The sequence below is a fragment of the Streptomyces sp. NPDC001393 genome (assembly GCF_053597455.1).
Map to the genome: position 1 here is coordinate 1 of NZ_JBSFIH010000030.1, position 57,671 is coordinate 57,671.

42 protein-coding genes and 2 pseudogenes (1 of these 44 running past the window's edge) are annotated in these 57,671 nt (G+C 70.7%); 30 read left to right on the forward strand and 14 right to left on the reverse strand.

Going from position 1 to position 57,671, the window contains the following annotated elements:
* Positions 1 to 399: 399 nt before the first annotated feature.
* From ACWC2T_RS27870 to ACWC2T_RS27880, 3 genes are all read right to left on the reverse strand, one after another.
* Positions 400 to 1,119 carry a GNAT family N-acetyltransferase gene (locus ACWC2T_RS27870; RefSeq protein ID WP_450673101.1) on the reverse strand — a complete coding sequence of 240 codons (720 nt, stop codon included), beginning with the start codon at positions 1,117 to 1,119 and terminating at the stop codon, positions 400 to 402.
* A 62-nt stretch (positions 1,120 to 1,181) separates the two neighbouring features.
* Positions 1,182 to 2,597, reverse strand: a complete 1,416-nt coding sequence (locus ACWC2T_RS27875; RefSeq protein WP_450673102.1) for an MFS transporter — start codon at positions 2,595 to 2,597, stop codon at positions 1,182 to 1,184.
* Between the two features lie 131 nt (positions 2,598 to 2,728).
* A complete protein-coding gene (locus ACWC2T_RS27880; protein WP_450673103.1) occupies positions 2,729 to 3,835 on the reverse strand; it encodes an epoxide hydrolase family protein in 1,107 nt (368 codons plus the stop codon).
* Between the two features lie 116 nt (positions 3,836 to 3,951).
* Between ACWC2T_RS27880 and ACWC2T_RS27885 the strand changes: the two genes are divergently transcribed.
* Entirely contained in the window at positions 3,952 to 6,777 is a 2,826-nt protein-coding gene (locus tag ACWC2T_RS27885; protein WP_450673104.1) for a BTAD domain-containing putative transcriptional regulator, read from the forward strand.
* 31 nt (positions 6,778 to 6,808) lie between these two features.
* On the opposite strand, the gene ACWC2T_RS27890 is transcribed toward ACWC2T_RS27885, so the two are convergent.
* Entirely contained in the window at positions 6,809 to 7,054 is a 246-nt protein-coding gene (locus ACWC2T_RS27890) for a hypothetical protein (RefSeq protein WP_450673105.1), read from the reverse strand.
* Between the two features lie 689 nt (positions 7,055 to 7,743).
* Here ACWC2T_RS27890 and ACWC2T_RS27895 point away from each other — a divergent pair.
* The 5 genes and pseudogenes from ACWC2T_RS27895 to ACWC2T_RS27915 all read left to right on the forward strand — a co-directional run.
* Positions 7,744 to 8,853: a redoxin domain-containing protein gene (locus tag ACWC2T_RS27895; RefSeq protein ID WP_450673106.1), complete on the forward strand. Its 1,110-nt coding sequence runs from the start codon at positions 7,744 to 7,746 to the stop codon at positions 8,851 to 8,853.
* A gap of 494 nt (positions 8,854 to 9,347) precedes the next feature.
* Positions 9,348 to 9,473, forward strand: a complete 126-nt coding sequence (locus tag ACWC2T_RS27900; RefSeq protein ID WP_450673107.1) for a hypothetical protein — start codon at positions 9,348 to 9,350, stop codon at positions 9,471 to 9,473.
* 132 nt (positions 9,474 to 9,605) lie between these two features.
* Entirely contained in the window at positions 9,606 to 10,022 is a 417-nt protein-coding gene (locus ACWC2T_RS27905) for a hypothetical protein (protein WP_450673108.1), read from the forward strand.
* Between the two features lie 62 nt (positions 10,023 to 10,084).
* Complete coding sequence (locus tag ACWC2T_RS27910; protein WP_450673109.1) at positions 10,085 to 10,447, forward strand: peptidoglycan-binding domain-containing protein; 363 nt, start codon at positions 10,085 to 10,087, stop codon at positions 10,445 to 10,447.
* Between the two features lie 338 nt (positions 10,448 to 10,785).
* Positions 10,786 to 11,010 (forward strand): annotated as a pseudogene (locus ACWC2T_RS27915) (transposase); the annotation flags it as partial.
* 539 nt (positions 11,011 to 11,549) lie between these two features.
* Here ACWC2T_RS27915 and ACWC2T_RS27920 read toward each other — a convergent pair.
* Positions 11,550 to 12,920 (reverse strand): RICIN domain-containing protein, encoded by a 1,371-nt coding sequence (locus ACWC2T_RS27920; protein WP_450673110.1) that lies wholly within the window; start codon positions 12,918 to 12,920, stop codon positions 11,550 to 11,552.
* Positions 12,921 to 13,350: 430 nt separating this feature from the next.
* Between ACWC2T_RS27920 and ACWC2T_RS27925 the strand changes: the two genes are divergently transcribed.
* The 3 genes and pseudogenes from ACWC2T_RS27925 (at position 13,351) to ACWC2T_RS27935 (ending at position 15,282) form a co-directional block, all read left to right on the forward strand.
* Positions 13,351 to 14,400 (forward strand): glycoside hydrolase family 97 N-terminal domain-containing protein, encoded by a 1,050-nt coding sequence (locus tag ACWC2T_RS27925; RefSeq protein ID WP_450673111.1) that lies wholly within the window; start codon positions 13,351 to 13,353, stop codon positions 14,398 to 14,400.
* A gap of 18 nt (positions 14,401 to 14,418) precedes the next feature.
* Positions 14,419 to 14,919: pseudogene (locus ACWC2T_RS27930) on the forward strand (glycoside hydrolase family 97 catalytic domain-containing protein); the annotation flags it as partial.
* Positions 14,920 to 14,970: 51 nt separating this feature from the next.
* Positions 14,971 to 15,282: a glycoside hydrolase family 97 C-terminal domain-containing protein gene (locus tag ACWC2T_RS27935; RefSeq protein WP_450673180.1), complete on the forward strand. Its 312-nt coding sequence runs from the start codon at positions 14,971 to 14,973 to the stop codon at positions 15,280 to 15,282.
* 127 nt (positions 15,283 to 15,409) lie between these two features.
* Here ACWC2T_RS27935 and ACWC2T_RS27940 read toward each other — a convergent pair whose 3' ends face one another.
* From ACWC2T_RS27940 to ACWC2T_RS27965, 6 genes are all read right to left on the reverse strand, one after another.
* Entirely contained in the window at positions 15,410 to 17,392 is a 1,983-nt protein-coding gene (locus tag ACWC2T_RS27940) for a glycoside hydrolase family 31 protein (RefSeq protein ID WP_450673112.1), read from the reverse strand.
* A 19-nt stretch (positions 17,393 to 17,411) separates the two neighbouring features.
* Positions 17,412 to 17,852, reverse strand: coding sequence for a hypothetical protein (locus ACWC2T_RS27945; RefSeq protein ID WP_450673113.1), 441 nt, complete (start codon positions 17,850 to 17,852; stop codon positions 17,412 to 17,414).
* Positions 17,853 to 18,210: 358 nt separating this feature from the next.
* Positions 18,211 to 20,493, reverse strand: a complete 2,283-nt coding sequence (yicI, locus tag ACWC2T_RS27950) for an alpha-xylosidase (protein WP_450673114.1) — start codon at positions 20,491 to 20,493, stop codon at positions 18,211 to 18,213.
* Positions 20,490 to 22,088, reverse strand: coding sequence for a family 1 glycosylhydrolase (locus tag ACWC2T_RS27955; RefSeq protein ID WP_450673115.1), 1,599 nt, complete (start codon positions 22,086 to 22,088; stop codon positions 20,490 to 20,492). The genes yicI and ACWC2T_RS27955 overlap by 4 nt, the downstream gene beginning before the upstream one ends.
* Before the next feature lie 41 nt (positions 22,089 to 22,129).
* Positions 22,130 to 23,173 carry an acetylxylan esterase gene (locus ACWC2T_RS27960; protein ID WP_450673116.1) on the reverse strand — a complete coding sequence of 348 codons (1,044 nt, stop codon included), beginning with the start codon at positions 23,171 to 23,173 and terminating at the stop codon, positions 22,130 to 22,132.
* Positions 23,174 to 23,316: 143 nt separating this feature from the next.
* A complete protein-coding gene (locus tag ACWC2T_RS27965; RefSeq protein ID WP_450673117.1) occupies positions 23,317 to 26,172 on the reverse strand; it encodes a glycoside hydrolase family 3 C-terminal domain-containing protein in 2,856 nt (951 codons plus the stop codon).
* Between the two features lie 211 nt (positions 26,173 to 26,383).
* Between ACWC2T_RS27965 and ACWC2T_RS27970 the strand changes: the two genes are divergently transcribed.
* The 9 genes from ACWC2T_RS27970 (at position 26,384) to ACWC2T_RS28010 (ending at position 39,117) form a co-directional block, all read left to right on the forward strand.
* Entirely contained in the window at positions 26,384 to 28,063 is a 1,680-nt protein-coding gene (locus tag ACWC2T_RS27970) for a Tat pathway signal sequence domain protein (RefSeq protein ID WP_450673118.1), read from the forward strand.
* Positions 28,018 to 29,007 (forward strand): ABC transporter permease, encoded by a 990-nt coding sequence (locus ACWC2T_RS27975; RefSeq protein ID WP_450673119.1) that lies wholly within the window; start codon positions 28,018 to 28,020, stop codon positions 29,005 to 29,007. The genes ACWC2T_RS27970 and ACWC2T_RS27975 overlap by 46 nt, the downstream gene beginning before the upstream one ends.
* Positions 29,004 to 29,978 carry a carbohydrate ABC transporter permease gene (locus ACWC2T_RS27980; RefSeq protein ID WP_450673120.1) on the forward strand — a complete coding sequence of 325 codons (975 nt, stop codon included), beginning with the start codon at positions 29,004 to 29,006 and terminating at the stop codon, positions 29,976 to 29,978. Before ACWC2T_RS27975 ends, ACWC2T_RS27980 begins: the two co-directional genes overlap by 4 nt.
* 95 nt (positions 29,979 to 30,073) lie before the next feature.
* The gene (locus tag ACWC2T_RS27985; protein WP_450673121.1) at positions 30,074 to 31,102 is read left to right on the forward strand and encodes a LacI family DNA-binding transcriptional regulator; all 1,029 of its coding nucleotides are present in this window, start codon (positions 30,074 to 30,076) and stop codon (positions 31,100 to 31,102) included.
* A 29-nt stretch (positions 31,103 to 31,131) separates the two neighbouring features.
* Positions 31,132 to 33,117 carry a beta-galactosidase gene (locus ACWC2T_RS27990; RefSeq protein ID WP_450673122.1) on the forward strand — a complete coding sequence of 662 codons (1,986 nt, stop codon included), beginning with the start codon at positions 31,132 to 31,134 and terminating at the stop codon, positions 33,115 to 33,117.
* A gap of 34 nt (positions 33,118 to 33,151) precedes the next feature.
* Positions 33,152 to 33,718 (forward strand): hypothetical protein, encoded by a 567-nt coding sequence (locus ACWC2T_RS27995; protein ID WP_450673123.1) that lies wholly within the window; start codon positions 33,152 to 33,154, stop codon positions 33,716 to 33,718.
* A gap of 234 nt (positions 33,719 to 33,952) precedes the next feature.
* Complete coding sequence (locus ACWC2T_RS28000) at positions 33,953 to 35,722, forward strand: cellulose binding domain-containing protein (RefSeq protein ID WP_450673124.1); 1,770 nt, start codon at positions 33,953 to 33,955, stop codon at positions 35,720 to 35,722.
* Positions 35,723 to 35,805: 83 nt separating this feature from the next.
* On the forward strand, positions 35,806 to 37,317 hold the full coding sequence (locus tag ACWC2T_RS28005; RefSeq protein ID WP_450673125.1) for a glycoside hydrolase family 43 protein: 1,512 nt from the start codon (positions 35,806 to 35,808) through the stop codon (positions 37,315 to 37,317).
* A gap of 48 nt (positions 37,318 to 37,365) precedes the next feature.
* The gene (locus tag ACWC2T_RS28010) at positions 37,366 to 39,117 is read left to right on the forward strand and encodes a cellulase family glycosylhydrolase (protein ID WP_450673126.1); all 1,752 of its coding nucleotides are present in this window, start codon (positions 37,366 to 37,368) and stop codon (positions 39,115 to 39,117) included.
* A gap of 262 nt (positions 39,118 to 39,379) precedes the next feature.
* Here ACWC2T_RS28010 and ACWC2T_RS28015 read toward each other — a convergent pair whose 3' ends face one another.
* The gene (locus ACWC2T_RS28015; RefSeq protein ID WP_450673127.1) at positions 39,380 to 40,291 is read right to left on the reverse strand and encodes a helix-turn-helix domain-containing protein; all 912 of its coding nucleotides are present in this window, start codon (positions 40,289 to 40,291) and stop codon (positions 39,380 to 39,382) included.
* Between the two features lie 84 nt (positions 40,292 to 40,375).
* Between ACWC2T_RS28015 and ACWC2T_RS28020 the strand changes: the two genes are divergently transcribed.
* From ACWC2T_RS28020 to ACWC2T_RS28030, 3 genes are read left to right on the forward strand one after another with little or no spacing between them, the layout of a single operon-like run.
* Positions 40,376 to 40,978, forward strand: a complete 603-nt coding sequence (locus ACWC2T_RS28020) for a non-oxidative hydroxyarylic acid decarboxylases subunit B (RefSeq protein ID WP_450673128.1) — start codon at positions 40,376 to 40,378, stop codon at positions 40,976 to 40,978.
* Between the two features lie 27 nt (positions 40,979 to 41,005).
* A complete protein-coding gene (gene vdcC / locus ACWC2T_RS28025) occupies positions 41,006 to 42,433 on the forward strand; it encodes a non-oxidative vanillic acid decarboxylases subunit C (RefSeq protein WP_450673129.1) in 1,428 nt (475 codons plus the stop codon).
* Positions 42,434 to 42,474: 41 nt separating this feature from the next.
* On the forward strand, positions 42,475 to 42,720 hold the full coding sequence (locus ACWC2T_RS28030; RefSeq protein ID WP_450673130.1) for a non-oxidative hydroxyarylic acid decarboxylases subunit D: 246 nt from the start codon (positions 42,475 to 42,477) through the stop codon (positions 42,718 to 42,720).
* A 197-nt stretch (positions 42,721 to 42,917) separates the two neighbouring features.
* On the opposite strand, the gene ACWC2T_RS28035 is transcribed toward ACWC2T_RS28030, so the two are convergent.
* Positions 42,918 to 44,252, reverse strand: coding sequence for an eCIS core domain-containing protein (locus tag ACWC2T_RS28035; protein WP_450673131.1), 1,335 nt, complete (start codon positions 44,250 to 44,252; stop codon positions 42,918 to 42,920).
* A gap of 1,090 nt (positions 44,253 to 45,342) precedes the next feature.
* Entirely contained in the window at positions 45,343 to 46,626 is a 1,284-nt protein-coding gene (locus ACWC2T_RS28040; protein ID WP_450673181.1) for a COG1470 family protein, read from the reverse strand.
* Positions 46,627 to 46,896: 270 nt separating this feature from the next.
* Between ACWC2T_RS28040 and ACWC2T_RS28045 the strand changes: the two genes are divergently transcribed.
* The 9 genes from ACWC2T_RS28045 to ACWC2T_RS28085 all read left to right on the forward strand — a co-directional run.
* Complete coding sequence (locus ACWC2T_RS28045; RefSeq protein ID WP_450673132.1) at positions 46,897 to 47,565, forward strand: LuxR C-terminal-related transcriptional regulator; 669 nt, start codon at positions 46,897 to 46,899, stop codon at positions 47,563 to 47,565.
* 153 nt (positions 47,566 to 47,718) lie between these two features.
* The gene (locus tag ACWC2T_RS28050) at positions 47,719 to 50,901 is read left to right on the forward strand and encodes a TolB family protein (protein ID WP_450673133.1); all 3,183 of its coding nucleotides are present in this window, start codon (positions 47,719 to 47,721) and stop codon (positions 50,899 to 50,901) included.
* Positions 50,898 to 51,638 carry a DUF4255 domain-containing protein gene (locus ACWC2T_RS28055; protein WP_450673134.1) on the forward strand — a complete coding sequence of 247 codons (741 nt, stop codon included), beginning with the start codon at positions 50,898 to 50,900 and terminating at the stop codon, positions 51,636 to 51,638. The genes ACWC2T_RS28050 and ACWC2T_RS28055 overlap by 4 nt, the downstream gene beginning before the upstream one ends.
* Positions 51,635 to 53,713, forward strand: coding sequence for an AAA family ATPase (locus ACWC2T_RS28060; protein ID WP_450673135.1), 2,079 nt, complete (start codon positions 51,635 to 51,637; stop codon positions 53,711 to 53,713). Before ACWC2T_RS28055 ends, ACWC2T_RS28060 begins: the two co-directional genes overlap by 4 nt.
* 197 nt (positions 53,714 to 53,910) lie before the next feature.
* The gene (locus ACWC2T_RS28065) at positions 53,911 to 55,467 is read left to right on the forward strand and encodes a phage tail sheath family protein (protein WP_450673136.1); all 1,557 of its coding nucleotides are present in this window, start codon (positions 53,911 to 53,913) and stop codon (positions 55,465 to 55,467) included.
* A gap of 35 nt (positions 55,468 to 55,502) precedes the next feature.
* A complete protein-coding gene (locus tag ACWC2T_RS28070) occupies positions 55,503 to 55,943 on the forward strand; it encodes a phage tail protein (RefSeq protein WP_067132325.1) in 441 nt (146 codons plus the stop codon).
* A complete protein-coding gene (locus ACWC2T_RS28075; protein ID WP_450673137.1) occupies positions 55,940 to 56,443 on the forward strand; it encodes a hypothetical protein in 504 nt (167 codons plus the stop codon). The genes ACWC2T_RS28070 and ACWC2T_RS28075 overlap by 4 nt, the downstream gene beginning before the upstream one ends.
* On the forward strand, positions 56,440 to 56,598 hold the full coding sequence (locus ACWC2T_RS28080) for a DUF6760 family protein (RefSeq protein ID WP_177235491.1): 159 nt from the start codon (positions 56,440 to 56,442) through the stop codon (positions 56,596 to 56,598). Before ACWC2T_RS28075 ends, ACWC2T_RS28080 begins: the two co-directional genes overlap by 4 nt.
* Positions 56,599 to 56,602: 4 nt before the next feature.
* Positions 56,603 to 57,671, forward strand: the beginning of a protein-coding gene (locus ACWC2T_RS28085) for a hypothetical protein (protein WP_450673138.1). Its footprint extends 2,027 nt past the window's final position; 1,069 of the gene's 3,096 nt are visible here — the first part of the coding sequence; the start codon lies at positions 56,603 to 56,605; its stop codon lies off the right edge, out of view.

Sequence of the window (57,671 nt, forward strand, 5' to 3'; positions counted from 1 at the left end):
AGAGCGCATCCGCCCGGGTGTAGAGGCAGTCGTAGAACTGGACACGAAAGTGGGACAGGACACCCAACGCGGCGTCAGCGGACTGTTCAGCGGCGAGACTCTTCACCAGCGGCCGTTCCTTCACGCGACGTTGCTCGACACCTCGAAGCGTGAAGAACGGCCGCCCTGCTGTCCCGAAAACGAACCAAGATCAGCAGGTCGGGTGACCTGCGAGGTTAAACAAAAAGCTAACGCCTGTTCTCCGCCTCGGGCGAACCGCATGGACCCATTCGTCACCACCCCGAGCCGGTAGTGGCCTGGGACATCCCCGGGCGTCGCAGTGGAGCTGCCACCGAGCACCGAACGCGGAGGACCAGAACCTCGACACCTGGACCGTTCCAAGGTCGAGCAGGCCCGGCGTCAACGTTCTGATGGCTCGTAGACGAACCCCGCCAGCGGCGCAGCGACGTGCCAGCCCAGGCACTCGTACAACGCGCGACCCTGCAGCGTGGCGCCGAGGATCCCGGTTCTGGCGTTCTGATCCAGCGCGGCCGAGGTCAGCGTCGCCATGACAGCGGTACCCAAACCGCGCCGCTGGTGCGCGACCTCGGTGACGATCTGGTCGAACACGCATGTGCGGCCGGTAACCGCGACCTGGCCCTGGGCGGCGGCCGAGCCGTCACCGGCCCGGACCCGGACATGCGTGAGGCCGTGGGACGTCGAGACCTGGACCTGGTAGCCGTGTGGGACATGTGGTTCGGTCGGGCTGAGTTCTGTCGCCATCAAGAATGCCGGTGAGTCCTGCTTCCAGGGCTGGGGCAGTAGGTCCTTGAGCACGTTCGGTTGGACGAATGCCTTGATCCACGTCATCGGCTCGGTGACCGATGTCGTCAGCGTGCGGATCGTTGTTTCGTCAGCATCCAGCAGGACGTGCCGCCGTATCTGATTCGGCGCCCCGACTTCGATGCGCAGTCCCCACGCCTCCGAGATGGGCATGTCGGTACCGCGCGACAGCACCCAGCCGTCGACCCAGGCGCGAGCGATGTCGATGTTCCTTTCAACCACCCCCGTCGCGAGCGCGACGGGGGTGGTTCTGGCGGTCAGGGTCTGTGCGTGGGATCTCGTCGTGTGGTGCATCATTTCCCTTTCTTGTGGCTGCGCGTGTTGAGATGACGCCCTTGCGATTCGACGTCCGTGGCGAGCTATGACCACTGACCGTATTTCGGATCGGGAGCAGGGTCAGCGGAGTCGACGCCATGGGCGCGGGTTTGACGCTTGTGCCCTCCTTCTGAGCCGTTCCTGCCTTGCGTCGGCGGCCCCGAACGGGCAGTCCCGGACAGCACCAGGCCGATGGCGCCCAGTAGGCAGCAACTCGCCACGGCGTCGAGGGTGGCGGTCAGTCCTGCGGTGTGCCACAGCAGAGCTGCCCCGAGCGGTGCGATGGCTCTGACCAGAGTCAGCGGAATGCCCCAGGTCGCGGACAAAGCAGCGTGGTGGGCGGTGCCGTAGCGGTTGATGAGCAGGGCGGGCTTGGCGATGGTGGCCACGCCGAAGCCGAGACCGAAGGCGAGGACGCAGGCCACGGCACCGAGGGCGCCGTGGCCTGCGTCCGGCAGCAGAGCGGCGCCTGCGGCCTGGACCACGAAGACCCCGGAGGTGACGGTCGCGGTGGAGAAGCGGCGTGCGGCGGCCGCGGTGGCCAGGCGTCCGGTGACGGACAGCACGCCGAGAAGTCCGGCCGCCGTGGCGGCGAAGCCGGGGCCGTGGCCCAGTTCGCGCAGCATCGCCACCAGGAGTACCGAGATTGCCGACACCGCGCACGTCTGGGCGGCGAAGGCTGCGGCCAACAGCCAGAAGACGGTGTCGCGGACAGCTCGGCGGATGGCCTTTTCGCCTTCGGTTGCGTGGGCCGCGATGGCCGCGCGTTCGGCAGCCGTGGCGGATGGATCTCGCAATGGTGCGGGCGGGCGACGGATGCACGCGTGGAGCGGGACGGTGATGACGCCGTGGCCGATGGCCAGGATCGCGATGGCGTTTCGCCACCCGCAGATGCCGTTCAACATGCCGGCGAGTGGCACAAAGGCGCTGGAGGAGAGTCCGGCGACGGCGGTGACGACGAGCAGCGCTTTGGAGCGGGCAGCGTCGAACCAGGACACGATGACCGGCAGCGCGGTCTCGTACAAGACCGCGACCGAGACGGCGCCGAGCGCGATCCACACCGCATAGAGCGCGGCGATGCTCTCTGCGCGTGACCAGGCCAGAGCCAGGAGCGTTGCGGTGGCGGATCCGGCGGTCATCAGAGCCCGGCCGCCGTGGCGGTCCAGCCAGCGGCCGACCGGGACGGCCGCGACAGCCCCGGCCAGAAGCGACGCGGTCAGTGCGCCGGTCACGGTGGTTCTACTGGTATGGAGCGCCGCCGCCGTGGGAGTGAGAAACACCGGGAAGGAGTAGAGGAGCACGCCGTAGCCCACGGTCTGGGTGACGGCCAACAGCCCCACCATGTGCCACGCATGGGCGGGCGCCGGCGGCGGAGCGCCCGGGTCGGCCGACGAGTTGTCAGCGACGCGGGCAGTCCGCCTTTTCGGATGCAAGCCCCTGATGGGCCTCAAGGCGGTCACCTTCGAATACTTGGTCAGTCGTCCGACATCTGGTTGGCACAGCCCGTCCAGGCCCCCATGATGGGCCGGGGCGCTACGGTCGGTGTGCCCGTCCGCGCGCCCCGATGGATGCGGCTTGCCGCGAGACGCTGTCAGATCTCGCCGAAGAATTCCGTGATGTCACGCGCCAGGATCTGCGGGGCCTGGTGGGCGGTGTAATGGCCGGGGGTGTCGTAGACGTTCCAGCGGACGATGTTCTTGTGGTCGCGATCGGCGAAGCGGCGGATGCCGAAGAAGTCGCCTGCCGAGCCGCACAGCGCGGTCGGGACAGTTGTCGGGCCCTGCGGCCGCTCGGCGTCCAAAGCCATCTCCCGGTAGAACCGCATCGCCGAGCCGACGGTGTTCGTCAGCCAGTAGGCCGCGACGTTGGCGATCACGAACTCGTCGTCCAAGTCCTCCGGCAGCAGCTGGATGTTCCAGCCGAGCAGCCCGACCGCCGAGTCGGTCAGCGCGTGCGCGAGGGTCTGCGGCTGCTGCGACTGCACCTGGTTGAAGGAGCCGAGGTTCTCCCAGAACCACTGGAGCTTGGCCAGCGCGGTCTGCTCCTCCTGCGTCAAGTCATCCATCTCCGCGGAGTCGCCGGACGGGAACGAGAACACCTGCGTGACATGCACGCCGACCACCCGGTCCGGTGCGACCCGCCCGACCTCCGGAGAGATCATCGAGCCGGCGTCGTTGCCGACCGCGCCGAAACGCTCGTAGCCGAGCCGGTCCATCAGTTCCACCCACGCGCGGGCCGTCCGCTGCACGTTCCAGCCGCGCTCCCTCGTCGGCCCGGCGAAGCCGAACCCCGGGATCGACGGGATCACCAGGTCGAAACCGGCCGCGGTCAGTGGCTCGATCGCGTCCAGGTACTCGGCCTGCGAACCCGGCCAGCCATGGGTGAGGATCAGGGCGAGCGCGCCCGGCCGCCCGGACTTCACATGCAGGAAGTGGACGTCCTGGCCGTCGATCTCCGTGACGAACTGCGGGACTGCGTTCAGCCTGGCCTCGTGGGCGCGCCAGTCGAACTCGTTCCGCCAGTACTCGACCAGCCGATGCACCCGGGAGACCGGGGTGCCGTATTCGCCGTCCGCGTCCTTGTATGCGTCGGTGAATCGGGCCCGGGCCAGACGGTCGCGCAGGTCGTCCAGATCGGTCTGGGGGATCTCGATACGGAACGGACGGATTACGGTGTTGGTTTTCGCCTGCATGGTCATGCCACTGCACTCCCGTAGGTTTGGCCCTGGTCAGGACGTAGGGTCGGTCCGGCAGAGCAAGAGTTCTGTGGGGGAGGAACGTGTCAGCAACGCCTGAGAAATCGCTGACTGGGCGGATGGACGGGCAGGGCCATCCGAGCACGCGTCTGTGGTTCGGGCTTCTGGGGCCGATGGTGGTGCAAGGCGCCCCCGGCACCGTGATTCCCCTTCGGGCGCTGAAGCGCCGAATGCTGCTGGCGCTGCTCCTGCTGGAGCCGAACCGGGTGGTGGCCCGTGACCGGATCGAGTCGGTCCTTTGGGGGGAGCATCCGCCGGCGACGGCCCGGGCCTCGCTCAACAACTACGTCGTCCAGCTTCGACGGTCTTTCGGTCCCGGGCGCACCCGGCTGCGGACGGTTCCCACCGGTTATCTCCTCGAGGTCCAGCCAAGCGAACTCGACACCCGGGAATTCGGCAGGATGCTCGCCGAGGCGAAAGCCGCCCGGGAACGCGGTGAGCACGCCGCCGTGATGCGCGAGACGACTGCCGCTCTGGCGCTGTGGCGTGATGAGCCGTTCGCCGATCTACCCGAACTCGCCGACGTCACGGAGCCCTACGCGGTGCATCTGCGCGAATTGCGGCTGCTGGCTCTCGAGTGGAGGCTGGACGCCGGCTTGGAACTGGGCCTCATGGATGACGCCGTGCTCGAACTGAACCGCTTGGTCGCTGAACACCCGCTACGCGAAGCGTTCCATCGGCAGCTGATGCTCATCCACCACCGCAGCGGACGGCAGGCCGACGCCCTGCTGGCGTTCGAACGCGCACGAGAAGTCTTCGCCGAAGAGCTGGGCGTGGACCCGGGGCGCGAGCTCCGTGACCTGCACCAACTGGTCCTTGCCCAGGACCAGGGTCCGTCGCGCATCGGCGCGATACCTCTGCCGACTCCGAGTCAGCTTCCCGGGTCCATCGCGGACTTCTGCGGCCGCCACGACGAAGCGGCACGACTGCGCGCTCTGCTCGCCGCGCCGTCCGAACCAACGACGCCGACGCTCGTCGCGATCACCGGAGTCGGCGGCTGCGGGAAGACCACACTCGCGCTGCATGTCGCGCACCAGGTGGCGGCGCGATATCCCGACGGCCGGCTGTTCGCCGATCTGCGGGGTGCGGACGCCACGCCTGTGGCTCCCGGCGAGATCCTCGCGGACTTCCTTCGCGCGCTTGGCGTCGCTGACGCAGACATTCCCGCGGACCAGGGGTCTCGGGCGGCTCTGTATCGCAGCGTCTTGGCCGGACGGCGCGTGCTCGTCGTCCTGGACAACGCGCGGGATGCCGCACAGCTGCGATCGCTTCTGCCGGGCACGGCGGGATGCGCGGTGGTGGCCACCAGCAGGCGCACACTGGCTGGCCTGGCCGGGGTCACGCGCATGGGCCTCGGACCGCTCGCCGACGCCGAGGCGTACGCGCTGTTCGGCGCCATCGCCGGGGCGAAGCGGATCGCCGCCGAACCGACGGCGACTTCACAAGTCCTGTTCGCGTGTGGAGGCCTGCCGTTGGCGCTTCGGATCGCCGCGGCCCGACTGGCCGCCCGACCGTCATGGTCGGTGAGCGCTCTCGCGGCGAAGCTCGCCCACCAGCACCGCCGTCTCGACGAACTTCATACGGACGACCTCGCGGTACGGGCCAGCTTCCGCCTGAGCTACGACAGTCTCCCCGACGCACCAGGAATCGGGGGGCCCGACCCGAAGCGGGCGTTCCGGATCCTGGGCCTGCTGCCGGGCGCCGACATCAGCCTCTCGGCCGCGGCCGCCGCGCTGGACCGGCCGGAGTCCGGCGCGGAGGAGGAACTGGAACACCTGGTGGACGTCGGGCTTCTGGACAGCCCTGCGCCGGACCGCTACCGCCTGCACGACCTGCTGGGGCTGTTCGCCGCCGAACGGGCGGCCGAGGAGGAATCAGGGGACTCACGACGCGATGCCGTACAACGAGCAACCGAATGGTTCCTTGGTACCCTGATCAATGCCGATGCGGTCCTTTTCCCCGGTGCGGTCCGACCGGACCCGTTGCCCCCGGACGACCGCCACCCGTCGTGGAACTTCGCCTCCTTCGAGGAGGCACTCGCGTGGTGCGAGACCGAGCGACCCACGGTCGTGGCTCTGGCATCCCTGGCAACGGAGTACGGACTCCACGACCTCGCATGGCGGATCCCGGGATTCGCCTGGGCCTACTTCAATCTCAAGGGCCACTTCCAGGACTGGCTGGCAACTACCGAGACCGGGCTGGCCAGCGCCCGAGGATGCCAAGACCCCGTCGCGGAAGCGGCCATCGCGACGTCGCAGGGTGCCGCCCTGATGTGCCTCGACCAGGTGAGCCGTGCGCGGGACTGCCTGACGCGGGCGCTGACCGTCCTGGAGCGGATCGACGACCCGCCCGGCCGGATGACGTGCCTGTCCACCCTGGGCGCGGTCCTGCACCGCCAGAGAAAGTACGACGAGGCCAGGGAGTGCTACCTGCGGGCGCTCGCCCTCGCCGGAAGCCCGCAGACCCGCCACCGGGAGGCGACCTTGCTGGTCAACCTGGCCCACGCCGAGACCGAAAGCGGAGACCACGAAGCAGCGCTCGGACACCTCGACCGGGCTCGGCACATCAACCTCGAACTCGGGGACCGGGCCTTGTCAACGAGCATCCTCAAGCTGACCGGACGTTCGATGGCGCGCCTCGGTCGGATCCAGGAAGCCGAAACCACCCTTCGTCAGGCCCTCGCCATGGCCCGTTCGGCGGCATACGACGCCAACGAGGCATTCTGTGGGCTCTTCCTCGCGCAGTCGCTCGCCGGGTCGGGGCGCGCGGAAGAAGCCGCGTCCCAACTGCACGAGTCGCGAGCACTGATACCGCGCCTCAGGGGATGGGATGCGCGGATGATCCGCGAGATCCTCACCGAGACCGAGGCTATGCTCCAACGATGAGTGGGTGCGGTTGTCGTGGAACGTCCGACAGTCAACGTGCCGAGAAGTAGATGAACCCTGACAGCGGCGCGATGAGGGGCCAGCCCAGGGACTCGTACCGCCAACGGGCCTGGACCGTGGCGCCGAGGAGCCCGGTCGTGGTGCCCTGGTCCTGCGCGGCGGCGGCCAGGGTCGCCGTAAAGACCGTGCCCGAGCCGCGCCGCCGGTGTGGGGGCTCGGTGACGATGCGGTCGAACACGCAGGTGCGGGCGGTGACGGGCGACCTGACCCGTGCCACGGCCGAGCGCCACCGGCAAGGAGCCGGACACGCATGACACCGTCCGACGTCCCCGCCTGGTCGCGGCAGCCGTCGGCGAGGCGCGTACGGGCGGGCTGACTTCCGTCGCCATCAGGAACCCCGGCGCGTCTTTGTCCCAGTCCGGGCCCTCGAGAAGGTCCAGTTCGGCCAAGGCATTGATCCACGTCAGCGGCTCGGTGACCGAGTCCGCGAGTGCGGATCGTCGGGTCGTCGGCGTCCAGCAGGACGTACCGCCGTACCTGATTCGGCGCCCCGGCTTCGATCCGCAGCCCCACGCTTGCGAGACTGGCTCCTCGGCACCGCGCGAAAGCCCGGGCCATCTCGATCTCCATCTCAAGCACCCCTGCAATGGCCAGAGTTGCTGCGATGACCATACGCAGGCGGAACGCTTGCCGCCCCGGCGTGACGCGCTACGGCCACGTGTACGGGCCTGTGACAGTGAGGTTCGGGCCCCGGGCCGTTGCCACCACGTTTTCGACCGGTTTCCGCTCCGAGGCAACGTCCAATGTGCCACCGGGTGGCATCGCAACCTCCGCGGAAGCTGAGGCTGGCGCGCCGCGCATGCAAGTGGAGCGTGCGTTCGCGCCGGCGGACGCACGCAGGTGGTTGAGCCGAGTCGCAGCCGCCGGGTCCGCAGTGTTATCGAGTGAGATCGGATGGGAGTACCGATGAGCCGCAGCACCGTGTACGGCGTCCATGACTGCCTGGTGACGGTCCTGGATGACGGGCGGGCGGCCGTCGTGCCGGGGCGGATTGCGAGAGGCGGTCGGATTCTTCTGGCGCCCAAGGCGGTCGAACGGGCGCTGGGGTGGGTGCGCAAGTCGCAGGGTTGGTGCCGGGAGGATGTGTGCGTGCCCGCGTTCGCCGCGGCCGCTGCGGAGGAGCAGGGCGGGCTGGACCTGGCGGCCTTCGCCACCCTGATCGACCGGCCCGTCGCGGTGGAAACCAAGGCGGTCGACACGAACGCGACGGGAACGGCGGCGGTGATCGCGTTCGGCGTCTCCGCGGGGGAGCGTGCACAGGCCCAGGCGGTCGCGGTCGCGCCGGACTTCACACTCGCGGACGCCGACGGCGTGGCGCACACGCTCAGCTCGTTGCGCGGGCGCAAGGTCGCGCTGGTCTTCTGGGGGTCCTGGTGCGGCTGCCGATACGACCTGCCGGAGTGGGAGCAGCAGCACGCCGCCCTGTCCGAGTACGGCTTCACCGTCGTCAGCGTGGCCGTGGACCGGCGGGTCGAGGACGCCGCGCCCTGGATCGCCGAGGCCGGGGTGACGCATCCGGCGCTCATCGACACCGACGGCCAGGTCGCCGACCGTTACGGCGTGCTCAACGTTCCGACGGTGGTGTGGATCGACGAGACCGGGCGGATCGCACGGCCCAATGACACCCAGTTCGCCACGGATCTGTTCCGCGAGATGTCCGGACTTGACTCCAGCGCGGCGCTGGCCACGCTGCGGCGTTGGGTCGTGGAGGGCGAGAGCGGCCTCAGTGACGTGGACATCGAGCGGTACACCCGCCCGGCCACCGCCGCGCAGCAGCAGGCGCGCGTCGAGGCGGCGCTCGGCCTGTGGCTGCACCGGGCGGGCCGGGTCGAGGACGCCGAACGGCACTTCCTGCGTGCCGAGGAGCTGGCCCCGGAGGACCTGACGATCTGGCGCGGCACGATGCCGCTGCGCGGTCAGGACCCCATGGGCGACGGCTACTTCGCGCGGCGCACCGCGCTGACCGAGGCCGGCGTCCCGATCTACCGCCCGCTCGGCGACTGGTACCACGCATGAGGCCCGGATTTCGCCGCGTCCAGCTTCTACGCGCGTGCCCAGGCTGCGCTCGGGGCTGCTGTATCTGGCCGCCGAGCTGCTGGCGACCGAGGTCTCCGGGGCGCTCACCATGCGGCGCATCGCAGCTGCCGCCGTCTACTCGACGGCGGTGCTCTGCGGGGTCTTCGGCGCCAAGGACGGGATTGTCGCGGACGCCCTCTACCGGGGGCTTCGCCCGGCCGCGCGGCCGTCTGGACACGGCACCTGGGCCGGGCACCGAGTACAGGCCACGGACACGGGCACCGGTACGGCTGGCGTAGGCCCGGGGCCGTTGCCGCCACGTTTTCGACCGGTTTCCGGTCTGCGGCAACGTCCGTGCCGCCGGGTGGCATCGCGTGGCTTGCCGGTCTTTGCCGGGAGGGCCAGACAACCCGCACCATCCTCGCCGCCCCGAAGAAGTGCCCACGCTCACAGGCGGTCCTCTTCATTCCCCTACCCATTAACAGGAGTTACCCATGCTGAAGAGTCTTCGCCGCATCACCGTGGTCGCCGCGACCGCGCTCATGCTCATGGTCGGCGCTGGTGCCAGTGGCGCCTTCGCCGACGTTCAGTCTGCGGGCACCGTCACGAGCTGCCCCTGACACGCCTGCTCACCCTGCGTGCACTGAATGGGCAGCGATGCCATCAAACGAACCAAACTCATCTTCGGAGGCACCCATGCCTACAACTCACATATCCAAGATCGCCGGAGGGCCCTGGCCATCCCGGCGCTGATGTTCGCGACAACTACCGGCGCCTCGGCCGGCGACCTCGGCTCCTCTCTCAGCCGGGGGCAGACTCTCTACGCGGGCGACTACATCTGGCGTCTCAACAGCAGCGGAACCAACGCGGTGCTCTTGGAGATGCAGTCGGACGGCAGCCTGGTGGAGTACGTCTCCATCGACACCGACCCCAACGACGCCAAGGCGGCGTGCTGGGCGGCGGGCACCAACGGCTCCGGGGCGACACACGCCGACTACCAGTCCGACGGGAACTTCGTCGTCTACACCGACTCCGGCACCCCTGTGTGGGCCAGCAACACCCAGTGGGGGTCCGGATCGACCGTCGACATCAACTGGCACGGCATCGTGTACGTCGGCACCACACCGATCACCTCCACCAACTGCCAGTACTGGCCGTATGAGAGGTGACGCGGCCGGGTCGGCGGCTCGCGCTCAATAACTGAAATCCTGAACGAGAGGCGAACGAATTCATGCGCAACAAGGTGATCGGCAGTCTTGCAGTGGTCGGCCTTGTGCTCGCCACTGGCGTCGCGGGCACCGCAACGGCTTCTGCCGCACAAGCGGGCAAGCCGTGCGGCAACTACACCTCCAGCGAGCCGACTCTGAGCTACGGCTCAAGCGGCATCGCCGTGGAAGCGCTTCAGTGCGAGCTGAACTGGGACATGAACAACACCACCGACCTGAACATCGACGGTTCCTGGGGCGACCAAACGCAAGCGGCCGTCATCAAGTTCCAGCAGTGTGCCGGGCTGCAGCCCGTGGACGGGATCGTCGGGCCGCAGACCTGGTCCAAGCTGGACTACTGGGCGAGTTCCCAATACTACGTCTGCTGACGCACTCTGCCATCGCGTCGACCGGCGCGGCACCGGCACCGACGTGGACAACGGAGAGCAGGAGAGGCGATGATCCTGTTCGGGGACGGCCTGGGGCGCCGCCTGGGACGGGCCGAACAGCAGACGCTGACCGACGCGCTCGACAACCCCGACGGGCGACGCTCTCTACCGCCTCCAGGCCGCCCGCGCCGACGCGGAGGAGGAACAGCGCCGGACCGCTGAGCAGGAGTGGCGGCGCCCGGTGTGCAAGCGGTGCGGGGAGAAGCTCACCGTGAGGCTCTCCCTGCGGGGTGGACACCCTGAGAATGGATCTTGATGGTCCAGGAAGGCATGTCCAGGTGGGGCGTCGGTCTCCGTACCCGGAGGAGTTCAGGAAGGATGCCGTCGCGTTGTATCGGGCAGCCGGCGGAAAGCGCACGTACGCGGCGATGGCCGCTGACGTGGGGGTGACCGGCGAGACGCTGCGTAGCTGGGTGCGGCAGGCGAAGCGATCAGGTGTAGCCGCCCAACTCCTGCGGCCTGGCGGCCTCGAACACGGAGGCGACGCTGATGAAGGGGCCCGCAGAGGGGCTGTTCGTTTGCCGCACACGCTGATGCCCCGGCGGATTTCTCCACCGGGGCATCAGCCGTCATTCCTCAGACCGACCAGGCTATTGCGGTTGCGCCGTCCAGTTCTCCGGAACGAGTGGTGCGGGCATCAGAAGCCGTATTCCTATCGATCATGAGGGCGGTTTTGATCGAACAGCGGGGTGGGCGCGGTGGCCTGCCAGGCCGGAGGACTCGGCCGTGACGTCAGCGTACAACCGGGCCACGGGCTGTCCGATGAGCACCTCGGCGACCCCCGCCCCGCCACCGCGGAGGACAGCACGGCCGCCCACGGCTGTGCGTAGTGCTCGTGGCCGAGGAGGCTGACGAGTTCGCGGCCTCGGTCCACCTGGACAGGCGCTGGGCGGCGGCGAAGCGGCACAGGTGCTGCTCGATGGTGACGGCCTGGCCGCCGTGTGCCGGATGACGAACTCCTCGGCCGGGTGGAGGCGTTGCGGGGTCAGGAACACATGGCCGACGTGGTCGTTGATCCGCTTCAGTGGTCCTGGCGCACCTGTCAGGAAAGACCCCACTGCTGGCTCGTCGCGCCCGTGCCCGGTTCCTGGTCCACGGCCGCTCCGCCGGTGGTCGAGGCGGTCGTGACGCCGATGTCCAGGTCGCTCCCGACGCCGGCGAGCATGTAGGTGCTGCCGGTGTAGCTGCCGACGAGGTCGAGGAACCATTCTTGGTTGGTCCCGCCGTTGCAGGTCCACTGCTGCAGTTGCAGGCCGGTGGCGGTCGACTGGTTCGGCACGTCCAGGCATAGGCCGCTCTTCACGCTCTTGAGCGTGTAGATGTTGTCCCCCACCCGCGTGAGAGTCCACTGCTGGTTGGTACCGCCGGTGGACGGCCACTGGATGATCTTGGCACCGTTCGCCGTGGAGCCGCTCGACACATCCATCGGCATGGCGCTGTTGACATCCTTCAGGGTGTGGACGCCCTCAGCGGGGATCCCGCTGTCGGCCGTCCAGGTTCCCGCTGCGGTGTCGAGTGACCAGGTGGGGTACTGGCCGAGGTTCACCGTCGTTCCCCTGATGGTCAGGGGCAGCCAGATCAGTTTCGACGCGCCGAGGTCGGAGGTGTTCCAGCGGTCGCCGGCGTAGATGTAGGTGGTGCCGGAGGAGCCCTGGACGGTGATGACGTTCGCCGTCTGGCTGCCGTAGGTGTGGGTGCCGGGTGCGGCCAGGTCACGGAACGACGACCAGGGGCCGCCCAGTGACGTGGCGGTGGCGTAGATGTTGTCGTTGAGGCCCCAGCCCGTCAGGTGCGAGCCGAAGACGTAGTAGATGCCGTTGGCCTTGACCATGGCGGGCGCCTCGACGCTGCCGCTGCTGCCGCTGCTGCCGAGCACCGCCACGGCGCTGTCCACGGACAGGTAGTCGGCGGACAGCTTGTCGATGCGCAGGCCGTTGTTGCGGTCCTCGCTCAGCAGATAGGCGGTGCCGTCGGTGTCCTGGAACAGGCCGAGGTCACGGCTGAGGTTGCCCAGCGGCCGGAAGCTTCCCCGGTAGGTGTAGGGGCCGCAGGGGGTGCTGCTGGTCGCCACACCGACCTTGGCCTCGGAGTAGTTGGTGCTGTCGATGTGTATGTACATCACGTAGGTGCTGGTCGAGGCGTTGTAGATGACCTTGGGTCGCTCCACGACGCGGCTGGGCCCCAGGTCGCCGCTGCTCTGCCTGGCCAGGGCGACGCCCCGGTAGGTCCAGTTGGCCAGGTCGGTCGAGGTGTAGCACGGGATGTCCTGGAACGATGTGTCCGACGACGTCTCGCCGGTCTTGTCCTCCCCGAAGCCGTACCAGGTGCTGCCCACCTTGATGATGCCGAGGCCGTGCAGTTGCAGCGCGTTCCCGTTCTGGTCGGTGCGTGCGGCGCCCGTGGTGAACGACACCGAGGCCGCGTGCGCCTCGGTCGCCGGAAGCAGGAGCGCTGCAAGGCCTCCCAGCAGGGTCAGTAACGCGGTGGCTCTGCGCCGCCATCGGGTTCCGGGCGTCCGGGGATCTCCCTTGAACATGTGCGTCCCTCTCTGTCGAGGTTGACGGTCCCTTGGTGTCGGCGGAGACCCATGAGAGTCGTGGCATGTTTGCGGCGTCAAGGACGGCGTTCGAATTTGTTTAAGCTTGACCGGCGCGCGGCGTACCTAGCCGGGCTCGGCAGGGCCGCAAGTCGCCCGGACTGTCCAGGATTTCGGACATGCGAAGGGGCGGATACGAGGGATTGACCTTTGGTTCGGGGCGGGCGTAGAAACTTCGCGACAGTCAGAATCTGTTACTTGCTGGTTGAGTTTGTTGGAAACAAGATCCAAGCGAGGTGGAACGGCCGTGAACGTGCCAGGGCCTCAGGAACCCTCCCGCCGCAGGGTGCTCAAGGGCGCAGCTGTCGCCGCCGCAACGGCCGCGCTGGGCATCGGCAGCACACATCCGGCCGAGGCCTCGGACGCCTCCGTCACCGCGACATCGCTCGACGGCGCCACCAGCATCACCATGTCGCTGACGGGCGGCTCGCTCCAGTGGTCGGCCCGGCGCAAGGGCGCGACAGTCGTGGCCGGTTCGGCCATGGGCCTGCGGCTGAGCGACGGAACCACCCTCGGCACCGACGCCGTTCTGACGGACTATCAGCACTGGCACGTCGACAGCACATGGAACCCGGTGTACGGCCGCAGCGCGACCGTCTTGGACACCTACCAGGAGATGCGCTGGAACCTCCGGGACAACCACACCTCCATCAACTTCGGTGTCCAGATACGGGCCTACGCGACCGGAGTCGCATTCCGTTACGTCCTGCTCGACCCGGGCACCGCTGCCATCGCCGGCGAACTGACGACGTTCGTCTTCCCGGACGGCACACTCGTCTACAGCGCGCGGGACGAGGACGACTACAACCCGGTCGCGCCCGGCTCCATCCCGCCCACCGGAACCTCCTCCACGGACACCGGCCCCTTGACCGACCTCCCCCTCACCGCGACCTACAGCAGCGGGCTCATCGCCTGCGTCTGCGAGTCGGCCCGCATCAACTACCCGCGCATGATGCTCAGTTCGGTCTCCGAACAGCCCAACACCCTCGCGGCGTACCTGATGCAGCACACCGCGCGCGGCTCGGGAGCGGTCCAGACGACCTCCACCGTCAGTACGCCGTTCGCCACGCCCTGGCGCGCTGTGGTGATCGGCTCCACCCACGCCGAACTGGTCGACAGCGCGGAGCTGGTGCTCAACCTGGCCCCGGCCGGCGCTCTCGCCGACACGTCGTGGATCAGACCGGGCAAGGTCTTCCGGTGCAACCTGACCACCGCGGACGGACTGGCGGGCGTCGACTTCGCCGCCGCCCGCGACCTGGAGTACATCGAGTACGACTCGGGGTGGTACGGCCCGTAGCACACCTCGACCGACGCCACGCAGCCGATCTCCGCCATCGACCTGCCCAAGGTCATCTCCTACGCCACCGGCAAAGGAATCGGCGTCCTCCTCTACGTCAACCCCATGGCCCTGAGCAGCCCGGACAGCCTGTTCGCCCGCTACCAGAGATGGGGCGTCGCGGGCGTCAAGCTGGGCTTCATCAACGACGGCACACAGGCGATGACGAACCAGATCACCGCCTGGGTCAGGACAGCGGCCAAGTACAAGCTGCTGATCGACACACACGACGACGTACGGCCGTTCGGCTACGAGCGGACCTACCCCCACTGGATCAGCCTGGAGGGCGTGCGGGGCAACGAGCACTTCCCGACCGCCACGCACAACGTGACCCTGCCCTTCACCCGCAACATCGGCGGCCCGATGGACTACACCATCTGCTACGGCCAGTCCCGCGACCGGACGACCAACGCCCACCAGATGGCGATGGCCGCCGTGTACTACCAGCCCCTGGAGTTCCTGTACTGGTACGACGCCCCCTCGAAGTACTCCACCCCCTCCAACTGGCCAGGGCTGCCCTGGTTCGACGCCATACCCACCGTCTGGGACCAGAGCAGGACCCTCGCCGGTGCGATCGGCGAGTACATCGCGGTCGCCCGGCGCAGCGGCACCACCTGGTACCTGGGGGCGATGACCAACGAGACCGCCCGGACCCTGTCGATCCCGCTGTCCTTCCTCGGCAGCGGCCCCTACACCGCGACGATCTATGCCGACGGAACACCGGGGAGCAGCCCGTACCAGACCCCCGTCGTCGTGAGCACACAGACCGTGACCTCGTCGACCACACTGAGCGTCGCGATGGCCCCCGCCGGCGGCCAGGCGGTCGTCCTGAGCCAAGGATGAGCGGCCGTGACCCGGGATGGCTGGTCTCGACGAAGAACGGGTGACCGGCCTTCGACCGCGCGAAGGTCAAGGCCGAGAGTGTCTCGACCGAACGCTTCGGCGCTTCGGACAAGAGCTTTGGGGCAGGTCAGCCGAGCCGGGCTGCGACGTCTGCCCCTTCCCGTACGAAGACCGGGATGCGCTCCAGTGGTGCCTCGGCGTCGAGCATCGTTCCGCCCTCCAGCACGCGTCCGGTGGCCGGGTCGAGCCAGCGGGCGCCGGACGGCAGGTACACCCGGCGGGTCCGGGCACCCGTCTCGTACACGGGTGCCACCAGCACGTCGGGGCCGAGCAGGAACTGGTCGCTCACGTCCCAGGCGTGCTGGTCCTCGGGGAAGTCGAAGAACAGCGGGCGCATCGGCGGGGCCCCGGTGCGGTGGGCGTCCTCGGAGAGCCTCCTCAGGTATGGGCGCAGGCGCTCACGCAGCCCCAGGTGGTCGCGGAGGATGCCGTAGGCCTCCTCCCCGTACGACCAGACCTCGTTCGGCCCACCGGTCATGTCCGCGGAGAAGGTGGGGTGATGGGGGCTGCGGTCCCCGTGCAGCCGCATGACGGGGCAGAAGGTGCCGTACTGGAACCAGCGGATCAGCAGTTCGCGGTACGCCGGGTCGTCCGGGTCGCCGCCGAAGAAGCCGCCGATGTCGGTGTTCCACCAGGGAATGCCGCTCATCGCGACGTTCAGCCCGGCCCTGATCTGACGGGCGAGGGAGCCGAAGGTGGCGGGGATGTCGCCGGACCACAGCAGGGCCCCGTGCCGCTGGCTGCCCGCCCACGCGGAGCGGACCAGCGACAGCGGCCGGTCCTCGCCCGCCGCGCGCAGGCCGTCGGCCACTGCCCGGGTGTGCAGCACGGGGTAGAGGTTCGCGACCTCGGCGGCCGGCCCGGCCGCGTAGACGGCGCGGTCGGCGAGGTCCCGGGGCAAGTCGGGCTCGCAGGCGTCCAGCCAGAAGCACGCCACGCCCAGCGAACGGTAGTTGTCGTTCAGCCGCTGCCACAGCGCGGCTCGTGCTCCGGGGTGGGTGGCGTCGTAGTACGCCATGGGGCTGATCAGCGCGTCCCCGCTGAACCGGGACGGCCACGGGAAGCTGAGCAGGCCGCCACCCGCGTCCCGTACCAGGTGTCCGGCCGAGCGCAGTTCGTCGTGCGTCTCACTGCCGGGCTCGACGGTGGGCCACACCGAGACGGCGAGTTTCACCCCGAGGTCCGTCAGCTCCTTGACCATGGCGGCGGGATCGGGCCACTCGCTCTCCTCGAAACGCCAGTCGCCCATCCTCGGCCAGTGGAAGAAGTCGCAGACGATGACGGACAGCGGCAGTCCGCGCTCCTTGTACTGCCGTGCCACCGCCAGGAGTTCGTCCTGGGTGCGGTAGCGCAGTTTCGACTGCCAGAAACCGGATGCCCACTCGGGCAGGAGGGGCGGGCGTCCGGTGGCCCGGGTGTAGGAGTCCAGGATCTGGGCCGGGGTGTCGCCGGCGGTGATCCAGTAGTCGATGCGCCCGCCGGCGTCGGCGGTCCACCGGGTGGTGTCGGCGCCCAGTTCGACCCGGCCGGTGGCGGGGTTGTTCCACAGCAGTCCGTAGCCGCGCGAGGAGTGCAGGAAGGGGACGGCCGCCACGGTGTTGCTCTGGACGAGGTCGATCACGCAACCCTTCTGGTTCAGGCGCCCGTTGGGGTTCTGCCCCAGGCCGTGCAGCCGTTCACCGTCGTACGCCTCGAAGTGCTGTTCCGTCCGGCCGCCCGCCGCGTGGACGCGAGGGCCGCCGGGCGGCCCGTACGGGCCCTTGTCGGCGAGGAGTTCGCGGCCCGAGACGGCGTGGCTGAACCTCAGCCGGCCGTCCGCCGAGGCCTCGGCCACGAGGCGGCCGTTGACGAGGCGGGCACAGCCGTCGTCCGATACGGACAGTTCGGCGTGCGGGGCGGGCGAGGGGCTCTCCAGCGCACCGGGGGCTGCGGGGTCGACGGTCCCGGACGAGGCCCGCACCCGGACGGCGTCGGGTCCCCAGGGCTCGATGCGGAGAATCTCTGCGGCGGTGTGCCGTTCCAGACCGCCGGCGCGGACGATGTAGGACAAGGTGATTCCTCTGTTCTTCTCAAGTTGCGGGTGAGTACGGCCGGTCGCCGAACATCGGCGTGGTATGTGCTTTCCGCAGCAGGAGCAACGACCTGGATCCAAGGCTGTCTGCCCCAGCGCCCGGAGCCGGGCGCTGGAGTCGGCGAGCATCCGACGGCAGAACGCAAGGTGGTCCTGGGCTGAAGTCCAGGCTGCCGCCTGCTGCGGCGTAACCGGCGGCGAGGTCGCTGTCCGGGCCGGTGTCGCCGCCGAAGGCGAGGGAGACCAGCTCGGCGGCCGGGTAGCCGAAGCGGCCGTCGGCCGGGGCCAGGGTGTGCAGTCGGGCGGTGATCGCGCCCAGTTCCCGGCGGAGCAGGGCCCCCGCGTCGGCGGAGAGCTGCTCGCCCGCCTTGTCCCACGGAGTTCCCTCCAGGAGCGACAGGACGATGAACTCCTCTTCCGCGTGGAGAAGTTCGGGCACCGGAACTGTCCTCCCGGTAGCGCTGCGAGCCGCCGGTGGACCATCGTCTCCGTCCCGAGGATGCCCCGCTCGTACCGCAGTACCGGTGCGTCGGCCGGTGGCGCAAGCTTGACGACGGCGGGCCTGCCATCATGCAGCAGCACGCGGTAGGCGCTGTTGAACCAGCCGTCGGTCAGCTCGTGCTCCAGACGGCACCCGATGCCGACGGAGGTGCGCAGCAGGGCGTCGAGGGCGGCGGGCGTGAGGTGACGTTTGGTGCGGCTCTGCACGGGTACCTCCGGGTGCCAGGTTTGGAGGGGGCAAGGCCCCCGCACGCCCTTGCGGGGGCGCGCGGGGCCTCGCGTCCGGGGGGCCGGCCTCAGTCCGGGTAGGGCAGCTCTGCCTCCGCGGTGCCGGGCGGGCTGACGTGCACGACGCCGTCCGGGCCGCCGGTGCGCAGCTGCCAGGAGTGCGGGCTGTCGGTGGTCACCCGCAGCAGGCCGCCCTCGCGGCGCAGGTGGAAGACGGCGGTCCGGCCGGGGCCGTCGCTGCGCGGGATCACCACGGTGCGCTCGGCGCCTTCGGCGAAGGCGTGGACCCGCAGTTCCACGCCCTCGGCCCAGGCGGAGACCGGGTGTTGGTCGTCGGCGCCGAGGGGGATGACGGAGTCGGGGCGGGCGAGCAGCGGCAGGGTGTGGAAGCCGTGCTGTTCGCGCACCCAGCGCGGGCCGGTGATCTGATTTCCCGTCAGGAAGTTGGTCCAGGTCCCCTCGGGCACGTAGTACTCGACCGTGCCGTCGTCGGTGAAGACGGGGGCGACGAGCAGGTCGTCGCCGAGGAGGTACTGCCGGTCGAGTGTGGCGGCGGCGGGGTCCTCGGGGAACTCCAGCGCCATGGCGCGCATCACCGGGACGCCGGTGGTGTGCGCCTGCTGGGCGGCGCGCTGCAGGTAGGGGGCGAGGCGGTGCTTGAGGAGGGTGAACTCGCGGGTGACCTCGACGGCATCCTCACCGTAGTCCCACGGGACGCGGTAGGACTTGCTGCCGTGCAGGCGGCTGTGCGAGGAGAGCAGGCCGAATTGCGTCCAGCGCTTGAAGACGGTGGGGGTGGGGGTGCCCTCGAAGCCGCCGATGTCGTGGCTCCAGAAGCCGAACCCGGACAGACCGAGGGAGAGCCCGCCGCGCAGTGACTCGGCCATGGCGTTGAAGTGCGATTCGCAGTCGCCGCCCCAGTGCACCGGGTACTGCTGGCCGCCGGCGGTGGCGGAGCGGGCGAAGAGCAGCGCCTCGCCCTCGCCGCGCTCGGCGCGCAGCAGCTCGAAGACGGCCCGGTTGTACAGGTGGGTGTAGTAGTTGTGCATCAACTCCGGGTCGGAGCCGTCGTGCCAGACGACGTCGGTGGGGATGCGCTCGCCGAAGTCGGTCTTGAAGCAGTCCACGCCCTGTGCGAGGAGTGTGCGCAGTTTGCCGGTGTACCAGGCGCGGGCGGCCGGGTTGGTGAAGTCCACCAGTGCCATGCCGGGCTGCCACAGGTCCCACTGCCAGACGGTGCCGTCCGGGCGGCGCACCAGGTAACCCTCGCGCATGCCCTCCTCGAACAGCGCGGACTTCTGCGCGATGTAGGGGTTGATCCAGGCGGAGATCCGCAGGCCTTGCTCCTTGAGCCGGGCCAGCATGCCCGCCGGGTCGGGGAAGGTGTCGGAGTCCCAGTCGAAGTCGCACCACTGGTACTCGCGCATCCAGAAGCAGTCGAGGTGGAAGACGCTCAGCGGGATGCCGCGCTCGGCCATGCCGCCGACGAAGCGGTTGACGGTGGCCTCGTCGTAGTCGGTGGTGAAGGAGGTGGTCAGCCACAGGCCCAGCGCCCAGGCCGGGGGCAGTGCGGGGCGGCCGGTGAGCGCGGTGTAGCGGGCCAGGATCTGCTTCGGGGTCGGGCCGTGGACGATGAAGTACTCCAGCGACTGGTCCTCGACGCTGAACTGCACCTGCCCGACCGACTCCGAGCCGACCTCGTAGCTGACCTTGCCCGGGTGGTTGACGAAGACGCCGTAGCCCCGGTTGGTCAGGTGGAACGGGATGTTCTTGTAGGCCTGTTCGCTGCTGGTGCCGCCGTCGGACTGCCAGATGTCCACCGTCTGCCCGTTCCTGACGAAGGGGGTGAACCGCTCCCCCAGCCCGTACACCAACTCGCCTACTCCCAGGGAGAGTTGGGCGAGCATGTGGTGACGGCCGTCGGCGTCGGTGACGAAGCCGGTGCCGCGCTCACCCACGGTGGTCAGCACCCGACCCTCGGCGCTGAACTCCAGCCGCCACGGCTGGGAGGTGTCGACCCGCAGCGTCAGTTCTCCGGAGCTGAGCTGCACCACCTCGCCCTTACGGTGCACTTTTCCGGCCCCCGGCTCCGCACCGAGCAGCGCGAACTCCGGCCCGCGGCGCACCGATCCGGCGTGGTGCGTGGTGCGTACCCCGATCACGCCCTCGGCCGGGGACCAGCACTCGACCGTCAGCAGCGGGCTGTTGAGCGTGTCACCGCGGCCGCGCACGTGCTTGACGGGCGCGTAGAGGGTCATCCGGTCCTCGCCGGTGCGGACGTCGGCGACCTCGGTGGCGTAGCGCGCGGTGACGCCCGGGCGCATGAGCCAGTAGCCGTCGGTGAACTTCATCGGGCAGGTTCCTCCGTCCGCGCGCGGTGCGCGGTGATCAGGCCCCGGTACCAGTGGTAGCTGTCCTTGGGGGCTCGGGTCAGGGTGTCGTGGTCGACGCGGACCGGGCCGAAGCGTTGCTCGTAGCCGCGGGCCCACTCGAAGTTGTCCAGCAGGGACCAGACGTAGTAGCCGCGCACGTCGACGCCGGCCGCGATGGTGTCGGCGACAGCGGTGAGGTGGCCGGCCAGGTAGTCGATCCGTTCCTCGTCGTGCACCTGTCCGTCGGGGGCGACGGTGTCGTCCTCGGCGGAGCCGTTCTCGGTGATCCAGACCGGCGGGAGCTGCGGGTAGCGGGCGTGGAGTCCGCAGAGCAGTTCGGTGAGCGCGGACGGGACGACGGGCCAGCCCATGGTGGTGAGCCGGGTGCCGTACGGGTTCGGCTCGGCGACGCCGATGTCCATGGCGGTGCGCAGTTCGGGGTCGTCCTCGCGGTGCGGGGCGGCCTCGACGGTGATCGGCCGGTAGAGGTTGATGCCGACGAAGTCCATTGGTGCGCCGATCAGTTGCAGGTCCCCCGGCCGGCGCCAGGGGCCGTCGGCCAGTCCCTCCCAGGTCTCGGCCTCGTGCTCGGGGTAGCGCCCGGCGAACAGCGGCTCCGTCCAGACCTCGTTGTGCAGCACCTCGGCCCGGCGCAGGGCGGCTAGTGCCCCAACAGGCAACGTTCGCCCCGTCGTGACGCCCGGCACGCTCCCCCACTGCCTTAAGGGCGTGGGAGGTGCCCCCACTCGCCGCACCGGGCACAAGCCCAAGTACGTCCAGTACGAGGACTTGCACCCGACACGCCGAGAGCACGCACCGGACGCCGCTCCTTGACGGGCAAACGTTGCCTGCCGGGGCACTTGGTCCTCGGGGTGGTCGGAGGCGGCGTGCAGCCCGTCGAGGTTGAGCGTGATGCCCACCTCACGGGCGCCGGCGGCGCGCAGCTCCCGCACGGCCAGGCCATGAGCGGCCAGCAGGTGGTGGGCGGCCGCCAGGGCCCCGCGGCCCTCCCGGGCGCCGGGCGCGTGCCGGCCCTCGGCGTAGCCGACGAAGGCGGAGCAGAACGGCTCGTTGAGCGTGATCCAGCGCTCCACCCGGTCGCCGTAGCGCTCGGCGGCAAGGGCCGCGTACTCCGTGAAAGCCCCGGTGGTCTCCCGGACGCGCCAGCCGCCGCGGTCTTCCAGGGCCTGGGGCAGGTCCCAGTGGTAGAGGGTGGCGGCGGGCGCGATTCCGGCGGCGAGCAGTTCGTCGATCAGCCGGTCGCAGAAGTCCATGCCCTTCCGATTGACCGCACCGGTGCCGTCGCGCAGCAGGCGCGGCCAGGAGATGGAGAAGCGGTAGCCGTCGACGCCGAGTCCGCGGAGCAGGGCGACGTCCTCGGGGTAGCGGTGGTAGTGGGCGCAGGCGGTGTCGCCGGTGGCGCCGCCGGGGGTACGGCCCGGGGTGTGGCTGTAGGTGTCCCAGATGGACGGGCCGCGGCCGTCCTCGTCGTGGGCGCCCTCGATCTGGTACGCCGCAGTGGCGGCGCCGAACCGGAAGCCGGGTGGCAGTTCCGGGAAGGCCAACCTACTCATGCGGCGCACCTCACTGTTCTCTCGGTGATCGGGAACGGCGGTCACAGCTCCGGTGCCAGCCCGCGGTCACGCAGCCAGGACAGCTGGACGGGCGGGTTGGAGCCGCAGCCGCCGGCGTGGTCGGCGAAGGGCCAGACGGTCATGGTGCGGTCCTCGCCCGCGTAGTGGTTGAAGGCCGCGTAGACCGTCCGGGGCGGGCAGATCGGGTCCATCAGGCCAACGCTGAACAGGGCAGGTGCGGTGGCCCGCTGGGCGAAGTGGACGCCGTCGAAGTAGTCGAGGGTGGCGAAGGTCGGCTGCAAGCGGTGCCGGCTGTGCCAGCGCAGATACTTGACGAGCTCCTGGTACGGCCCATCCAGGGATGTCTGCGCGCCCTGGAGGTAATGGCACAGGAACGGGACGTCCGGCATCACCGCGGCCACCCGGTCCCCGGTGAGCCCGGCGACGGCGAGGGCCAGGCCGCCGCCCTGGCTGCCGCCGGCCACCACGATCCGGTTGGCGTCGAGACCGGGCAGCTCTGCGACGGCGTCCACGGCGCGCACACAGTCGGTCATCAGCCGCCGGTAGTAGTAGTTCTCCGGGGAGTCGATGCCGCGGGTCATGAAGCCCTCGACCCACTGGGTGCCGTCACCCATGGTCTGGTCCGGGGTGTCGTGACCCTGTCCCCGGCTGTCCACGACGAGTTGGGCGTAGCCGACGGCAGGCCAGAACAGGTGTTCGGTTGGTAGTCCGCGGCCGCCGCAGTAGCCCATGTACGTGACGACAACCGGCAGCGGGCCCGCCACGCCGCCCGGGCGCAGCAGCCAGGCGGCCACCGGCTCGCCGTTCCAGCCGGGGAACCGTACGTCATCGACCTCGACGGTGCGCAGTCCGTACTGCGCAGTGACGACTTCGGCCTTGACCACCCCACCGTGCGAGCGGGCCTCGGCGAGGGTGCGCCGCCAGAACTCGTCGAAATCCTGCGGAATGGTCGACTCGGGCTGATAGCCGGTGAGTTCGTCGAGTCCGAAGTCGGTGACCGGCATGGGGGATTCCTCCGGGTGTTGCGAGGACGAGGTGAGGTGGTGGGGCGTCAGCAGCGACATGGGGGCCGCCTCCGGGCGGCGGGTGACGGGGTCGGAACGGATGCGGCAGCGGGCGGGTCTTCCGGCGCGCAGGCCGGGCAGGGGTGGGAGGGCGGTCCGCCCGCCCCCTCACAGGCGGACCACCGGTCTGGGGGTGGGAGGCTTCAGCCGGCCCCGCCGAAGCGGAAGGCGGTCAGCCGGAAGTCGCCGTGCAGGGTCAGGCTCAGGTCGTGCACGCCGTGGAGCGGGGCGGCGAGCTCGGCGGTGGTGCTGGTCCAGGCGTATCGGTCGCCGGTCACGGGCACCTCGATCGCGGCCAGCACCCGGCCGCCGGAGCGGACGTCGAGCCGCGCCCCGCCCGTGCCGGCGCCCTCGCGGGCGGTCTCGACCTCGATCGCGCGGGCGCCGGAGAGGTCGACCTCGCGGAAGAGGAGCCTCGCGGGCTGTGCGGGATCGGTGGGCGTGACGGCGTCGCCGTCAAAGCGGGTGGCGTCGACGATGGTGGCGTCCTCGTAGTCGTCGAACTCGACGGCCAGGATCCGGTGTTCGACGCCCGGCCGGGGTGCGGCGGGCGTCCCGGTCACGGTGAGCGGCGCGATGAGCACGGGGTGGTCGGCGCTGCGGGCGACGAGCACCTCGTAGCGGCCGGGGTCGACGGCGAAGTCCCCGGTGGCGACGGACCAGTGGGCGAGCTGCTCGGCCGACAGCCGGAAGGTCAGCTCGCGGCTCTCCCCCGGCTCCAGCCGGACCTTGCGGAAGTCGGCCAGGCGCAGCCGGGGTGCCTCGTAACGGGCCTGAAGGGCGCGGACGTAGACCTGGACCACCTCGCTGCCGGGCCGCGCTCCACCGTTCTCCAGGGTCACGGTGGCCTCGACCGAGCCGTCCTGGCCGATCGACGGGTGCGACAGGCGCAGGTCGCGGTGGGCGAAGTCGGTGTAGGACAGCCCGTGGCCGAAGGGGTAGAGGGGTACGGAGCGGTGGTACTGGTAGGTCCAGCCGGCCTTGATGATGTCGTAGTCGAGCGGTGCGGGCAGCGGGTCGTCGCCCCGGTACCAGGTCTGCGGCAGGCGGCCGGCGGGCTCGGCCTCGCCGAGCAGCACGGCGGCCAGCGCGTTGCCGGTCTCCTGCCCGCCGTGGGAGGTCCACACCACGGCGGGCAGGTGTTCGTCGGCCCAGTCGAGGGCGTAGGGGTAGCTGCTCATCATGACCAGGGCGGTGTCCGGGCGGACGGCCGCGACGGCGCGCAGCAGTTCCTCCTGCCCCTCGGGCAGGTCGATGTCCGCGCGGTCCTCGGTCTCGCGGCCGTTGATCATCGGGTGGTTGCCGAGGACGACCACGGCGACATCCGCCGTTTCGGCGGCCGACCGCGCCTCGGCGATGCCGTCGCGCACCAACTCGCGCTGCCAGTGTTCGGCCTCCTCCGCGGTCTCGGCGGTGAGGGTGACCCGGCCGCCGGCCCGGTCCACGGCGGCGTAGCGTCCGGTGAACACAGAGCGCAGCAGCACGGTGTCGGGGCCGGCCGGTTCGAGCCGGAAGGTCTCCTTGACGAACCAGCTCTTGATGGTGTCCTGATCGGCGGCCAGGGCGTCGTCGTCCTGAAGGCTGAGGTAGCGGCCGGTGTCGACGGCGCGCAGCGTGACGGCACCGCCACCCCAGTCGGTCAGGTCGAAGGCGGTTTTGCCGAGCAGTTCGCCCGTGCTGTGCGAGCGCAGGGCGATCCGGTCGGAGCCCTCCACCGGGACGATCTCGCCGCCGTGGGCGCCGAGAGCCGCGACGAGACCGGTGGCGACAGTCACCCGGTACGGCATGGTGCCGCTGTACCAGTCCTCGAAGAGGGTGTCGGCAAGCGGGCCGATGACGGCGATCCGCGGTGTGCGGGCCGGATCCAGCGGCAGCAGGCCGTCGTTCTTGAGCAGCACCGTCGACTCGGTCGCGGCCCTGCGGGCCAGGGCGCGGTGCTCGGGGCTGTCGATCACCTCGGGGCCGGTGCCCGCATACGGGTCCAGTTCCGGGTCGAACTCGCCCAGGCGGAAGCGAAGTTCGAGCTGGCGGCGAACGGCGCGGTCCACGTCGGCCTCGTCGATCAGGCCGCGCTCCAGCGCTTCGCGCAGTCGGCCGACCGGGATCCCGCTGTCCTCACCGTGGTCGGTGAAGCTGTCGATGCCGGCCTTGAGCGCGGCCGCATGGGACTCGGCGTGGTCGTCGAAGTAGTGCTCCGGGTCGACCAGGTTGGAGGGGGCCTCGGCGTCGCTGACCACGAACAGCTCGTGGCCGGTCGGCTCGGCCCAGCGGCGCAGTTCCGCCTCGATGAGCGGACTGACGTGGCAGGGGCGGCCGTTGACCAGGTTGTAGGCGGCCATCGCACCGGTCGCGGCGCCGGAGGCGACGACGGGCCGGAAGGCGGCCAGGTCGTACTCCTGGAGCACGCGCGGGCGCAGCCCGGAGGAGGTGGTGCAGCGGTCGTCCTCGTTGTTGTAGGCGAGGAAGTGCTTGAGCACCGGGGCAGAACGCAGGTAAGTCGGGTGGTCGCCGGAGAGCCCGTTGCAGAACGCCTCGCCGACCCGCGCGGTGTGCACCGGGTCCTCGGAGTAGCCCTCCTCGTTGCGCCCCCAGCGCGGGTCGCGCAGCAGGTTGAGCACGGGGGCCCAGGCCTGCAGCGAGTTGGCTCCGCGCTCCGGGCTGCCGACCGCCGGCGGGCGGTGGTAGTGGAAGGCCCGCAGCTCGGTCGAGACCGCCTCGGCGACCTCGCGCACGAGGTCCTCGTCCCAGCTGGCGCCGAGTCCGACGGCCTGTGGGAAGACCGTCGCCTCACCCAGCCAGGACACCCCGTGCAGGGCCTCGCTGCCGGTGCGGAACGCGGCGACGCCGAGGCGCGGGACGGCAGGCGCGTACTGGTGCAGCATCGCGATCCGCTCGTCGAGCGTCAGCCGTTCGAGCAGGTCGTCGACGCGCCGGCGCAGTGGCAGCGCGGGATTGCGGAAGTCCGGCAGGCCGGCTGCGGACACGGGCACGGAACTCACGTGGAATACCCCTCGGGCGAACGGGCTCGGCGGTGTGATCGAAGCGCTTCGACGCTGGCACGCTCCGACGGGAGTGTCAACTCCCCAAGGTCAATGGATTTTGCATTTGTTCAGCCTCTTGCCGAACCAGGTAACGCATCGTTAGTGTCCCCGAAATATTCAAGCGCTTCGACGCTTTGCCCGCGCTTCGACGGAGAGGGGCCACGCCACCATGAGATACGGCTTGAACCGCAGGAGCTTCCTGAGTACCGCCGCCACGGTCGCGGGAGCCGCCGCGATGGCGCCCGTGCTGTCCGCCTGCGGCGGCAGCACGCAACACAAGACCGGTGCGAACACCGGGCAGGGCCTGAAGGCGGCCCTGCCCGCCTACGTGCCCAGCACCGTCATCAAGCCGGACATCCCCTCCGTCGCGGGCGGCGCCGGCACGGCGACGGACCCCGGCTTCCTCTCCTACCCGGCCTCCCCGGTCGCCAGCGTCTCCGGCATTCCGGGCAAGGGCGGCAGCTACTCGGCCGTGACGCCGCTGTGGGGCACCGTCCCGCCGGCCGGCAACTCCTTCTACCAGGCCATGCACAAGGCCCTGGGTGTCAACCTCACGATCAAGCCGGCCGACGGCACCCACTACGACACCATCGTTCCGACGATGACCGCCGCCAAGAAGCTGCCGGACTGGATCAACCTGCCGTCCTGGTGGAACAACAACTTCAACACCGGCGAGCTGATCGGCACCCAGCTCGCGGACCTGACCCCGTACCTGTCGGGCGACAAGGTCAAGAAGTACCCCAACCTGGCCGCCATCCCCTCCGGCGCCTGGCAGATGGGGGTCTGGGGCGACAAGCTCTACGGGATCCCCTGCTTCTCCACCAGCTTCTGCATCCCCGGCGCCATCTTCTACCGCCGGGACGTCCTCGATGCCCGGGGCATCACGGCCGACCAGGTGAAGTCCGCCGACGACCTGATGAACCTCGGCAAGGAGCTGACCGACGCCAGGAGGGGCGTGTGGGCCTTCGACGACGTGTGGACCTACCTCTTCACGGCCTGGGGCGCTCCCCAGAACTGGAAGGTCGACAACGGCAAGCTGGTCCACAAGTACGAGACCCAGGAGTTCCTGGAGGCCCTCGACTGGCACTACCGCCTGGCCACCTCCGGCTACATACACCCGGACGCCCTCGCCGGTGACGTCGCCAACGGAGCCACCCGCTTCTACAGCGGAAAGGTACTCATCGCGGGTGGCGGAGCAGGCGCCTGGAATCTGGCCGACCACCAGTCCGGCGTCGCCGCGGACCCGAACTACCGGCGCGGCGCCTTCAACGCCCTCACCGGCGACGGCAAGGGCACGCCCGTAATCTGGATGGGCACCGCCGCCAGCATGATCAGCTACCTCAACGCCGATCTGAAGCCCGCCCAGATCGAGGAACTGCTCTCCGTCGCGAACTACCTCGCCGCTCCCTACGGCACGGCCGAGTACACCCTGGTCAACTTCGGTGTCGAGGGCGTGCACCACAAGCGCGTCAACGGCGTGCCGACCTTCACGAACGAGGGCAAGAAGGACGTCCAGGCGACGACCTACCCGTTCCTGGCCGCTCCCCCCTCCGTGATCAGCAATCCGGGGGGCGACATAGTCACCAAGGACTACGCGGCCTGGCAGGCCGTCAACGTCAAGCACCTCGCCAAGCCGGCCTTCTGGAGCATGAACTTCACCATGCCGCAGGCGATCGCCTCGGCCGCAGCCGCACAGGCCGTCGAGGACACCATCAAGGACTGCTACCACGGCAAGAAGAAGGTCTCCGACGTGCAGGACGCCATCGCCGGCTGGCGGTCCGGCCCCGGGGAGCGGCTCAAGCGATGGATGACCGACAAAGTCCTCAACAAGTACGGCACCGGCCAGTGAGCACCGCAGCACCGAGACGCCCGGCCGGCCCCGCGCGGCTCAACTGGCGGATCAGGCTGAGGCGCGACAAGTCGCTCCTGCTGATGACGGTGCCCGCGGTCGTCCTGCTCCTGGTGTTCAACTACGTCCCGCTGTTCGGCATCCTCACCGCCTTCCAGGAGTACGACCCGCTGGTCGGTGTCTGGCACAGCGACTGGGTCGGCTTCGACCAGTTCCGGCAGTTGTTCGACGACCCGATGTTCTGGGCCTCGATGAAGAACACGCTGTATCTGAGTTTCGTCCAGCTGGTCCTCTTCTTCCCGGTCCCGATCGCCCTGGCCCTGCTGCTCAACTCCGTGGTGAGCGAGCGGATCCGCAACATCTTCCAGTCCGTCGTCTACCTGCCGCACTTCTTCTCGTGGGTGCTCGCGATCACGATCTTCCAGCAGATGCTGGGCGGGGCCGGCGTGCTCAACCAGTTCCTGCGCCGGCACGACATCGGGACCTGGGACATCATGACCAACCCGCACACCTTCGCGCTGCTGGTCACCTCCCAGGTCATCTGGAAGGAGGCGGGCTGGGGGATCATCGTCTTCCTCGCGGCGCTGAGCGCGATCAACAGCGAGCTGTACGAGGCCGCGGCGGCGGACGGCGCGGGCCGGTTCCGGCGGATGTGGCACATCACGCTGCCGGGCCTGCGCGGCGTGATCGTGCTGATGCTGGTCCTGCGCCTGGGCAACGCACTGTCGGTGGGCTTCGAGCAGTTCCTGATCCAGCGTGACGCCGTCGGCCACGAGGCCGCGGACGTCCTGGACACCTTCTCCTTCTACTACGGCATCGCCACCGGCGGCTACAGCTACGGCGCGGCGGCCGGGCTCTTCAAGAGCGTGGTCTCCCTCCTGCTCATCTGGGGCGCCAACCGGCTGGCGCACGCCTTCGGCGAGGACGGGCTGTATCGCAGATGACCAACGCACTCACCATCGGTTCGCGGCGCGAGCAGCGCCGCACGGCAGCAGCAGCCGCCCGCCGCCGGGCCCGCTCCGCCCGCCCACCCTGGGAGGAGCCGCCCACCGCCGTCGGCCAGGCCGCCAAGGGGCTCACGCTCGGCGCAACGCTCGCCGTCATCCTGGTCCCGCTCTGGATCATCGTGGTGACCAGCTTCTCCACCCCCGGCGCCGTCAACCGGGCCGGCGGCCTGGTGATCTGGCCGGACGGCCTGACCACCGAGACGTACCGCCAGATGCTCAGCGACCCGACGGTCGTCACCGCACTGATGGTGAGCCTGGGCATCACCGTGGTCGGCACCGCGATCTCCATGGCCGTCTCCGTCCTGTGCGCCTACGGCCTCTCCCGGCCCCGCTCCCTCGGGCACCGCTTCGTCCTGCTGCTGCTGATCACCACGATGTTCGTCAGCGGCGGCCTGATCCCGAGCTTCCTGGTCGTCACCGGACTCGGCGGGTACGACCAGTGGTGGGCGCTGATCCTGCCCAGCGCCGTCTCCGTCTTCAACATCCTGGTGCTGCGCGCCTTCTACCAGGAGACCTCCTCCGAACTGATCGACGCGGCCCGCATGGACGGCGCGGGGGACTGGCGGATCCTGTGGTCCGTCGTCCTGCCCACCTCACGCGCCGTCACCGCCGTCACCGCGCTGTTCTACGCCGTGGGCTACTGGAACGCGTTCTTCAACGTGATGCTCTACATGCCGACGGACAGTCAGAAGTGGCCGCTGCAATACGTGTTGCTCACCTACGTCAACCGGGGCAACGGCCTGCCGGGCTCCGTCAACTCCGGCTTCGGCACGACCCACGCGCAGACCGCGCCGCTGTCGCTGCAGATGGCGGTCGTGGTCCTCACCCTGGTACCGCTGCTGATCGTCTACCCGTTCGTGCAGAAGCACCTGCGCACCGGCGTCCTCACCGGCGCGATCAAGGGCTGAGCCCGGGGCCCCGCAGACCGGGAGCGGTCCCGCGCGCCCCTCCCCAGCCGCGTGACAGGGACCGCTCCCCAGAACCGACAGAAGGAAGCAGAACGATGGTGACACTCGCCGATGTGGCCAGGCACGCCGGCGTCTCGTCCAGCACGGTCAGCTACGCACTGAGCGGCAAGCGCCCGATCTCCGACGAGACCAGGACCCGCATCGAGCACGCCGTCACGGACCTCGGCTACCACCCCAACGCGGGTGCCCGGGCTCTTGCGGGCAAGCGCTCCCACGTCATCGCCCTGGTGGTGCCGCTCCACCCCGAAGTGCACGTTCCCACCATGATGGAGATCGCCATTGCCGTCACCGTGGCCGCCCGCGAACACGGCTACGACGTTCTGCTGCTCACCAACGACGAAGGGCCCGAGGGCATCCGCCGGGTCGCCGCCACCGGACTCGCCGACGGGGTCATCCTCATGGACGTCCGGCTGGACGACGACCGGATCCCGGTCCTGCAGGCCGAAAAGATCCCGGCCGCCCTCATCGGCCTGCCCGACGACCCCGCCGGACTCTCCTGCGTCGACCACGACTTCGCCACTGCGGGCGCCCTGTGCGCCGACCACCTGGCCGACCTCGGCCACCGCGACGTCGCCTTCATCGGCTACAGCAGCGGCGTCTACCGCCGCCACGCCGGCTACGCCGAGCGAACCCTGAACGGATTCCGCCAACGCGCCGAGCAGCGCGGCCTGCGCGTCCTCCACCGGCCGTGCGAGGGCACGTACGAGAGCACCGCGGGCACCCTGGCCCGCATCTTCGCGGACCGCCCGGACACCACGGGGCTCGTCGTGCAGAACGAGGCCGCGATCGGCCCGCTGCTCAGCCTGCTGCGCGTCGGCGGACGGACCGTGCCGGAGGACGCCTCCGTGCTCGCCATCTGCCCCGACCCGCTGGCGGAGCAGCACTCCCCCCGGCTCACCTCGGTGACCAGTCCCAAGAAGGACCTCGGGCAGGTCGCCGTCGACCAGGTCATGGCGAGGATCGCCGCGACCGGCGCGGGCGACCAGCCGGAGGATCAACTCCTTTTGATGCCACCGGAGCTGGTGGTCCGCGAAAGCACGGCCCCGGCATCGCACCGCAGTTGACACACCGCGACCAGAAGGACAGTTCCCCGATGGACATCCGCCGGCTCACCGACCGCCTCGGCGGGCTCGCCTTCGGCGGGGACTACAACCCCGAGCAGTGGGACGCGGAGGTGTGGAAGGAGGACGACGCGCTGATGCGCCGGGCGCGGGTCAACCTCGCCACCGTCGGCGTGTTCTCCTGGGCCCTGATGGAGCCCGAGGAGGGGCGGTACGACTTCGCCTGGCTCGACGCCCACCTCGACCGCCTCCACGCGGCCGGCGTCGCCGTCGACCTGGCCACCCCCACCGCCTCCCCGCCGCCCTGGTTCACCCTCGCCCACCCGGACGCCCTGCCGGTCCGCCCCGACGGCGCCCGCCTGACCCACGGCAGCCGGGACACCTACTGCCTCACCGCCCCCGCCTACCGCCGGGCCGCCCGCCGCATCGCCACCGCCCTCGCCGAACGCTACGGCGACCACCCGGCGCTCGCCCTGTGGCACGTCCACAACGAGTACGTGACCCTCTGCCTGTGCGACCACACCGCCGCCGCCTTCCGGGTCTGGCTGCGCGCCCGCCACGGCTCCCTCGACGCCCTCAACGAGGCCTGGGGCACCGCCTTCTGGAGCCAGAACTACACCTCGTGGGAGCAGATCCTCCCGCCCCGAGCCAGCCAGTGGCACCACAACCCCGGCCAGACGCTGGACTTCAGCCGCTTCTGGTCCGACGAGACCCTCGCCGCCTACCGCGAGCAGCGCGACGCGATCCGCGCCCACAGCGACCGCCCCGTCACCACCAACCTCATGCTGCCCGGCTACCAGAACCTGGACCTGTGGGCCTTCGGCCGCGAGGTCGACGTGGTCTCCGTCAACCACTACCCCAGCGCACCCGGCGTCGACGCCGCCGCCCAGGCCGCCTTCGACGCCGACCGGGCCCGCTCGATCGCCGGCGGCGCCCCCTGGCTGCTGATGGAACAGGGCACCAACACCGTCTACGCCGGCGGCCGCGTCCTCGCCAAGGAGCCGGGGGACATCCTGCGCCACTCGCTCGCCCACATCGCCCGCGGCTCGGAGGGCGCGCTGTTCTTCCAGTGGCGCCAGTCCCGGGCCGGCGCCGAGCAGTGGCACTCGGCGATGGTCCCGCACGCCGGGCCGGACAGCCGCACCTTCCGCGAGGTCACGGCGGCCGGAGAGGCCGTCGCCCGGCTCGGCGAACTCGCCGGCTCCACCGTCCGGGCCGAGGTCGCCGTCCTGCACGACTCGGACGCCTGGTGGGCCATGCGCGTCGACGGGCTCCCGTCGTCCGAGCTCGACTACCTCGCCGCGCTGCGCCGCGCCCACCGGGCGCTCTGGGACACCGGCCGGACGGTCGACTTCGCCCACCCCGAGCACGACCTGAGCCGCTACCGGCTGGTCCTCGCCCCCGCCCTGTTCCTGCTCACCGACGCGGGCGCCGAGAACCTGCGCCGCTACGTCGCCGCCGGCGGCACTTTGCTCGTCCAGCACTTCAGCGGCGTGGTCGACGAGCGCCTGCACTCCCGGCTCGGCGGCTACCCGGCCGCCCCGCTGCGCGAGGCGCTCGGCATCCGGGTCGAGGAGTACCGCCCGCTGCGCCAGGACGAGCAGATCACGCTCTCCGACGGTTCGACTGCCACCTCCTGGAGCGAATCCCTGCGCGCCGAGGGCGCCGAGGCGCTCGCCGCCTACACCCACGGCATGCTCTCCGGCAGCCCGGCACTCACCCGCCACGGCTTCGGCTCCGGCCACGGCTGGTACCTCTCCACCCACCTCGACGAATCCGGCTACGCCGCCCTGGTCGGCCGACTGCTCACGGAGGCCAGGGTCGCCCCGGAGCTTCCGGGCCTGCCGACGGGCGTCGAAGCCGTCACCCGGCACACCCCGGACGGCCGCGGCTGGCACCTGCTGCTCAACCACAGCGCCGAGGCTGTACCGCTGCCCCGGCCCGGCCATGACCTGCTCACGGACGGGCCGCTGAGCGAGCTGGCGCCCGGCGGCTGCGCGGTCCTGCGCGCGCACTGACCTCGCGCCGCGTCTCCCCATCGAGGAAGGCATCATGACCGACCCGCACGAGACGATCCGCTGGGGCCGCGACGCCCTGGAGCTGGAGGTCTCCCTGGGCGAGCCGGGCCCGCCCCGCCTGGTCCGCCTCGGCGCACCCGGCGAGAAGACCAGCACTCCGCGCCCCGGCGCACCGCTGCCGCGGGGCGCCGTCTGGGCGTACCCGCTGCCCGAGGACTCCCCCGACGAAGTCGCCCTCACCATGGCCAACGGGCTCCTCGGCCGCATCCACCTCTCCGGCCGGCTCACCGAACTCACCTCTGAGGCACGTGACTTGGTTCACGAAGCGGTGGCCGCCCACAAGGCGATCCGCACCGACCTGCCGCAAGCCCTGCCTGCCCGGCCGCTCGGGCTTCCGGGCTGGGAGGACCCGTGGATCGCCCTGGCACTGCACACCCCGGCCACCACCTATGTCAGCGCCTGGCGCCGCCACGGCGCGGAGGCCGTCCGGGATCTCGACCTGCCCCACCTGGTCGGTGCCGACGTCCGCGTCGAAGTGCTCTACCCGTCGTCCAGCCAGGCCGCCACCGTCTGGCCTCCGGCACCGCCGGACTCACCCTGACCCTGCCGTCGGCCCCGTCCGCCGTCCTGCTCCGCCTCACCAGGACTTCTCCCGAAGGGAGTTGATCGTGCGCCGTGCGACCGCGCGCGCCCCACCGCGCCGGCCCGCATCCGTGCGGAACACACTTCGCGTCCGGGCCCGACCCCAAGCAACCCGCCGGGCTCCACCGTCCAGCTTGCGGGAGTTCGATCCCCCACCCGAACACCACGCACCCCCACCCCCTGGAGGGACGCAATGAAATCACCCGTCCACCCCTGTCGTGAACGCGCCATAGCCGCCGCTGCGGCCCTCGCGCTCGCCGTCACCGGCGCGATCGCCGCCGTCGCACCGCCCGCCGCCGCCGCGAACTCCGTGTCGGTGTCGGTCGACGCCGCCCTGCAGCTCGCTGCCGTCCCCGCCACCGGCGTCGGCGTCAACATCCCGGTCTACGACGCCAACATGAACTCCGCCGCCACCCCCGGCCTGCTCAGCACGGCCGGCATCAACGCCGTCCGTTACCCCGGCGGCAGCCACTCCGACGTCTACCACTGGCAGACCGGCACCGCCGACGCCGGTGCGTACGTCGCCCCGAACACCGGCTTCGACGCCTTCATGGGCACCGTGCGCGCCGCCGGAGCGCAGCCGATCATCACCGCCAACTACGGCTCCGGCACCCCGCAGGAGGCCGCCGCCTGGGTCCGGTACGCCAACGTCACCAAGGGCTACGGCGTCAAGTACTGGGAGGTCGGCAACGAGGTCTACGGCAACGGCGAGTACAGCAACGGCAACGGCTGGGAGTACGACACCCACAGCAGCAAGAGCGCCACCACCTACGCCGACAACCTGCTGCAGTACATCTCGGCGATGAAGGCGGCCGACCCGAGCATCAAGATCGGTGCCGTGCTGACCACCCCCGGCTACTGGCCGGACGGCATCGTCGGCCCGGGCGACACCATGGACTGGAACCACACCGTCCTGTCGATCGCCGGCTCAAAGATCGACTTCGCCGTCGTACACGCCTACCCCACCAGCACCAGCCCGGCCGACCTGCTCACCAAACCGCAGGCCCAGAACCCGAACATCGCCGGCACCGTGCGCTCGCTGATCAACCAGTACGCCGGATCCAACGCCCCGAACGTCGGCATCGCGGTGACCGAGGCGAACGCCCAGGCCTACCTGGACACCTCCCCGAACGGATTGTTCGCGCCGGACAACTACCTCACCTGGCTGGAGAACGGCGCGTTCAACGTGGACTGGTGGGACCTGCGCAACGGCACCGACTGCAGCAAGGTGACCACCGTCGAGGGCGCCACCGACTACAACGACGGCGGCATGGTCTCCAGCGGCGCCTCCTGCGAGCCGCCCGTCAACACGCCCTTCCCCGCCTACTACGGCATCCAGATGATCAGCAGGCTGGGCGCGCCCGGCGACACCCTGGTCAAGGCCGCCAGCTCGTCCTCGCTGCTCTCCGCGCACGCCGTCCGCCGCGCCGACGGCGACGTGGACGTCATGCTGATCAACAGGGACCCGAACAACGACGCCACGGTGAACCTCTCCTACACCGGGTTCACCCCTTCCTCCGCCACCCCGACCGTCCACTCCTACCTCAAGAACGCCCACTCGATCGGCACGGCCCAGAGCGGCAGCGCGACCACCCAGACCGTGCCCGCCTACAGCATCACGGTCGTCCAGATGCACCCGGCCAGCGCGGCCTGCCGGGTCGTCTACAACAAGAACGAGTGGCGGGGCGTCATGGTCGGCTCCGTGACGGTCGTCAACAACAGCCTCGGCCAGGTCAACGGCTGGTCCCTCGGCTTCAACTTCCCCGGCGACAACAGCATCACCAACAGCTGGAACGCCTCGGTGTCGCAGAGCGGCCCGAGCGTCAACGCCGGGAACGTGTCCTACGACGCCGCCGTCCCGCAGGGCGGGAGCGTCCAGTGGGGCTTCAGGGCCACCTGGTCCAGCAGTGACGCCGATCCGTCCGCCTTCTGGTTCAACGGCGCCTCCTGCGCGATCGGCTGAACCCGATGAGCCGGTGGTGCCCCGGACTCCCCAGAGGTCGGGGCACCACCCCCGAACACAGACCTCCGAAAGGAACCGACCACGTGTCAGACCAGTCCCAGCCCGCCGGCACCGTCCCCAACCCGGTGATTCCCGGCTTCCACCCCGACCCCAGCATCTGCCGCGTGGGCGACGACTACTACCTCGTCTGCTCCAGCTTCGAGTACTTCCCCGGCATCCCGGTCTTCCACAGCCGCGACCTGGTGAACTGGACGCAGATCGGCAACGCCCTGGACCGGCCGAGCCAGCTGCGCCTCCCGCGCGACATGCCCTCCTCCGGAGGGATCTACGCACCGACGCTGCGCCACCACGACGGCCGCTTCTGGCTGATCGTCACCAACGTCGGCGACGGCGGGAACATGCTCTTCACCGCCACCGACCCGGCCGGTCCGTGGTCCGACCCTGTCCGGCTGCCCGGAGTCCCCGGGATCGACCCGGACCTCGCCTGGGACGAGGACGGCACCTGCTGGTGCACCGTCGCCGGCGTCTCCCAGGTCCGCATCGACCCGACCACCGGCGAGACCCTCGGCGAGCCGTACCGGATCTGGTCCGGTACCCCCGGCGCCCTGGCCCCCGAGGCCCCTCACCTCTACCGCATCGGCGGGTACTGGTACCTGATGATCGCCGAGGGCGGCACCGAGCGCGGCCACGGCGTGTCCATCGCCCGCGGCCTCACGCCCTCCGGCCCGTTCGAGCCGTGCCCGGCCAACCCGGTCCTGACCCACCGCAGCACCGCCCGCCCGATCCAGAACACCGGGCACGCCGATCTCGTCCAGGCGCCCGACGGCTCCTGGTGGATGGTGCTGCTCGGCGTACGGCCGCGCGGCGGCACCCCCGGCTGGCACGTGCTCGGCCGGGAGACCTTCCTCGCCCCGGTCGAGTGGGTGGACGGCTGGCCGGTCGTCGGCGAGGTCACCCCCGAACTGCCCACCCCGGCCTGGCCGCTGCACCCCGCGCCCGCCGTACCGACCCGGGACGACTTCGACCAGGCCGAGCTGCATCCCCGGTGGATCTCGCTGCGCGAGCGGCCGGAGCGCCTGTGCACCACGAAGGAACGATCCGGCTGGCTGACCCTGCACGCTGCGGGTGCCTCCTTGGACGAGAACGACGCGGTCTTCGTCGGCCGGCGCCAGCAGCACCTCGCCTGCCGGGCCCGCACCCTGGTCGACGCCACCGACGGCCGCGGCGGCCTCGCTGTCCGCCTGGACGAGGAGCACCACTACGAGATCGAGGCGGCCGACGGCGAGGTGAGGGTGCTCGCCCGCATCGGCTCGCTGCGCACCGAGGTCGCCGCTCGTCCGGTGGCCGCCGGAGCGGTGGTACTCGGCGTCGAGATCGCTCCGCTGCCCCCGAGCGGCGCGCGGACCGGGCCCGACACCCTCTCCTTCGGCATCGAGGAGCCGGACGGCACTTTCACCGCACTCGCCGCGCTCGACGGCCGCTACCTGTCCACCGAGGTGGCCGGCGGGTTCACCGGCCGGGTCATCGGCATGTACGCCGCCACCGGAACCGTCCACTTCGACCGGTTCGACTACGAGCCCCTGCCGCTCCCCTGACAAACCCGTCAGGGGATCCCCCACCCGTTCACACGAAAGGGACACGCCGTGAATGACGCACCGCATACCGCGCGACCGCGCCACCGCCGACTCCACCGGACGGCCGGCCTCGTGGTGGCCCTGTTCACCGCAGGCAGCCTCGCCTGTGGCACGGCCGCCGCCGCACCGGCCGAGCAGCCCCAGCCCGCAGCCGAGGCGGCAGGGGCCAGGGTCCCGCACGACCCGATGGCCGCCGTGGCCCAGATGCAGCCCAGCTGGAACCTCGGCAACACCCTGGACGCCATCCCCGACGAGACCTCCTGGGGCAACCCGCTCACCACCAAGGCGACCTTCGACGGCCTCCGGGCCCGGGGCTTCCGGAGCGTCCGCATCCCCGTCACCTGGTTCCCCCACCAGTCCGACACCGCCCCCTACACCATCGACCCGGTGTGGATGAAGCGGGTCAAGCAGGTGGTCGACCTGGCGCTGGCGGACGGCCTCTACGTCGAGATCAACGTCCACCACGACTCGTGGAAGTGGATCGAGAACATGTCCACCGACCACGACACCATCATGGCGCGGTTCAACTCGACCTGGCAGCAGATCGCCACCGCCTTCAAGGACGAGCCACGCACGCTGCTCATGGAGAGCATCAACGAGCCGCAGTTCTCCAACGCGACCGACGCCCAGAAGACCCAGTACCTGCGAGAGCTCAACACCTCGTTCCACAGCATCGTCCGCAACTCCGGCGGGCGGAACAAGGACCGCCTGCTCGTCCTGCCCTCGGAGGAGACCAACTCCGCCCAGCACTGGCTCGACGACCTGTCGACGACGATCAACTCGCTGCACGACCGCAACCTGGTGGCGACCGTGCACTACTACAGCTTCTATCCGTTCAGCGTGAACATCGCCAACGGCACGACATTCGACGCCAGGACCCAGAAGGACCTGACCGACGGCTTCGCCCGGGTGCACGACACCCTCGTCGCCAAGGGCATCCCCGTCTACCTCGGCGAATACGGCCTGCTCACCTCGCCCTACTCCGGCGTCGTCGAGCGCGGGGAGATGCTGAAGTACTTCGAGGCGGTCAACTACGAGGCCCGGGCCAACGGCATGACCAGCGCGGTCTGGGACGCCGAAAACGACTTCCTGAACCGCTCCACCATGCAGTGGCGGGACCCCGAGCTGGCAGCCCTGATCAAGGCGTCCTGGACCACCCGTTCGGGCACCGCCTCCACCGACAACATCTTCCTGCCGAAGTCCGCCCCCATCACGGCACAGACCATCACCCTGAACCGCAACGGCCTCACCTTCACCGGGCTCTGGCAGGGCGACCGGCAGCTGGTCCCCTTCCGCGACTACACCCTCGACGGCGACCAGCTGACGCTGACCGCGGACGCCCTCACCCGGCTCGCCGGCGACCGCACCCACGGCGTCGACGCGACACTCCAGGTCCGGTACTCCGACGGAGTCCCCTGGCAGCTCAACGTGCGCTCGTACGACAAGCCGGTGCTCTCCGACGCCACCGGAACCGCCGACGGGCTCACCATCCCGACCCGGTTCAACGGTGACCTGATGGCCAACGTGGAGTCCACCTACGCCGACGGCACCGCCGCCGGCCCGGCCTCCTGGACCACGTTCCAGTCGTTCGCCAACTACGGCCCCGACTACAGCGCCAACACCACCACCGTCAAGGCCGATTTCCTCAAGTCGCTCAAGGACGGCGCCCCGGTGACGCTCACCTTCCACTTCTGGTCCGGCGCCACCGTCACGTACCACCTGACCAAGTCCGGCACCACGGTGACCGGCACCGCCTCCTGACCGCAGTCCTCCCGTAGCCCCGGCTGCCGCCCCCGGCAGCCGGGCTGCGCGTGCCCATACATCATCCAACCAGGTAGAGGCCTTGATCGACTGACCTCTCAGGCCGCGCTCGCCGACAACTTCACTGTCTGCCGATGAGCAACCGCAGGGCAAGCCCTGGCCCGGCAGCCCGAGCCGGGTGCTGAGGGCCCCGGCCGGGGGCAGGCCATGCGCCAACCTGTCCTGCGGTAGGCCTGGGCGATGACGGTGCAGCGAGGAGCGTTCAGGTGGGCGTGTGGTGCCCATTCTGATGACGTGGCGATGGGTCTTCGCGGAAAGCGCCCGGCGTCACGCCCGTCCGTAGCCGAAAGAACTTCGTGAAGTCGCTGGCGTCGGTGAACCCGAGCCGGTGCGCGACCTCCTTCGCGGCGAGACCGCTGTGCCACAGCAGCCGCTTCGCCTCGAGCAGCACCCGGTCGTCGATGTACTGCTTGGCGGTACGTCCCGTCGCGGCGAGCGTCGCACGGGTCAGGGTGCGCGGGCTGTAGCCGAGCGCCGCTGCGTAGTCCTCCACGCGTCGGGTCACCGCATGGTCCCGCTCCACGGCCGAGTGGAAACGGCGGAAAGTCTCTGACGCGGGGGTCGGCCGGGGCGCCGGGCCGCGCGCCTGTGCGAACCGCACCACAAGGACGGACAGCAGCGCGCGCAACACCTCGGTGTGTGCCTGGAGGGGAAGCGAGGCCATCGCACCGTACTCGTACGAGAGGTGGTCGAGCGCCCGCCGCAGGCCCTCCGCCGCCGCGCTGTCCGGCGTCGTCGGACACTGCTCGTAGGGCGGGTCCATGTGCGCCGCCGACACCGTGGCCGACGGCAGGAAGCCCGGCTGGAACAGCACCACGACCCCGTCCGCCGCCACCAGGTCGGGGCCGAACCGCTGCACCTGACCCGGTCGGATCCACAGCCACGACCCGGGCCGCAGCTCGTGCTCGACGAAGTCCACCCACATCCGCAGCGGCCGCGAGCGGGCGCCGATCAGCTGGTGGAAGGCGGGCCGCAGCGGCACGTACGGGTCGTTGCCATGGCGGCGCGAGCGCTCGTACAGATCGGCGAGCTCCATCACCTCGACCCCGGCCGCGGCGCCCACGGTCGGGGTGTAGGCCAGCTCCTTGACCTCAGACTGTCCGTTTTTCCCCATCGTGAGTCCCGAGGGTACCGCCGCCCGCCCAGAACCGCCTCCTAGCGTGGAAACACAGGTCAGCGAGGTGTGAGGAGTGGTCTTGTGCGGTTGGTCGTGGGAATGACCGGGGCGACGGGAGCCCCGTTCGGTGTCCGGCTCCTGGAGCACTTGCGGGAGCTGCCGGACGTGGAGACGCATCTGGTGCTGTCCCGGTGGGCGCGCACCACCATCGAGCTGGAGACGGGCCTGTCCGTGGCCGGCGTGTCCGCGCTCGCCGATGTCACGCACCATCCCGAGGACCAGGGCGCCACCATCTCCTCCGGTTCGTTCCGCACCGACGGCATGGTGATCGTGCCGTGCTCCATGAAGACCCTCGCCGGGATCAGGACCGGCTATGCCGAGGGGCTCGTGGCCCGCGCCGCCGACGTCGTCCTGAAGGAGCGCCGCAAGCTGGTCCTCGTCCCGCGCGAGACACCGCTGAGCGAGATCCACCTCCGGAACATGCTCGAACTTGCCCGCATGGGCGTGCACGTGGTGCCGCCCATGCCCGCCTTCTACAACAACCCGCGGACCGTCGACGACATCGTCGACCACATCACGGCCCGCATCCTCGACCAGTTCGACCTGCCCGCGCCCGCCGCCAAGCGCTGGGCCGGGATGCGCGCGGCGCGCACGGCCTCCCGATCGTCGGCTGACGCCGCCTGACATTTCTCAACCGCAAAGGAGTTCCCTATGGCATACGACGATCTGCGCAGTTTCCTGGACAGGTTGGAGAAGGAAGGGCAGCTGCTGCGCATCACCGACGAGGTGCTGCCCGAGCCGGATCTCGCGGCCGCCGCCAATGCGACGGGCCGCATCGGCGAGAACGCCCCCGCGCTCTACTTCGACAACGTCAAGGGCTTCACCGACGCCCGCATCGCCCTCAACGTCCACGGCTCCTGGGCCAACCACGCGCTCGCCCTCGGACTGCCGCGGAACACCCCGGTCAAGGAGCAGGTCGAGGAGTTCGCCCGCCGTTGGGACGCGTTCCCCGTCGCGCCCGAGCGCCGCGAGGACGCGCCCTGGCGCGAGAACACCCGGGAGGGTGAGGACATCGACCTGTTCTCCGTGCTGCCGCTGTTCCGCCTCAACGACGGAGACGGTGGCTTCTATCTCGACAAGGCCGCCGTCGTCTCCCGCGACCCCGAGGACCCGGACGACTTCGGGAAGCAGAACGTCGGCACCTACCGGATCCAGGTCATCGGCCGGGACCGGCTCGCCTTCCAGCCCGTCCCGATGCACGACGTCGCCCAGCACCTGCGCAAGGCCGAGGAGAGGGGCGAGGACCTGCCCATCGCCATCGCCCTCGGCAACGACCCGGTGATGGCGATCGTGGCCGGGATGCCGATGGCGTACGACCAGAGCGAGTACGAAATGGCGGGCGCCCTGCGCGGCGCGCCCGCGCCGATCGCCACCGCGCCGCTCACCGGCTTCGACGTGCCCTGGGGGAGCGAGGTCGTCATCGAGGGCGTCATCGAGTCTCGCAAGCGTCAGATCGAGGGCCCCTTCGGCGAGTTCACCGGACACTACTCGGGCGGCCGCCGCATGCCCGTCATCCGCGTGGACCGCGTCTCGTACCGCACGAACCCGATCTTCGAGTCCCTCTATCTCGGCATGCCGTGGACCGAGTGCGACTACCTCGTCGGACCCAACACGTGCGTGCCGCTGCTCAAGCAGCTGCGCGCCGAGTTCCCCGAGGTGCAGGCGGTCAACGCCATGTACACGCACGGCCTGATGGTGATCATTTCCACGGCCAAGCGGTACGGCGGCTTCGCCAAGGCCGTCGGCATGCGCGCCATGACGACGCCGCACGGACTTGGCTACGTGGCCCAGGTGATCCTCGTCGACGAGGACGTCGACCCGTTCAACCTGCCGCAGGTCATGTGGGCCATGTCCGCCAAGGTCAACCCGAAGGACGACGTCGTCGTCATCCCCAACCTGTCCGTCCTGGAACTCGCGCCCGCCGCGCAGCCCGTCGGCATCACCAGCAAGATGATCATCGATGCGACGACGCCGGTCGCCCCGGACGTCCGCGGCAACTTCTCGACCCCGGCCAAGGACCTGCCCGAGACCGCAGAATGGACGGCCCGCCTGCAGCGCCTCATCGCCGACCGCCACTGACGCCTGTCACTCCTCCCCTCCTCCCTGAAAGGACAAATCCCGTGAACGACGAGCACCTTGAGTGCCCCCGTTGCGCTTTCGACACGATCACCCAGCTCGCCGCGTCCCCGGTCCCCGGTGTGTGGGACGTGCTGCAGTGCCCGCGCTGCCTCTATACCTGGCGCACCATCGAACCCGCCCGCCGCACCCGCCGCGACGCCTACCCCGAGGCGTTCAAGCTGACGGAGGCCGACATCGAGAACGCGATCGAGGTGCCCGCCGTCCCTCCTCTGACAGGCCGCAGTTGATGACGTAGCGGGTGTGTGTGCGGGCCTTGGTGGGACAAGACTCGGATCCAGGGGGGAGCAACGTCGGTCATGTCTTGACATGCATCGCCACATCGCCCCGAGAACCAGCCCCAGAAATGTTCAAGGGTCCGGCTCTTCCGATCCCGCCAGCGGCCGGGCCTGCTGGTCAGCCCGTGGGCCGGACGGTTCGCCGGGACCTACTTCTTCTTCCACTCCTTGACCGTCAGCCCGCCGGGGACCTTCAGCTCGAAGGCGCCGCCGATCGCGGTGTCGAGGGCGGCGGCCGGATCGTTGCCACTACCGAAGGCGCTGACCGCGAGCAGTTCCTTGAGTTGCGCGCCGGTGCCGCGGAACGCCTTGGCCGTCTTCATCGTCTCTCGGGCCGCGTCGGCGTCCATGGACTTGTTCATCTTCTCCAGCAGGTCCGGGGAGATCCAGCAGTCCGCGATCTCGTCGAGGTCCCACTCCGCGTACCAGTGCGTGTTGTTGAGCCAGTTGCGCTGGGGCACCTGGCCGTCCACGGCCACCAGGTAGAACGTGAACTTGATATTGCCGAGCGAGCGCCAGTCGGCGACATTCGTGTGCTCGCTCGCCCGGCCGGCGGCCGCGTTCTCGTACGTCGACGCGATCTCCGTGAAACTCGGCGGGTTCTCCGGATCACGGCCCGTGTAGTGACGGATCGTCCACCGCTTGGCCAGCAGCTCTCCGGCCTGCCTCCTGCGGACCGCGGCAATCCGCTGCTGCGAGGCCTGCTTGATGCTGTCGAGGATGTTGAACTCGCTCTGCCCCTCACCGGGCCGGAACTGCTGGGAGGTCATGTACTGCATCAACTGCCAGGCGTCGTCGTCCGAATGGCCCGACTTCTTCAGGGCGGCAAGGATCTCGTCCGGCGTCTTGGCGTTGCGCAGGTCGTCGTCCTCGTTCCGCTGGACGGGCGAGGCCGCGTGGGTCCGGCGGCTGCCGGTGGGGTGGCCGCTCGTGTGCTCCTCGGCCGTCCGCTGCACCGGCGCGCCGCCGCTCATCACCCTGCGCGCGTTGGCGACCGCGCGGCGCTCTCCCGCGTCGGCGGGATCCGAGACGCGCAGGCCCGAGCCGTTGTCCGTACCGGGAACCGGGCCGGCCTGCTGGTCCAGGTAGTGGGTCAGCTCGTGCGCCCAGTCCTCCTTCGTCATCCGGCCGCCGTCGACCACATGCGCCCCCGAGGTGTACGCCTTGGCCTGGATCTCCACCGCCGAGCGGCGGGCGACCTCGTCCGAGTGGACGCGCACACCGCTGAAGTCGGCGCCCCCGAACCGGGCCTCCATCTCCTCACGTAGCCGGGCGTCCATGGGCCTGCCGGGAGAGCGCAGCACATCGTGCACCAGGGAGCGACGCTGCACCTGCCCGTCCCGCTCCCGTGCGACGGCCCGCGTCACCGCCTCGTTGCCCACCGCTCGCTGCAGCGCCTCCAGCCCGGCGGGCGCCGGGCCGGCCGGCCGACGCGGCGCGGACCGCGTGTCGCTCTGCTCGTTCTCCTTGTCGTGCGCGCGCACGGGCGCTCCCCTCGAAGGCGGACACACTTCAACACCAGAGCCTGCCCGGCCCCGCCGAGCCGCGGAATGAACGCGAGGGCAGCCTTGCGGGCAAGGGGACTGCCGTCGGACGGGTACCGAAGAAGCCGGGTGTGCTGCCGGCTGCCGAGCGGGCAACCGAACTCGCCGGTCCCCGACGGCATGGCACTCGACGCGCTCGGGGACCTGCGGTGGGTCGGGTTCCCCCGCCCGGGCAGCCCCGCCTGGTACGACGAGCCGACCGCGTTTCCGCGCGGCAGCGGCAGGACCTGGGTTCCGCGGGCGCCCGAGGGACAGGCGCTCATCACGGACGTGAAGCCGGCGACGGTCGCGTCCGGGCGGGCCTTCGCTCGCTGCGCCGGGCCGGCAGCAGCCGCTGCAGGCCCGCGTGACCTGGCCACCCGTGGTCGGGCACCCTCTCTTGCGGCGCACCCCGGACGGTGCCGCCCGCCGACTCCCGCCGCCGTCTGCGGCGGCTCATCGCAGCGCTCGACCGGACGGCGACCGGGTGACCGGCGGACCGGGCACCTTCGCGGGCTGCGTATCGGCACTCCGTCGGCAAGGGAAACGGGGGCCGGTGCCCCTCCGCGACAGGGCGCCGCGGCCAGGGGCCCGGGCACGTGCGGCGCATTCCCCCCTGTCGGGCCGGTCAGACGGCAGTGCGGCCGCCGTCGACGCGCAGAACCACTCCCTGCACGAAGCCACCGCGTCGCCCGCTGGACAGGCGATCACCTCGACGATCTCCCGGGCCTCGGCGGACCGTCCGGCGGGGGCCTGCGCCGCGAGGGCATCGAGGTCCGACGCATGCCGACGTGGCGCGCCGCCTTGACACCCACTCAGGATGCCTTCGCACCTGCAAGGCATGGTGTCAGGTGCCTGAACCGGCCAATCGCTCAGAGCAGTTGCACTCGCCGGAGCCGGGCGGAAGCCCGCCGGAGGCCCACGTTTCCGGGCTTCCGGCATTCTGCGAAATGTGTCGGAACCATCCCGCGCTCTGCCGGTTTTCGGCCGGAGTGGGATTCTCCTCTTCCACTCGTGCCCTACGGGGCGAACGATGTTCGAGGGAGCGATGTCACCGGGTGACGTCGCTGAGTACGCCACTGACGTTCAGGACCTCATGACACTGCTGTGCCTGCTGGCCGGTTGCCGGAGTACCGGGCTTCGCACATGTCACCTTCACGGCGACCTTGGCGTCCTCAGGGATCTTGATGGGGGTGACCCAGTGGTAGTCCTGATTGCGGAAGGTCTCCAGAGCGATCGTGGTGATCTTCCGGTCGCCGAAGGTGATGGTCATGATGCCTTCGTCGCCCTGGAAGTTGGCGACCACGATGTCCGTGATCCCGAACACCTTGCCCTTGGGCACCACATACGCGCCGGTCTTGTCCTGCCCGCCGGACGTCTGTACATCGATCGTGGCCGAACTCTGCTGACCGGTGCCGCCATCGCCGCCGTCTGCGCCGGTGCCGCCACCGCCGCCCTTGCCCGACGTCGAACCCTTGCCGCCCTGGGTACCCGTACCCGCCTTGTCCCCGGAACCGGTCCCTGGAGACTGCCCGTTCTGGCCGCCGGGCGTGGGCCGCGGCTGGACCACCTCGTTGGCGGCCTGCTTGGCGGCGCTGCGCACCGCCGGACGGACGAGCGCGAACCAAGCGAGCACCAGCGCGATCAGAGCCGCGAGCACCGCGAGCAGCCACTTGGGGAAGACCGGGATCTGAACGAACTCGGCTTCCAGCGGCGGCCGAACGAGAGCACCGGGCCGTTCGGCACGCTCAGCCGCCGCGGTGTCCGTCGCACGTACAGTGAATGGCCAGACCACGGGCTTGCCGAACCAGACCGGCTTGCCGGTGCGCACCCGCAGCCGGGTCTCCACCGACTCTCCTGGCTCCAGCGGCAGTTCGGCGGCAGTGAACGCGAACCGCAGCTCCTCCCCCGGCTGTTCCGGTGTCAGGGCGATCCGGGCCGGGGCGTTGCCCTCGTTGCGCACCGCCAGCCGGTAGCGGCCGCGGAGCCAGCCACGCCGGCGGCGCGGCAGGATCTCGGTGCGCAGCTCGTGGAACTCCTCCACGTGCACCGTCGTTTCGGGCACCGTGACGGCCTCGGGGTGCTCCGCCGGCAGCACGCGTACGGCCAGCGGCACATCGCCCGCGCGGACCTCGGGCGAGCGGGGCGGGTCCAGCCGGATGGCCACCGTCTCGGAGGTGCCGGGATACAGCGAGACCCGCTCGGGTTCCACGGTGGCCCAGGCCGCACAGTCACCGACGACCTCCAATGTGTACGCCTCGACGATGTCACTGTCGTTGCGTACGGTCAGCCGGGTCGAGGCGGTACCGCCCGGGGTCACTGTCACGTCGGGCATGTCGAGCCCGGGCAGTCCAGGGCCGGAAGAGGCTGCAGAAGGCGTCACGCGACGACCGTAGAACCGCCTCCGGACGGCCACGAGAGGTGCGAGGGCAACATCCGGGCAGTGCGCGTGCCCCGCGCGGTCCGGGACAACTTGCCGGACTGGCATGCCTGTTGATGACTCATGCACCGGCCCGCGGACCTCCGGCGGGCCCCGCGCCGTCCCCTTTTCAGCTTCCGCGGCCTTCCGCACCCCTTCGCCACTCCGACTGGAACAGGACTCCGCATGTCCCTCTCCGCAGCAGAACATCAGGCCGGTACGGCCGGCCGGCCGTACCGGGTCTCCGTCGCCGTGTACGCCCAGGACCTGGTCCTGCGCATCGGTGTCGTCCAGCAGCTCCGCCAGCGTCCCGAGGTGGAGCTGCTGGACGACACCGACGCGGAACGGGCACACGCGTCCCTCGTGGTCGTCGACTCCGTGGACGACGAGGTGATGGCCCTGCTGCAGCGGTTGCAGCGCAACCGTGCGACGCGCACCGGACTCGTGGTCGGTTCCTTCGAGTCCGCGGCGCTGCAGCGGGTCGTCGAGTGCGGTGTCGCGGCGGTGCTGCGGCGCTCCGAGGCGGACCAGGACCGGCTCCTTCATCTGGTGCTCGCGCTGGCCAATGGCGAAGGCGTGCTCCCCGGTGACCTGCTCGGCAAGTTGCTGAGCCATGTCGGCAACTTGCAGCGCGCGGCGCTCGATCCGCACGGTCTGGCCCTGTCCACGCTGACCGCGCGCGAGGCGGACATGCTGCGCCTGGTGGCGGACGGGTTCGACACCGCGGAGATAGCGCGCAAGACGTCGTACTCCGAACGGACCGTCAAGAACGTGCTGCATGAGATCACCACACGTCTGCAGTTACGCAATCGGGCTCATGCCGTCGGCTACGCACTGCGCAACGGACTTATCTGAGTGGGCGTCACCTGCTGTTTGCAGGAGCGTGGTGTTGCCCGAAAGCGCAGCCCGCGCTTCCCTCTGGCAGGGCCCCGCCGCCCTGCCGCGCGACGCCCCCACGGACGCAGAGTGGCGGGGCGACCCATGTGTTCCGAGACTGCGAGGTGGACCGTGAACGGCACCGCTGACCCCGGCGGGCGGCGTCGGCTGGGGAGATTCGGAGCCTCGTTGCTCCTGCTGGTCCCGTTGCTCGCGCTGACGGCGGCCTCGGGACCGGGCAGCGCCCAGGCCCAGCCCAAGGCCGTCGACTCCTCCGCCACCCGGATCGCCTACGCCGGCACCGGGCACCGCAGCCTCGGCAAGGTGATCGACACCAAGGACAGCGAGCCGCTGTTCGGGGCGGGCCCGGCGCACTACGACGTCGAGCCGTCGGCCCTGGGCGACACGATGGTGTTCGCCGGCCGCCGCGACGAGAAGAACCCGCAGATCTATCTACGCGCCCCCGACGGCTCGGTGCGCAAGCTGACCAGCGGCCGGGACGCGGCACACCCCCGGCTGACCCCGGACGGCAAGTCCGTGGTGTTCGACTCGGCGGAGCCCGGCGGCCCGAACGGCAGGAAGCAGCGCGACCTGTGGCTGGTGCGCACCGACGGCACCGGGCTGACCCGGCTGACCGACACACCGGCGAACGAGGAGAGCCCGACGGTGTCGCCGGACGGGCAGCGCCTGGCGTACGCCTGTGACAGCGACGCGGTCCTCGGGGAGCAGATCTACGTGCGCCCGCTGGCCGGCGGCACCCCGGTCCGGGTGACCGGCACGCTGGGCAACAAGGCGACGGAACCGGTGTGGAACCCGGTGAACGACCCGGCGCACCGGGACCTCATCGCGTACACCTCCACCCCCACCGCCTCCGACAACTCGACGGGCCCCCGGCTGCGGGTGACCGGCGGCACGGCCGGCGACCAGCCGCTGCTCACCGGCGCACCGACCGGCTGGCGGACCCATGGGGCAGCGTGGACGCCCGATGGGGAGGGCGTGCTGTTCCTCAGCCCGGACCGCACCTGTGGCTGCGAGGGCGACTGGGACCACGTGTACCAGGTACAGAACCGCGCGTCGGGCCCGAACCTGGTGCTCATGGAGGACCGCGCCGTCGGCACGCCAACCTGGGTCGGCCCGCAGAACGGCGGCTATGTCGTGGTGGACCGCACCTCGGCGAAGGGCAGCAACACGGCGAACGGCGTGCACGGTCCGCATGTGGTGACCCTCCAGGACGTCCGGGCGGACGGCGCCGACCCGCGTGACCTCGGGCTGACCATCCTGAACGAGGACCCGGCGGCCGACAGCAACACCGATCCGGCCAAGGACCCCCTGTTCAACCCGGCGGCCGGGTACGACCCGTGGACCGAGCGGCAGAACTACACGCCCGACGGCCGGCGCATCGTGGTGACACGGTTCGAGGGGGACACGGACCACCGGATCGAGCGGATCTGGACGGTGGACGCCGACGGCTCCAACGCCGCGCCCATGCCGCTCGCCGGGCGCGGACCGAAGGACTGGGACACCGACCCCACGTTCTCGCCGGACGGCAGGTTCATCGCGTTCACCCGGACGTCGCCGGGTGGGGTCGGCTCCGCCTCCGGTCCCGGGCACATCCTGATCGCCGACGCGTCCACCGGTGCGATCGTGCACGAGATCGTGCCGCCGGCCGGCCGGCAGACGGGCGGCGACGCCCAGCCCACCTGGTCCTCCGACGGCACCACGCTCGCCTTCACCCGCGACATGACCATCGACGGGAACGGCGGCAACAAGCACATCTGGACCGTGCCGGTGGACCATCTGGACCAGCAGCGCGATCTGAGCGCGACGATCTGCCCCGGCACCTGCGCGGTCATCGACGACAGTCCCGCGTTCTCGCCGGACGGCCGGCAGATCGCCTTCAACCGCAAGAACGGCGGCGGCCAGGTCGACGAGCACAACGGCATGGTGCTCACCTCCGTGTCCGGCGACACCTGTCAGGTGCTGCTGCCCGAGTCGGCCCGCGGCGACGCCGACGTCTGCCGCCGGGAGCTGCCCGACAGCTCGGTCACCGGACCGCACCAGCCGCGTGACGCGGCCTGGACCGCGGACGGCACCGGAATCGTCTTCAGCGCACGCACCGACACGCCGGTCAACTGCCCGGAGAAGCTGCATCGGTTGAATGTGGCCACCGGCCATCTGAGCGCGCTCACCCTGGAACTGCCGGGGCGGCAGAAGGAGCCGAGCATCCAGCAGTCCGTGGACCTGGCCGTGCACGCCCCGGGCACCGTGCCCGCGGTCACCGTCGGTCACTCCGCGGACGTCCGCGTCGACGTCGTCAACAACGGCCCGGCCGCCTCGCCCGGCACCCGGCTGACCATCGCGCCGCCGGCCGGGGTGAGCGTGAGCAGGATCCGCCGGCCGGGCGGCACCTGTGACGCCGCCTTGCTGCAGTGCGACATCGGTGTGGTGCCGCCCGGCACGACCGTGCCGGTGACCGTGACGCTGACCGGGCTCACCGTCGGCGACCAGCCGGTGGACTGGTCGGTCACCGGGAGCGTGATCGACCCGCGGCCCGACGACAACACCGCCCGGACCGTGGTACCGGTGCACAAGGCCAACCCTCCCACCCCGCCTCCGACGCCGCCGACACCTCCGACGCCCCCCACCCCACCGACGCCGCCCGCCCCGAAGGCCGGCCCCGGCGTCCGGGTCACGGCCCAGCCCGACCCGGGCTATGTCGGCGGCCGGGTCGTGGTGACGTACACCGTGCGCAACGGCCGTAACGCCCTGGCGACCGGGCTGCGGCTGCGGATAGGCCTGCCCTCCGGGATCCCGAACGGCGGGCCGCCGGCGGGCTGCGACACCCGGTGGGTGTGTGCGCTGCCGGACCTGACAGCGGGCGACTCCACCGTCGTACGGGTGGTGCTCTCCCCCGACCACGCGCTGACCGGTCGGGCCACCGGCACCCTCACCACCACCGGCACGGACGCCGACCCTCGGGACAACAAGGCGCACACCACGCTGCGGATCCTGCAGCCGAAGATCGTCGCCGTCCCGCCGATCGGCAAGCCCGGCTTCGTCACCTCGGTGCGCGGCAAGGACTTCCCGCCGGGCGTCCCGGTGCGCTTCAGCTGGAAGCCGGGGATCACCGCCGCCGCGGCACCGACCGTGCCCCAGCCGGACGGCACCTTCATCGGCCAGCTGCTCATCCTCACCAAGGACCAGACGGGTCCGCGGACGATCACCGCGAGCGGACCCGGATTCTCCCCGGTGAAGACCGACTTCCTGGTGGTGAACGGCAGTGTGCAGCCGCCGGACGAGGTGACCCGCCGGTGATCCACGAGGTCGACGAGGCACTGCGCGGTCTGCTCGCGGAGTCGGGGCTGGAGGCGTCCGGAGTCGAGATCGTCCTCGACGCGCCGACCCGGGACTGGGCCGCGCGCCGCAACGCCCCCACCGTCTGCGCGTTCCTGTACGACATCCGGGAAGACGCGAGTCGGCGTGGCAGCGGCGCCGGGGAGGTGTACGACGCGGACGGACGTGTGGTGGCACGCCGCACCCCGCCCCGCTGGTTCGAGCTGACGTACCTGGTCACGGCGTGGGCGAGCCGCCCGCAGGACGAGCATCGGCTGCTGGCCCAGGTGCTGGCCACGCTGGTGGCCGTCGACGCGCTGCCGGAGCGGCTGCTCACGGGCTCGCTGGCCGAACTGGGCCTGACCGTCTCGCTGGACACCGCCGGAGCGGGGCCCGAAGGCCCGTCCGCCTCTGATGTGTGGTCGGCACTCGGCGGCGAGCTGAAGGCATCGCTCGGTGTGCGGGTGCGAGCGCCGCTCGCCGGGGCGAGCAGGACGGCCGCGCCCCCGGTGACCGAGGGCCTCGTGGTGCGGGCCACGGATCACCGGCAGGACGGGGCACACCAGCAGGACACGGATCAGCGGCAGGACGGGGATCCGGTGCCGGGGCGACGGCTGCGCTACGAGGGCGTGAGCGACCCGGGTCCGGACGGTTTCGCCGGTCCGCGCGAGCGGCACCCGGCGCCCGCCCGCCGCCGCAGAGGGGGCCGCCAGCCGTGACGTACCCCGCCGATGTCGTCACCGCGGCCGGCACGGATCCCCTGTGGGAGCGGCTGCGGCTGGTCGAGGAGCGGGTCCGCCACGCGGTGGCCGCCCGTCGTGCCGTCGATCCCGACCCCGACGACCCCTACCGCGGCCAGTACCTCTCCCCCGAGGCCGTGGAGCGGATCCTGAACGATCCGGGCGGGCTCGACGTGCCCGGACACGAGCCGCTGTCCCCGCCGCCCGATTCCGTGCTCGGCACGCTCGCCGCACGGTTCGGGCTGTCGCCGCTCGACACCGACCTGCTGCTGATCGCGCTGGCACCGGACCTGGACAACCGCTTCGAGCGGCTCTACGGCTATCTCAACGACGATCTGACCCGCCGTAGGCCCACGGTCGCCCTGGCACTGGAACTGTGCGGGCTCGCCTCGGCGTCGGCCGCCCGCTTCCACTTCTCACCGGGAGCGCCGCTGGTCGCGGGCGGACTGCTGGAGGTCACCGAGCCGGAGCGGCCACCGCTGTCGCGGGTGCTCGCGGTACCGGACCGGGTGACCGGCCATCTGCTGGGCGGTACGGACCCGGATGCCCGGCTCGCCGGAGTGCTCGGCGAGCCCGCGGACGACCCGACGGCCGACGTGGACGAGGTGCGCCGGGCGGCGCGTGCCGCCCGCACCGGAACGGGGTCGGTGCATCTGCTCGACCGGGGTGGTGACGCGCCAGGACTCGCCGGCGCGGCCCTGCGCGCGGTGGGGCTGGGCGTGCTGGTCCTCGACGCGGCGGCACTCGCCCGACGCTCCGGCGAGGTGCCCGCGCTCGCCCGGGTCGCGGCGCTGGAGGCCCGCCTCACCGGCGCCGGAATCGTGCTGGGCCCGCTGGAGGCACTGCCCGCGGCACCGGCCGAACGAACCCGCGCCATCAGCGAGTTGTGCACGGCGCTGCGCGGCGTCCCGCTGTTCACCCACGGCAGGGAGGGCTGGGACCCGGCATGGGGGCCGGACACCCCGGTCGTCCTGCCCGTGGCTCCGCCCTCCCCCGAGCGGCAGGCCGCGCGCTGGCGGCACGCTCTGGCCCTGGCCGACGCCGAGGGTGACGTAGCGGGCGACACCGACGCCCTCGCCCAGGCCGTCGCCGCGCACCGTCTGGACGGCGGACAGCTGCGGCGCGCGGCGGACGCGGCGCTGCGCTCCGCCGCGCTGGCCGGCCGCCCGGTCCGCCCCGACGACCTCAGATCCGCCGTACGCGCGCAGAACGGCGCGGGACTGGCCCGGCTGGCCCGCCGGGTGGAGCCGGCGGTCGGCTGGGACGACCTGGTGCTGCCCGAGGCGACCCACCGCCGGCTGCGTGAACTCGCCGTCCGCGCCCGCCATCGCGAGCAGGTGCTCGGACAGTGGCGGATGCGGCCCGGCGGCGGCCGGGGACGCGGCGTGATCGCGCTGTTCGCGGGCGAGTCGGGCACCGGCAAGACGATGTCGGCCGAGGTGGTCGCCGCGGACCTCGGCATGGATCTGTACGTGGTCGATCTGTCCACGGTCGTCGACAAGTACGTCGGCGAGACCGAGAAGAACCTGGAGCGGATCTTCACCGAGGCGTCCGCGGTCAACGCGGTCCTGCTCTTCGACGAGGCCGACGCGATCTTCGGCAAGCGCTCGGAGGTCAAGGACGCGCACGACCGGCACGCCAACATCGAGTCGGCGTACCTGCTGCAGCGCATGGAGTCCTTCGACGGGATCGCGGTGCTGACCACCAATCTCCGGGCCAACCTGGACGAGGCGTTCACCCGTCGGCTCGACGTGGTGGCGGAGTTCCCGGTGCCCGACGCGGCCCAGCGGCTGGCCCTGTGGGACAGGTGTCTGGGCACCCGGCTGCCCCGCGCGGACGACCTGGACCTCGGCTTCTGCGCGGACCGGTTCGAACTGGCCGGCGGCTCCATCAGGGCCTGCGCGGTCACCGCCGCCTATCTGGCCGCGGAGTGCGGGGGCCCGCTGACCATGCGGCAGTTGGTGACGGCGGTGGTGCAGGAGTACCGCAAGCTCGGCCGGCTGGTCCTGGAGAGCGAGTTCGGGCCGTATCTGGCGGACGTCCTCGGCGCCTGAGGGGCCTCGCCGGCCGGCCCCGTGCCGAAACGCGGGCGGTCGGGGACGCCGTTCCCTTCCCCAGCGGTCCGCACGGGCGTCCGGAAAGGCAGTGCGGTTGCCCCCGGCAAGGTACCCGCGCCCCTGCCGCCGAGCCTGATCCGCCCCGGAGACTCGGCATCGACGCAGGTGGTCCGATGGAACGTGAAGGAGCGAGCATGCCGACGTACCTCACCCCGGGCGTGTACGTGGAGGAGGTGCAGTCCGGTGCCCGCCCGATCGAGGGGGTCGGCACCGCCGTCGCCGCGTTCGTCGGGTTCGCCCAGAGCGGGCCCTTCCACGAGCCGACCCTGGTCACCAACTGGGACCAGTACACCCAGCTGTTCGGCGGGTTCACCGAGGGCACCTACCTCGCGCACGCCGTGTACGGCTACTTCTCCAACGGCGGCGGCACGGCCTACGTGGTGCGCATCGGCGGCTCCGCCGACGGCGCCGCCCCGTCCGGCGGCGGCCAGGGGCCCCGGGACGCCCCCGCGGCCCAGCCGCTGACGCTCGGCGGATTCCGGATCACGGCCAGGCCCGGCACCTCCGGAGTGTCGGTGGAGATCGCCGACGCCGACGGCGAGAACCCGCCCGAGGACCGCTTCAAGCTGCTGGTCCGCCAAGGCGAGCAGGTGGTCGAGACGTACGACGTCTCCACCCGCAAGAACGTCAAGGGCTATGTGGTCACCCAGCTGCGCGCGTCGAAGCTGGTCGAGGTCACCGAGCAGCGTGACGCCACGCAGACGCGCCCGGCCAGCCAGACGGTGGCCGTGCCCGACGCCCCGGCCTCGCCCGCGGCGCCCGTCGCCGGCGTGGTGTCCCGGATCGACCCGGCCGAGTACGTCGGTGACTCCTCCGCCCGGACCGGCTTCGCCGGCCTGGAGAGCATCGACGAGATCACCATGGTCGCGGTCCCGGATCTGATGGGCGCCTACCAGCGCGGTGACATCGACGCCGAGGGCGTGCGCACCGTGCAGCTCGCGGTCATCTCGCACTGCGAGCAGATGGGCGACCGGGTCGCCGTCCTGGACTCGCCCCCCGGGCTCACCGCGCAGCAGGTGCGGCACTGGCGCAACGAGGAGGCGGGCTACGACTCCCGGTACGCCACCCTCTACTACCCGTGGGTGCGGGTCTTCGACCCGGCGGCCGGCCGTAACACCACCGTCCCGCCCAGCGGTCACATCGCGGGGGTGTGGGCGCGCAGCGACGCCGAGCGCGGGGTGCACAAGGCGCCCGCCAACGAGGTGATCCGGGGCGCGGTGGACCTGGAGGTCCGGCTCAGCAAGGGCGAGCAGGACCTGCTGAACCCGATCGGCGTGAACTGCGTGCGTGCCTTCCCCGGCCGTGGCATCCGGATCTGGGGCGCCCGCACCCTGTCCTCCGACCCGGCCTGGCGCTATCTGAACGTGCGCCGCCTGTTCAACTACCTCGAAGAATCCATCCTGTTGGGCACCCAGTGGGTGGTCTTCGAGCCGAACGACGACCGGCTGTGGTCGAGCATCCGGCGCAACGTCACCGCGTTCCTCACCGAGGAATGGCGCCGGGGCGCGCTCTTCGGCCGCACCGCCGAAGAGGCGTTCTACGTCAAGTGCGACCGCGACAACAACCCGCAGACCTCCATCGACCAGGGACGCGTCGTCTGTGAGATCGGCGTCTGTCCGGTCAAGCCCGCCGAGTTCGTGGTGTTCCGGCTGGCCCAGTTCTCCGACAGCACCAGCCTCATCGACGAGTGACCCGCGGGTCTGCGAAGGAAAGGTGACAGACAGTCATGGCAGAAGGCGATGCTCTCTCCACTCACGTCTTCGGCGTGCAGCTCGGCGGGTACATGGTCGAGTCGATCCAGGAGATCAGCGGCTTCTCCGTCGAGGAGGAGGTCGTCGAGGTCAAGCAGGTCACGTCGACGGGCAAGCAGATCATCCGCAAGCAGCCCGGGGCACGACAGGCCGGCGAGATCACGATCACCCGGGGACTCGACAAGAGCAGCGAGTTCACCAAGTGGATCAAGGAGACGCTGAACAACGGTGCCGTCGACACCGCCCGGCAGAACCTGACCATCGAGATCAAGGACACCAAGGGCGAGACGGTCCGCCGTATCCAGCTGATGAACGGCTGGGCCTCCAAGTGGGAGGGGCCCTCCCTCAAGGCCGGCGAGTCCTCCGCGGCCACCGAGACCGTCACGATCGTGTTCGAGGAGATCGTCGTCGAATGAGGCGCCGTACCGTCACGGCCGGCAACCTGGAGGAGTTCCTGGAGGCGACGGCCCCCGCTCAGGCGGCCGATCAGTTCCAGGCTCCGCCGCAGGCTCCGGCCGCCCGACCCGCGCCCTCTCAGGACCACGGGCTGCGCACCGAGTTCGAGTTCGAGCTGCCGCGCGGGTACGTGGACGAGGCGGGCACGCTCCACCGGCACGGCGCCATGCGTCTGGCCACCGCCCGGGACGAGCTGCGGCCGCAGATCGATCTGCGAGTCAAGGAGAACCCGGCGTATCTGAGCGTGGTGCTGCTGAGCCAGGTGATCACCCGACTCGGCACCATCACCGATGTGCACGCGGGGATCGTGGAGCGGATGTACGCCACCGACGTCGCGTTCCTCCAGGACTTCTACCGCCGTGTCAACAGCGAGGGCCACACCCGCGCGGCGGTGGTCTGCCCGCACTGCGAGGGCGGCTTCGAGGTCGACCTCTCGGGTGGGCGCCTGGGGGAATCGTGACGTACGCACTCCCCCGGCTGCGGGAGGAGATCGCGTACATCGCCTACCACTTCCACTGGCAGCGCGAGGAGATCCTCGACCTCACCCACGCCGAGCGGCGGCAGTGGGTGACCGAGATCGCCCGTATCAACACCCGTGTGAACGAAGGTGGTTGAGCTCATGGCATGGCGGGACAGACTGCGCCGCCGGGCCACGGCGCCAGGTGCCGGCGGCACCCCGGCAGGTCCCGGCTCCACGCAGCAGGCCGCGCCGCGTGCCATGAGCACGCCCGCGTCCGGGGCGGCCGGCCCGACCGTGCCCCACGACTGGGACGGCGGGTGGCGCCGTACGCCGCCGCCGACGCTGACGGTGGCCCGCGCCCCGCTCGGTGTGAGCGACGGCCTCGCCTTCCGCTCGGGTCTCGCGTCCTGGCAGGACCCGTCGTTCGACGCGGGTCTCGGCCACGCACTGCTGCCTTCCGCGCCGGTCGGCCTGATGCGCGGCGTCACCGGGCCGGTCGCGCCGCGCGCCACCCACACCGCCGGCGGCCCCCTGCTGCTGCGCGTACCGCGTCAGCAGGCCGAGGAGGCCGCAGAGACCGGTCCGCGCGCCGAGGAACCCGGCGAGGCGCGTCCGGACGCAGCCGGCGCGCAACAGCGGTCCGCTGCGCCCGTGCCGCAGGTGTCCCGCAGGACACGACCCGGAGCCCGGCCCCACGACACCGGCAGGCGGCAGGATTCCGGGTCCCGGCAGCGGGCGGGCAGCGACTCGCCGGGCTCCGCCGGAACGGCGGCCGCGGAACCGAGCGCGACTCCTCGCGGCGTCGGAAGCAGTGACAGCGCCGGGTCGACCGCTTCGGCGGCCTCGGTCGGGGTCGGGCAGTCCGGCCAGGCCGCTCCGCATTCCGTGCAGCGCTCGGCCGAGACATCGCCGAGCCGTGCCCTCGTTGCCACCGACCCCCTGGTGACCGTCGCGGCACCGGACACTCCCGTTCAGCGGTCCGCCGCCGATCCGGGTCGCCCGGCCATCGGCCCCGACCTGCCGGTCGTCCGACGGATCGCCGTGGTGCCCCGCTCCCCGGGAGACAGCCCCGCACCCCGGCCCGCTTCCGGCCCCGGTACGGCTGCGCACACCGGCCGCACCGCGCCGCCCGGTCAGGACACGAACGGCACGCCGGAACACACATCCCCCGCCACGCCGGCGCCCGACGTCTCCGCCACCCCGGCCCGCGCGTCGGGCACCACCGGCA

Coding starts and splice junctions, on each gene's coding strand:
- ACWC2T_RS27870 (WP_450673101.1), bottom strand. CDS start 1,119: ATGATGCACCACACGACGAGATCCCACGCACAGACCCTGACCGCCAGA.
- ACWC2T_RS27880 (WP_450673103.1), bottom strand. CDS start 3,835: ATGACCATGCAGGCGAAAACCAACACCGTAATCCGTCCGTTCCGTATC.
- ACWC2T_RS27885 (WP_450673104.1), top strand. CDS start 3,952: ATGGACGGGCAGGGCCATCCGAGCACGCGTCTGTGGTTCGGGCTTCTG.
- ACWC2T_RS27895 (WP_450673106.1), top strand. CDS start 7,744: ATGAGCCGCAGCACCGTGTACGGCGTCCATGACTGCCTGGTGACGGTC.
- ACWC2T_RS27900 (WP_450673107.1), top strand. CDS start 9,348: ATGCTGAAGAGTCTTCGCCGCATCACCGTGGTCGCCGCGACCGCGCTC.
- ACWC2T_RS27905 (WP_450673108.1), top strand. CDS start 9,606: ATGTTCGCGACAACTACCGGCGCCTCGGCCGGCGACCTCGGCTCCTCT.
- ACWC2T_RS27910 (WP_450673109.1), top strand. CDS start 10,085: ATGCGCAACAAGGTGATCGGCAGTCTTGCAGTGGTCGGCCTTGTGCTC.
- yicI (WP_450673114.1), bottom strand. CDS start 20,493: ATGAAGTTCACCGACGGCTACTGGCTCATGCGCCCGGGCGTCACCGCG.
- ACWC2T_RS27955 (WP_450673115.1), bottom strand. CDS start 22,088: ATGAGTAGGTTGGCCTTCCCGGAACTGCCACCCGGCTTCCGGTTCGGC.
- ACWC2T_RS27960 (WP_450673116.1), bottom strand. CDS start 23,173: ATGTCGCTGCTGACGCCCCACCACCTCACCTCGTCCTCGCAACACCCG.
- ACWC2T_RS27970 (WP_450673118.1), top strand. CDS start 26,384: ATGAGATACGGCTTGAACCGCAGGAGCTTCCTGAGTACCGCCGCCACG.
- ACWC2T_RS27975 (WP_450673119.1), top strand. CDS start 28,018: ATGGATGACCGACAAAGTCCTCAACAAGTACGGCACCGGCCAGTGAGC.
- ACWC2T_RS27980 (WP_450673120.1), top strand. CDS start 29,004: ATGACCAACGCACTCACCATCGGTTCGCGGCGCGAGCAGCGCCGCACG.
- ACWC2T_RS27985 (WP_450673121.1), top strand. CDS start 30,074: ATGGTGACACTCGCCGATGTGGCCAGGCACGCCGGCGTCTCGTCCAGC.
- ACWC2T_RS27990 (WP_450673122.1), top strand. CDS start 31,132: ATGGACATCCGCCGGCTCACCGACCGCCTCGGCGGGCTCGCCTTCGGC.
- ACWC2T_RS27995 (WP_450673123.1), top strand. CDS start 33,152: ATGACCGACCCGCACGAGACGATCCGCTGGGGCCGCGACGCCCTGGAG.
- ACWC2T_RS28000 (WP_450673124.1), top strand. CDS start 33,953: ATGAAATCACCCGTCCACCCCTGTCGTGAACGCGCCATAGCCGCCGCT.
- ACWC2T_RS28015 (WP_450673127.1), bottom strand. CDS start 40,291: ATGGGGAAAAACGGACAGTCTGAGGTCAAGGAGCTGGCCTACACCCCG.
- vdcC (WP_450673129.1), top strand. CDS start 41,006: ATGGCATACGACGATCTGCGCAGTTTCCTGGACAGGTTGGAGAAGGAA.
- ACWC2T_RS28040 (WP_450673181.1), bottom strand. CDS start 46,626: ATGCCCGACGTGACAGTGACCCCGGGCGGTACCGCCTCGACCCGGCTG.
- ACWC2T_RS28045 (WP_450673132.1), top strand. CDS start 46,897: ATGTCCCTCTCCGCAGCAGAACATCAGGCCGGTACGGCCGGCCGGCCG.
- ACWC2T_RS28065 (WP_450673136.1), top strand. CDS start 53,911: ATGCCGACGTACCTCACCCCGGGCGTGTACGTGGAGGAGGTGCAGTCC.
- ACWC2T_RS28070 (WP_067132325.1), top strand. CDS start 55,503: ATGGCAGAAGGCGATGCTCTCTCCACTCACGTCTTCGGCGTGCAGCTC.
- ACWC2T_RS28075 (WP_450673137.1), top strand. CDS start 55,940: ATGAGGCGCCGTACCGTCACGGCCGGCAACCTGGAGGAGTTCCTGGAG.